Source organism: Clavibacter nebraskensis NCPPB 2581 (genome assembly GCF_000355695.1).
GTDB classification, from domain to species: domain Bacteria; phylum Actinomycetota; class Actinomycetes; order Actinomycetales; family Microbacteriaceae; genus Clavibacter; species Clavibacter nebraskensis.
On sequence record NC_020891.1, the window covers coordinates 1,981,356 to 2,038,103 of the forward strand.

At 72.9% G+C, this 56,748-nt stretch carries 51 protein-coding genes, 1 tRNA gene and 2 pseudogenes (2 of these 54 running past the window's edge); 30 read left to right on the forward strand and 24 right to left on the reverse strand.

What is annotated here, in order from left to right:
* Positions 1-70: the end of an RNA-binding S4 domain-containing protein gene (locus CMN_RS09320; RefSeq protein ID WP_015490564.1), read on the forward strand. Its footprint begins 347 nt before the window's first position; the window shows 70 of its 417 coding nt (coding positions 348-417); its start codon lies off the left edge, out of view; it ends in the stop codon at positions 68-70.
* Here the strand turns inward: CMN_RS09320 and CMN_RS09325 are convergent.
* The gene (locus tag CMN_RS09325; RefSeq protein ID WP_015490565.1) at positions 67-1,032 is read right to left on the reverse strand and encodes a hypothetical protein; all 966 of its coding nucleotides are present in this window, start codon (positions 1,030-1,032) and stop codon (positions 67-69) included. The two genes, CMN_RS09320 and CMN_RS09325, sit on opposite strands and share 4 nt — an antisense overlap.
* Positions 1,033-1,125: 93 nt before the next feature.
* On the opposite strand from CMN_RS09325, the gene CMN_RS09330 reads away from it, so the two are divergent.
* Both CMN_RS09330 and CMN_RS09335 read left to right on the forward strand, forming a co-directional pair.
* Positions 1,126-1,560, forward strand: a complete 435-nt coding sequence (locus tag CMN_RS09330; protein WP_012038592.1) for a hypothetical protein — start codon at positions 1,126-1,128, stop codon at positions 1,558-1,560.
* A gap of 70 nt (positions 1,561-1,630) precedes the next feature.
* Entirely contained in the window at positions 1,631-1,810 is a 180-nt protein-coding gene (locus tag CMN_RS09335) for a hypothetical protein (RefSeq protein ID WP_015490566.1), read from the forward strand.
* Between the two features lie 29 nt (positions 1,811-1,839).
* Here CMN_RS09335 and CMN_RS09340 read toward each other — a convergent pair whose 3' ends face one another.
* The 4 genes from CMN_RS09340 to CMN_RS09355 form a co-directional block, all read right to left on the reverse strand.
* On the reverse strand, positions 1,840-2,823 hold the full coding sequence (locus tag CMN_RS09340) for a J domain-containing protein (RefSeq protein WP_015490567.1): 984 nt from the start codon (positions 2,821-2,823) through the stop codon (positions 1,840-1,842).
* Positions 2,820-4,490: a stealth family protein gene (locus CMN_RS09345; protein WP_015490568.1), complete on the reverse strand. Its 1,671-nt coding sequence runs from the start codon at positions 4,488-4,490 to the stop codon at positions 2,820-2,822. The genes CMN_RS09340 and CMN_RS09345 overlap by 4 nt, the downstream gene beginning before the upstream one ends.
* A 117-nt stretch (positions 4,491-4,607) precedes the next feature.
* Complete coding sequence (locus tag CMN_RS09350) at positions 4,608-4,796, reverse strand: hypothetical protein (RefSeq protein WP_015490569.1); 189 nt, start codon at positions 4,794-4,796, stop codon at positions 4,608-4,610.
* Positions 4,793-5,518 (reverse strand): hypothetical protein, encoded by a 726-nt coding sequence (locus tag CMN_RS09355; RefSeq protein WP_015490570.1) that lies wholly within the window; start codon positions 5,516-5,518, stop codon positions 4,793-4,795. The genes CMN_RS09350 and CMN_RS09355 overlap by 4 nt, the downstream gene beginning before the upstream one ends.
* Positions 5,519-5,693: 175 nt before the next feature.
* Here CMN_RS09355 and CMN_RS09360 point away from each other — a divergent pair, with 175 nt between their 5' ends.
* Positions 5,694-6,605 carry an FAD binding domain-containing protein gene (locus tag CMN_RS09360; RefSeq protein ID WP_015490571.1) on the forward strand — a complete coding sequence of 304 codons (912 nt, stop codon included), beginning with the start codon at positions 5,694-5,696 and terminating at the stop codon, positions 6,603-6,605.
* A complete protein-coding gene (locus tag CMN_RS09365; protein WP_015490572.1) occupies positions 6,602-9,466 on the forward strand; it encodes a molybdopterin-dependent oxidoreductase in 2,865 nt (954 codons plus the stop codon). Before CMN_RS09360 ends, CMN_RS09365 begins: the two co-directional genes overlap by 4 nt.
* A 27-nt stretch (positions 9,467-9,493) precedes the next feature.
* Here the strand turns inward: CMN_RS09365 and CMN_RS09370 are convergent, their stop codons facing one another.
* On the reverse strand, positions 9,494-10,789 hold the full coding sequence (locus tag CMN_RS09370; RefSeq protein ID WP_015490573.1) for an APC family permease: 1,296 nt from the start codon (positions 10,787-10,789) through the stop codon (positions 9,494-9,496).
* Positions 10,786-11,892 carry an XdhC family protein gene (locus CMN_RS09375; protein WP_015490574.1) on the reverse strand — a complete coding sequence of 369 codons (1,107 nt, stop codon included), beginning with the start codon at positions 11,890-11,892 and terminating at the stop codon, positions 10,786-10,788. Before CMN_RS09375 ends, CMN_RS09370 begins: the two co-directional genes overlap by 4 nt.
* Positions 11,893-12,118: 226 nt before the next feature.
* Here CMN_RS09375 and CMN_RS09380 point away from each other — a divergent pair, with 226 nt between their 5' ends.
* From CMN_RS09380 to CMN_RS09395, 4 genes are all read left to right on the forward strand, one after another.
* Entirely contained in the window at positions 12,119-12,634 is a 516-nt protein-coding gene (locus tag CMN_RS09380; RefSeq protein WP_131666486.1) for a hypothetical protein, read from the forward strand.
* Positions 12,631-13,242: a hypothetical protein gene (locus CMN_RS09385; protein WP_015490576.1), complete on the forward strand. Its 612-nt coding sequence runs from the start codon at positions 12,631-12,633 to the stop codon at positions 13,240-13,242. The genes CMN_RS09380 and CMN_RS09385 overlap by 4 nt, the downstream gene beginning before the upstream one ends.
* Positions 13,243-13,255: 13 nt before the next feature.
* Positions 13,256-13,849, forward strand: a complete 594-nt coding sequence (locus tag CMN_RS09390) for a hypothetical protein (RefSeq protein WP_015490577.1) — start codon at positions 13,256-13,258, stop codon at positions 13,847-13,849.
* A gap of 183 nt (positions 13,850-14,032) precedes the next feature.
* The gene (locus CMN_RS09395; protein WP_015490578.1) at positions 14,033-15,487 is read left to right on the forward strand and encodes an amidohydrolase family protein; all 1,455 of its coding nucleotides are present in this window, start codon (positions 14,033-14,035) and stop codon (positions 15,485-15,487) included.
* A gap of 10 nt (positions 15,488-15,497) precedes the next feature.
* Here CMN_RS09395 and CMN_RS09400 read toward each other — a convergent pair whose 3' ends face one another.
* The gene (locus CMN_RS09400; protein ID WP_015490579.1) at positions 15,498-16,349 is read right to left on the reverse strand and encodes a phosphatase PAP2 family protein; all 852 of its coding nucleotides are present in this window, start codon (positions 16,347-16,349) and stop codon (positions 15,498-15,500) included.
* Positions 16,346-16,714, reverse strand: a complete 369-nt coding sequence (locus tag CMN_RS09405) for a hypothetical protein (RefSeq protein ID WP_015490580.1) — start codon at positions 16,712-16,714, stop codon at positions 16,346-16,348. The genes CMN_RS09400 and CMN_RS09405 overlap by 4 nt, the downstream gene beginning before the upstream one ends.
* Before the next feature lie 73 nt (positions 16,715-16,787).
* Here CMN_RS09405 and CMN_RS09410 point away from each other — a divergent pair, with 73 nt between their 5' ends.
* Positions 16,788-17,426: a nucleotidyltransferase family protein gene (locus CMN_RS09410; RefSeq protein ID WP_015490581.1), complete on the forward strand. Its 639-nt coding sequence runs from the start codon at positions 16,788-16,790 to the stop codon at positions 17,424-17,426.
* An 18-nt stretch (positions 17,427-17,444) separates the two neighbouring features.
* On the opposite strand, the gene CMN_RS09415 is transcribed toward CMN_RS09410, so the two are convergent.
* Both CMN_RS09415 and CMN_RS09420 read right to left on the reverse strand, forming a co-directional pair.
* Positions 17,445-17,978, reverse strand: coding sequence for an iron-sulfur cluster scaffold-like protein (locus tag CMN_RS09415; protein WP_015490582.1), 534 nt, complete (start codon positions 17,976-17,978; stop codon positions 17,445-17,447).
* On the reverse strand, positions 17,975-19,786 hold the full coding sequence (locus CMN_RS09420) for a gamma-glutamyltransferase family protein (protein WP_015490583.1): 1,812 nt from the start codon (positions 19,784-19,786) through the stop codon (positions 17,975-17,977). Before CMN_RS09420 ends, CMN_RS09415 begins: the two co-directional genes overlap by 4 nt.
* A gap of 103 nt (positions 19,787-19,889) precedes the next feature.
* Here CMN_RS09420 and CMN_RS09425 point away from each other — a divergent pair, with 103 nt between their 5' ends.
* The 5 genes from CMN_RS09425 to CMN_RS09445 all read left to right on the forward strand — a co-directional run bounded on the left by CMN_RS09425 (position 19,890) and on the right by CMN_RS09445 (position 24,527).
* Entirely contained in the window at positions 19,890-21,329 is a 1,440-nt protein-coding gene (locus tag CMN_RS09425) for an MDR family MFS transporter (protein WP_015490584.1), read from the forward strand.
* A gap of 97 nt (positions 21,330-21,426) precedes the next feature.
* The gene (locus tag CMN_RS09430; protein ID WP_015490585.1) at positions 21,427-22,455 is read left to right on the forward strand and encodes an LLM class flavin-dependent oxidoreductase; all 1,029 of its coding nucleotides are present in this window, start codon (positions 21,427-21,429) and stop codon (positions 22,453-22,455) included.
* Between the two features lie 115 nt (positions 22,456-22,570).
* A complete protein-coding gene (locus tag CMN_RS09435) occupies positions 22,571-23,386 on the forward strand; it encodes an SGNH/GDSL hydrolase family protein (protein WP_015490586.1) in 816 nt (271 codons plus the stop codon).
* A complete protein-coding gene (locus tag CMN_RS09440; protein WP_015490587.1) occupies positions 23,383-24,075 on the forward strand; it encodes an NAD(P)H-hydrate epimerase in 693 nt (230 codons plus the stop codon). Before CMN_RS09435 ends, CMN_RS09440 begins: the two co-directional genes overlap by 4 nt.
* A gap of 155 nt (positions 24,076-24,230) precedes the next feature.
* Positions 24,231-24,527 (forward strand): hypothetical protein, encoded by a 297-nt coding sequence (locus tag CMN_RS09445; protein ID WP_015490588.1) that lies wholly within the window; start codon positions 24,231-24,233, stop codon positions 24,525-24,527.
* A 90-nt stretch (positions 24,528-24,617) separates the two neighbouring features.
* Here CMN_RS09445 and CMN_RS09450 read toward each other — a convergent pair whose 3' ends face one another.
* From CMN_RS09450 to CMN_RS09465, 4 genes and pseudogenes are all read right to left on the reverse strand, one after another.
* The gene (locus tag CMN_RS09450; RefSeq protein ID WP_015490589.1) at positions 24,618-25,646 is read right to left on the reverse strand and encodes an NADPH:quinone reductase; all 1,029 of its coding nucleotides are present in this window, start codon (positions 25,644-25,646) and stop codon (positions 24,618-24,620) included.
* 41 nt (positions 25,647-25,687) lie between these two features.
* A pseudogene (locus tag CMN_RS09455) lies at positions 25,688-27,252 on the reverse strand (amidohydrolase).
* Positions 27,249-27,917: an FMN-binding negative transcriptional regulator gene (locus CMN_RS09460; RefSeq protein ID WP_015490590.1), complete on the reverse strand. Its 669-nt coding sequence runs from the start codon at positions 27,915-27,917 to the stop codon at positions 27,249-27,251. The pseudogene CMN_RS09455 and the gene CMN_RS09460 overlap by 4 nt, the downstream one beginning before the upstream one ends.
* 125 nt (positions 27,918-28,042) lie before the next feature.
* Positions 28,043-29,758: an AMP-binding protein gene (locus CMN_RS09465; RefSeq protein WP_015490591.1), complete on the reverse strand. Its 1,716-nt coding sequence runs from the start codon at positions 29,756-29,758 to the stop codon at positions 28,043-28,045.
* 124 nt (positions 29,759-29,882) lie between these two features.
* Here CMN_RS09465 and CMN_RS09470 point away from each other — a divergent pair, with 124 nt between their 5' ends.
* Complete coding sequence (locus CMN_RS09470) at positions 29,883-30,719, forward strand: alpha/beta fold hydrolase (RefSeq protein WP_015490592.1); 837 nt, start codon at positions 29,883-29,885, stop codon at positions 30,717-30,719.
* Between the two features lie 40 nt (positions 30,720-30,759).
* Here CMN_RS09470 and CMN_RS09475 read toward each other — a convergent pair whose 3' ends face one another.
* Positions 30,760-31,107 (reverse strand): LysR family transcriptional regulator, encoded by a 348-nt coding sequence (locus CMN_RS09475; RefSeq protein WP_015490593.1) that lies wholly within the window; start codon positions 31,105-31,107, stop codon positions 30,760-30,762.
* Positions 31,108-31,223: 116 nt separating this feature from the next.
* Here CMN_RS09475 and CMN_RS09480 point away from each other — a divergent pair, with 116 nt between their 5' ends.
* The 8 genes and pseudogenes from CMN_RS09480 (at position 31,224) to CMN_RS14975 (ending at position 38,464) form a co-directional block, all read left to right on the forward strand.
* Positions 31,224-31,844, forward strand: a complete 621-nt coding sequence (locus CMN_RS09480) for a (deoxy)nucleoside triphosphate pyrophosphohydrolase (RefSeq protein WP_015490594.1) — start codon at positions 31,224-31,226, stop codon at positions 31,842-31,844.
* A gap of 161 nt (positions 31,845-32,005) precedes the next feature.
* A pseudogene (locus tag CMN_RS15600) lies at positions 32,006-32,404 on the forward strand (poly(ethylene terephthalate) hydrolase family protein); the annotation flags it as partial.
* A 118-nt stretch (positions 32,405-32,522) separates the two neighbouring features.
* On the forward strand, positions 32,523-32,813 hold the full coding sequence (locus CMN_RS15320) for a poly(ethylene terephthalate) hydrolase family protein (RefSeq protein ID WP_227077670.1): 291 nt from the start codon (positions 32,523-32,525) through the stop codon (positions 32,811-32,813).
* 200 nt (positions 32,814-33,013) lie between these two features.
* A complete protein-coding gene (locus tag CMN_RS09490) occupies positions 33,014-33,901 on the forward strand; it encodes a dienelactone hydrolase family protein (RefSeq protein ID WP_015490595.1) in 888 nt (295 codons plus the stop codon).
* A gap of 245 nt (positions 33,902-34,146) precedes the next feature.
* Positions 34,147-35,574 (forward strand): threonine/serine exporter family protein, encoded by a 1,428-nt coding sequence (locus CMN_RS09495; protein ID WP_227077671.1) that lies wholly within the window; start codon positions 34,147-34,149, stop codon positions 35,572-35,574.
* 97 nt (positions 35,575-35,671) lie between these two features.
* Positions 35,672-36,901 (forward strand): amidohydrolase, encoded by a 1,230-nt coding sequence (locus tag CMN_RS09500; RefSeq protein ID WP_015490597.1) that lies wholly within the window; start codon positions 35,672-35,674, stop codon positions 36,899-36,901.
* Positions 36,902-36,936: 35 nt separating this feature from the next.
* Positions 36,937-37,176, forward strand: coding sequence for a PLDc N-terminal domain-containing protein (locus CMN_RS09505; protein WP_015490598.1), 240 nt, complete (start codon positions 36,937-36,939; stop codon positions 37,174-37,176).
* A gap of 178 nt (positions 37,177-37,354) precedes the next feature.
* Positions 37,355-38,464, forward strand: a complete 1,110-nt coding sequence (locus tag CMN_RS14975; protein WP_155119030.1) for a hypothetical protein — start codon at positions 37,355-37,357, stop codon at positions 38,462-38,464.
* Positions 38,465-38,535: 71 nt separating this feature from the next.
* Here the strand turns inward: CMN_RS14975 and CMN_RS09510 are convergent, their stop codons facing one another.
* Positions 38,536-39,009: a DoxX family protein gene (locus tag CMN_RS09510; RefSeq protein WP_015490600.1), complete on the reverse strand. Its 474-nt coding sequence runs from the start codon at positions 39,007-39,009 to the stop codon at positions 38,536-38,538.
* 99 nt (positions 39,010-39,108) lie between these two features.
* On the opposite strand from CMN_RS09510, the gene CMN_RS09515 reads away from it, so the two are divergent.
* Positions 39,109-39,657: a DinB family protein gene (locus CMN_RS09515; protein ID WP_015490601.1), complete on the forward strand. Its 549-nt coding sequence runs from the start codon at positions 39,109-39,111 to the stop codon at positions 39,655-39,657.
* 6 nt (positions 39,658-39,663) lie between these two features.
* On the opposite strand, the gene CMN_RS09520 is transcribed toward CMN_RS09515, so the two are convergent.
* From CMN_RS09520 to CMN_RS09535, 4 genes are all read right to left on the reverse strand, one after another.
* On the reverse strand, positions 39,664-40,803 hold the full coding sequence (locus CMN_RS09520) for a hypothetical protein (protein ID WP_015490602.1): 1,140 nt from the start codon (positions 40,801-40,803) through the stop codon (positions 39,664-39,666).
* Positions 40,800-41,963, reverse strand: coding sequence for a hypothetical protein (locus CMN_RS09525; protein ID WP_015490603.1), 1,164 nt, complete (start codon positions 41,961-41,963; stop codon positions 40,800-40,802). The genes CMN_RS09520 and CMN_RS09525 overlap by 4 nt, the downstream gene beginning before the upstream one ends.
* Before the next feature lie 133 nt (positions 41,964-42,096).
* The gene (locus CMN_RS09530; protein WP_015490604.1) at positions 42,097-43,335 is read right to left on the reverse strand and encodes an acyl-CoA dehydrogenase family protein; all 1,239 of its coding nucleotides are present in this window, start codon (positions 43,333-43,335) and stop codon (positions 42,097-42,099) included.
* Positions 43,332-44,702 (reverse strand): LLM class flavin-dependent oxidoreductase, encoded by a 1,371-nt coding sequence (locus tag CMN_RS09535; RefSeq protein WP_015490605.1) that lies wholly within the window; start codon positions 44,700-44,702, stop codon positions 43,332-43,334. Before CMN_RS09535 ends, CMN_RS09530 begins: the two co-directional genes overlap by 4 nt.
* Before the next feature lie 210 nt (positions 44,703-44,912).
* Between CMN_RS09535 and CMN_RS09540 the strand changes: the two genes are divergently transcribed.
* The 3 genes from CMN_RS09540 to CMN_RS09550 all read left to right on the forward strand — a co-directional run bounded on the left by CMN_RS09540 (position 44,913) and on the right by CMN_RS09550 (position 50,260).
* Complete coding sequence (locus CMN_RS09540; protein ID WP_015490606.1) at positions 44,913-46,352, forward strand: MFS transporter; 1,440 nt, start codon at positions 44,913-44,915, stop codon at positions 46,350-46,352.
* A 95-nt stretch (positions 46,353-46,447) separates the two neighbouring features.
* Positions 46,448-46,936, forward strand: coding sequence for a GNAT family N-acetyltransferase (locus tag CMN_RS09545; RefSeq protein ID WP_015490607.1), 489 nt, complete (start codon positions 46,448-46,450; stop codon positions 46,934-46,936).
* Between the two features lie 117 nt (positions 46,937-47,053).
* Positions 47,054-50,260: a DEAD/DEAH box helicase gene (locus tag CMN_RS09550; protein WP_015490608.1), complete on the forward strand. Its 3,207-nt coding sequence runs from the start codon at positions 47,054-47,056 to the stop codon at positions 50,258-50,260.
* 7 nt (positions 50,261-50,267) lie between these two features.
* Here the strand turns inward: CMN_RS09550 and CMN_RS09555 are convergent, their stop codons facing one another.
* On the reverse strand, positions 50,268-51,524 hold the full coding sequence (locus CMN_RS09555; protein ID WP_015490609.1) for a DUF2510 domain-containing protein: 1,257 nt from the start codon (positions 51,522-51,524) through the stop codon (positions 50,268-50,270).
* Between the two features lie 841 nt (positions 51,525-52,365).
* On the opposite strand from CMN_RS09555, the gene CMN_RS14805 reads away from it, so the two are divergent.
* Positions 52,366-55,083, forward strand: coding sequence for an RNA 2'-phosphotransferase (locus tag CMN_RS14805; protein WP_165583286.1), 2,718 nt, complete (start codon positions 52,366-52,368; stop codon positions 55,081-55,083).
* Positions 55,084-55,182: 99 nt separating this feature from the next.
* Here the strand turns inward: CMN_RS14805 and CMN_RS09560 are convergent.
* Positions 55,183-55,256: transfer RNA gene (locus CMN_RS09560), tRNA-Pro, on the reverse strand.
* An 84-nt stretch (positions 55,257-55,340) separates the two neighbouring features.
* Positions 55,341-55,880 carry a hypothetical protein gene (locus CMN_RS09565; RefSeq protein WP_015490611.1) on the reverse strand — a complete coding sequence of 180 codons (540 nt, stop codon included), beginning with the start codon at positions 55,878-55,880 and terminating at the stop codon, positions 55,341-55,343.
* A gap of 262 nt (positions 55,881-56,142) precedes the next feature.
* On the opposite strand from CMN_RS09565, the gene CMN_RS09570 reads away from it, so the two are divergent.
* Positions 56,143-56,748: the beginning of an acyl-CoA dehydrogenase family protein gene (locus CMN_RS09570; protein WP_015490612.1), read on the forward strand. Its footprint extends 738 nt past the window's final position; the window shows 606 of its 1,344 coding nt (coding positions 1-606); the start codon lies at positions 56,143-56,145; the stop codon falls past the right edge of the window.

The following is a 56,748-nucleotide window of genomic DNA, read 5'->3' on the forward strand; positions in this document are numbered from 1 at the left end:
GCGCCCGACGAAGCGCGACCGACGCGAGATCGAGCGGCTGCGCGACCCGGACGGCGTCCGCGGGCGCTAGAGCCCGGCGACGGCCGCGCGGCGGGCGTGCGCGAGCTCGGCGAGGATCCGCGCCCGCAGCGCGTTCGAGCGCTCGGCGAACGCGCGCTGCTCGGCCGCGTAGCGCGCCTTGCCCGCGGGCTCCTCGATGCGCACGGCCTCGAGGCCGAGGCCGGACACGTCGTACGGGCTCGCGCGCATGTCGAGCGAGCGGATGTCGCGGGCGAGCTCGAACGCGTCGAGCAGCGTCTCGCCGGCGACGAGCGGGCCGAGCTTGGTGGCCCACTTGTAGACGTCCATGCCCGCGTGCAGGCAGCCGGGCTGCTCGAGGTCCGGCTGCGTCTCGCGCGTGGGGGCGAGCGCGTTCCGCGGCACGGCCTCGGGCGTGAAGAAGCGGAACGCGTCGATGTGGGTGCACGCCAGCTTGTGCGTCTCGACGACCTCGTCGGTGGCGGCGGATCCGAGGCGCAGCGGCAGTCGCTCGTGCCGCTGCTCGCCGGGCCCGACCCGGTAGACCATCGCCCACTCGTGCAGGCCGAAGCAGGAGAAGCGGCCGGGGCGCGCTGCGGTGCGGGAGAGGATCCGCTCGACGAAGGACGCGGTGGATCCGCGCGCCTCGAGGTACGCGGACGCGTCAACCCGCACGCCGCCGGCGGCGGCGTCGCCCGTCGGGACGTACCAGCGCCAGCCGGCCCGCTCCTCGTCGGCCGCGCCCGCGAGCAAGACGCCCGCGCCGGGGTGCCACCGCCGGAGCAGCGACGGCTTGTGCGGGTAGTAGGTGAAGAGGAAGTCGTCGACCTCGTGCGTGCGGCCGGCGAGGCGGCGCGCGCGGAAGCCCGCGGAGAACGCGTCGGCGCGGTCGGCGTGGCGGGCGGCGCGGTCGCGCCAGGCCGCGGGATCCAGGACCGCGGGCAGGCCGCGCTCCTCCCCGCCGGTCCCCGCGGTCGACGGCGGGGAGGGCGCGAGGCGGGCGGCGGGGGGCACCCGTCGAGGCTACCCGCGCGACGGGCCGCCGATCCGCCCGGGGACGCGGGATCCGGGGCCCGCCGGACGCTCCGCCCCGGATAGCATGAGCGCATGGATGACGACTCCCTTCTCACGCCTCCCGGCGTCGCCGGCTACACGATCACCGAGATCGTGGAGAGCGAGTCGGGCGGCGAGCCCCTCTTCATCTCCGCGATCCACCTCGACGGCGAGCACGTCGCCAACTGGATCTCCACCGACCTCGACGAGGACGACGGCATCGTCGCCGACCTCGACCACGCGTTCGGCGGCCCGGCCACCGACCGCATGTTCCGCCAGGCCGCGGCGATCTTCCCGGACGCCGTGCTGTCCGAGATCCTCCCCGAGCTCGTCAGCTTCCTCTGGGTCGTGGCCGACGTCGCGGGCGTCGCCGACGACCAGGACCTCGACTTCGAGGCCGCCATCCGCGTCGTCGCCGCCGAGGGCGACCTCGACGCGCAGGACCGCGACCTCCTCGGCCGCCTCGAGAGCCTGAAGCGCATCGACTGACCCTCGAACGCCGCACGACCGGAGCCCCGCCCGCCCTGACGCGCGCGGGGCTCCGGCGTACGGTCGAGAGATGGGCGACTCCGACGCGAGCGTCGGCGGCACGGTCCCCGACGGCGAGAGCATCCAGCACGTCGACGACGACGAGGCGCCCGGCGACGGCGGCCTGTCCAGCGGCGGCGACTCGGTGGGCTCGGACGAGGACGCGGCCGACACGGGCGCGGGCGCCGCGCCCACGGACCTGCCCGCCTGATCCACCCGCACCGCACGCGCGGGTCGGCCTCAGTCCGAGGCGGGCCCGAGCAGCGTCAGACGTTCGCGGACGAGCGCGCGCACGGCGTAGGGATCCGCGACGCTGAGCCGGCCCTCCTCCGAGACGCCGTCGCGCAGCACGAGCGGCAGGACGGATCGACGGACGACGAGCGCGCCGCGGTTGCGCCCGCGCTCCACCCGTTCGACCGGCTGCGCGAGCGCGTCGTCCGGTACGACGACCACCGCGGCCGCGAAGCGCACGCCGGCCGAGGCCGCGAGGGCGCGCGCGGCGCCCACCAGCCACGTGACGGGGGCGTCGCCCGGGGCGAGGGCGCCGTCGGGATCCGGCGCGACCGGCTGCAGCTCGCCGCGCACCAGCTGGACGTCCGTGCCCCAGTCCTCGGAGCTGAGCGCGAAGAGGCCCGCCGGCGCGAGCACGACGTGGTCGACCTTGCCGGCGCCGTCGAGCGGCCGGACGTCGTGGAAGATCGTCGCGCCCATGCCGAGCGACGCGGCGGCGCGCGCGGTCGCCTCCTCGGCGAGGGCCTTGGCGAGGAGCCAGCGGACGTCGCGCGGGGCGCGGCGCACCAGCTCGGGCGACCAGGGATCCACGCCGAGGTCGGCGGCCGGCGCCGCGCCCTGCCAGGCGGCCACGCGGTCGAGGTAGTGGGCGCGGGCGAGCGCACCCGCGACGCCGTGGACGACAGCGCCGAGGCGGGTGCCGGATCCGGGCGCGGGCGCGTACCCGGCGTCGTCGGGGCCGAGCGGGTCGTCGTCGTCCGCGGCCGCCGGACGGCCCTGGCCGCGGTCGTAGGCGGCGCGGTCGGCGGGATCCCCGACGAGCTCCCACGCGCGCTGCACCGCGTGGAACAGGTGCGCCTCCCCGCCCGTGTCCGGGTGGGTGGCGCGGACGAGGCGGCGGTACGCGGCGCGCAGGGTCGCGGTGTCGGCCGTGGGATCCACGCCGAGCACCTCGTACGGCGTGCGGTCGGCGGGGCTCCCCGCGCGGCTCACTCGGCGGGAGCGGCGGGCGCCTCGGCGACGGGGGCGGCCTGGTCGGCGACCTCCGCCTCCCACGGCGCCGGGATGCCGTAGTACCGCTCGAGGAAGTCCTGCACGCGCGCCTGGCGCTCGTCGGCCGGCACCTCCGGGAAGGAGCCGTCGTTGAGGCAGAAGAAGTCCTGCGAGCGGCGCTTGAGGAGGCCGGGGAGCATGTCGAGGCCGGCGCGCGACGTGGTGTCGACGTAGGCGACCTTGGCGTTCTCCTGCTGCACCGCGCGCGCGGTCATCTGCGCGTAGTAGTGGTACAGCGAGTTCGTGACCGAGATGTCGGTGCTCGAGCGGAAGCGGCTGAGCTGCGTGCGGTGGAAGTCCTCCGCGAACTCCCGCTCGAGCTCCAGCAGGACGCTCTTGCGCAGCGGCGTAGCCGCGTGCTCGAGGTGGCGCGTGATGAGGCGGCCGAAGCGCTCCATGAGCAGGCGCCGGTTGACGCGCGCCGAGTTCTCGAAGCCGCTGCGGTCGGAGTCGTTGTCGCCGAGGCCGATGCGGGTGGCCGCCTCGATGAACTTCGTGATCCCGCCGGGCGAGAAGAACATGCCGGGCTGCACCGGGCGGCCGAAGAACATATCGTCGTTCGAGTAGAGGAAGTGCTCGCTGAGGCCCGGGATGTGCTGGAGCTGCGACTCGACGGCCTGCGAGTTGTGCGTGGGGAGCGCGGCGGGATCCGTGAAGAACTCCTCGCTGCGCACGAACGTGACGGCGGGGTGGTCGGTCAGCCACGACGGCTTCGGGGAGTCGGTGACGATGAAGATCCGGCGCACCCACGGCGCGAACAGGTACACCGAGCGGAGCGCGTACTTGAGCTCGTCGATCTGGCGGAAGCGGGCCTCGGAGTCGTCGCCCTCGCCGACCACGACGTCCTTCATGCGCTCGGCGCGGCGCTTCTGGAACTCGGGGTCGTTGCCGTCGACCCAGGAGAAGACCATGTCGATGTCGAACGTGATGTCGGACGCCTGCGCGTCGAACATCCCGCGGAGCGTCTTCCACTCGTGGCCGTACATCTCGACCGTGGCGGGGACGACCTCGGCGGCGGGCAGGATCTCGCGCGTGAGGGAGTTCTCGACCGGCCAGACGATGGTCTCGCCCTCGAAGCGGAAGAACTGCAGCTCGACCGCGGTGGAGGCGCCGTACGCCAGGAGGCCCACCGGCTCGATGCGCGGGCGGTAGAGGCGGAAGATGCCGGCGTCGGGGTTGTCGGTGAGGCGGCCGTCGGCCACGAGCAGCGGCGGGCGGCGGCGGCCGTCGACGGTCTTGGCGTAGAGCGGCTCGTCGGCGCACGCGGCGACGAGGGCGCGGACGACGGTGTCGCGGTTCTGCACGTCGATGGCGATGACCGGGCGCTCGTCGTTGCCGCGGATCAGCCAGAAGTCGATGCCGGTCGCGAGCAGCGCGTCCCGGATGAAGAGCAGGTCGGTCACGAGCGCCTGGTGCGGCGTGAGCGTGCGGTTGACGAGGGTCGCGAGGCCCTTGCGGACGACGACGTCGGGGCGGTGGTGCGTGGTGGGCCACGTGGCGGGCGCGGGGGCGACCGCGTCGTCCTGGCGGGAGTACTCCTCCTCGCTGGTGGCGGGATCGACCGTCGGCTCGAGCGCTACGTTGAACTGCCGTGCGCTGCCCGCCATGGATCATCCCCTTGGTGCTTCTCGTGTGCCTGATGCGTCCGCCGGACCCGATGGGTGGCGACTCGCCATCCTACCGAGCCGGGGCCCGCGCCCCCGGCGGGGGGGGCGGTCAGCGGATCACGGGCGATCGGCCGGGACGAGCGCCGGGCGCACGGTGCCCGCCGCGTCGCGCCCGAGCCGCGCGTGCAGGAGGACGACGAGGCCCACGGCGACGAGGCCCTCCATCAGCGCGCCCTGCACGAGCAGCAGCACGGCGGCGGCGCGGAGCTCGCGGCGCGCGCGGCGGGGTGCGGCCGTCGTCGTCATCCCTCCACCGCCGCCGCGGGGAGGGCGTCGACCTCCCAGACCACCGGGGCCTCGAGGTACGGGTGGGTCGCGGGATCCGGCACCTGGATGATCGTGCGCGGGACGTCGTGCCAGCGCAGCTCCGCGAGCTCCTGGCCGGTGGGCACCGCGTACACGACGCACTGCATCCGCTCGTCGACGTCGTGGCCCTCCTCGAGGCGGAGGTCCGGGACCTCGTAGGGGCACTCGGCGTCGTCGGAGATGCCGCCGAGCTGGCGCTGGATGATGTCCACCTCCGTGCCGTCGGCGAGGAACGGGCGGAGGACCGGGCCGTTCTGCGGGCCGGCCTGGCCCTGGAGCCACCGGGTCTGGACGAAGGCGAAGTAGGGGGTGCGGTCGGCGAACCGCGCGCCGTCCTCGTAGCCGGACCAGTACGTGGGCTGACCCTCGGCGACGCCCAGCAGGGTCGTCGCGACCACGTCGTCCGTCGCGCCGGTCTCGTCCACGCTCGGCAGGGCGACCACCTCGCCGAGGGCGACGCGCTGGCCGGGGGACGCCGGGGGCGCGGCGGCGGGGTCGATCGTCACGGCGTCGAACGGCGGGGCGGGCGGGCCGTCGGGGCCGACGGAGCAGCCCGCCAGGAGCAGGGACGCGGCGAGCGCGGATCCGGTCGCGGCGAGCGCCGCGCGGCCGCGGGATCGACGTCGGGGACGGGCGATGCGGACGGTGGTGCGGATGCTCATGGTCTCCCCGGGGCTCCCTCGGAGCCTGGCAGCAGGGCCCGGACCACGGCAACTCGGGGGCGCGCCGGCGGGGGCGCGGGCCGGTGGATGCGAGGATCGCTGTCACACGCCCCGCCCGGCCGCGCTCCCCCGACGGATCCGCGGCCGTCTACCGGGACGCCCGCAGAGGAGGCCCATGGACCAGCCGACCGTCCGCTCCGTCGTGCCCGCCCGGACGCGCGACGACCTCGCCGCGCTCGGGCCGACCGTGGCGGCGCTCGCGGGCGGATCCGGCATCTTCGCGGAGCCGCACCCGCACCTCACGGCGCTCGTCGACCTGCAGGCGCTCGGCTGGGAGTCGCTCGTGGTCACGGACGACGGGCTGGAGATCGCCGCGACGTGCACGATCGCCGAGGTCGCCGGGATCGCCCCGCGGGACGGCTGGGCGGCGCACCCCCTCTTCCTCCAGGCGTGCACGGCGCTGTTCGGGTCGACGAAGATCTGGCGGGTCGCGACGGTCGGCGGCAACATCTGCTCGGCGCTGCCCGCGGGGCCGATGACGGCGCTCGCGTCCGCGCTCGACGCGGAGGCGCTCATCTGGCGGGCGGCCGCCGACGACGCCCCCGCCTCCGACGAGCGGATGCCCGTGGCCGAGCTCGTGACCGGAGACCGGACGACCGCGCTCCGACCCGGCGACGTGCTGCGGTCGATCCACGTGCCGACGTCGTCGCTGCGCGCGCGGACGGCGTTCCGCAAGATCGCGCTGTCGCCCATCGGCCGGTCCGGGTCCGTGGTGATCGGCCGGCTCGACGAGGGCGATGCCTTCGCGCTCTCCGTGACCGGCGCGACCCTCCGGCCCGAGCGGCTGCGCTACCCCGCGCTCCCCCCGGCCGACGCGCTCGCGGACGACGTGCGGGCGATCGGATCCTGGTTCACGGACGCGCACGGGGCCGCCGACTGGCGCCGTGCCGTGAGCGCGCTGCTCGCGGAGGAGATCCGCGCGGAGCTGGCGGGCGACGCGGCGGGTGCCGGCGATGGACCGGCATCCGGCGAGCGCGGCAGCCCGCCCGGCGCCGCCACCACGACGACGGCAGGAGCACGCCCGTGAGCATGACCGTGGACGGCCGCGAGATCCCCGGAGAGCCCGCCCCCGGGCAGAGCCTCCGCACGTGGCTGCGCGCGCACGAGGTCTTCAGCGTGAAGAAGGGCTGCGACTCGGGCGACTGCGGCGCGTGCTCCGTGCTCCTCGACGGCGAGGCCGTGCACTCGTGCATCCTGCCGGCGTTCCGGGCGGCCGGGCGCGAGATCACGACGGCGGCCGGCCTCGGGACCCCGGGCGACCTGCATCCGGTGCAGGAGCGCTTCGTGGAGGCGGCCGGGTTCCAGTGCGGGTTCTGCACGCCCGGCATGGTCGTCACCGCGGCGTCGCTCGCCGACGACGACCTCGACGACCTGCCGCGCCTGATGAAGAGCAGCCTCTGCCGGTGCACGGGGTACCGGGCGATCGACGAGGCGATCCGCGGCGAGCACGGCGGCGCGGATCACGCGCACGGCGCCGGCTGCGGCGGGGCGCGACCCGAGGGGCTGGGGCCGGTGCGGGCGACGGGATCCGCGTCCGCGGACGACGGCACCCGCGCCGCGGAACGCGCCCAGACCGGCCGCGTCGGCACCTCGCTGCACGCGCCCGCGAGCGAGCGCGTCGTCAGTGGCCTCGAGCCGTACACGCTCGACGTGGCGATCCCCGGCCTCCTGCACGCGAGCCTGGTGCGCAGCCCGCACCCGCACGCGCGCATCCGCTCCATCGACACCACGGAGGCGCTCGCACTGCCGGGCGTGCACGCCGTGCTCACCCACCACGACTCCCCCGCGACGCTCTACTCGTCCGCCCGGCACGAGGACCGCTTCGACGATCCCGACGACAGCCGCGTGTTCGACGACGTGGTGCGGTTCCGCGGGCAGCGCGTGGCCGCGGTGATCGCCGACGACGTCGGGATCGCGGAGGCCGCCGTGCGCTTGGTGCGGGTCGACTACGAGGTAGTCCCCGCCGTCTTCGACCCCGAGGAGGCCCGGCGGCCGGGCGCTCCCCTGGTGCACGGCGACAAGGATCCAGCCGTCTCCCGCCTCGCCGACCCGCAGCGCAACATCGTGGCGGAGATGCACGGCGAGCACGGCGACGTGGCGGCCGGCCTCGCCCGGGCCGACGCGGTCGTCTCGGGCACGTGGTCCACGCACCGGGTCGCGCACACGCACCTCGAGACGCACGCGACCGTCGGCTGGATGGAGGAGGGGCGCCTCGTCCTCCGCACCAGCTCGCAGGTGCCGTTCCTCGTGCAGCGCGAGATCTGCCGGCTGTTCGAGCTCGAGCCGGAGGAGGTGCGCGTCTTCACGGCGCGCGTGGGCGGCGGGTTCGGGGGCAAGCAGGAGATCCTCACCGAGGACGTCGTCACGCTCGCCGTGCTCGCGACCGGCCGCCCGGTGCAGCTGGAGTTCACGCGGTCGGACGAGTTCACGCTCTCGCCCGCGCGGCACCCGATGCGCGTGGGCGTCACGGTCGGCGCGACCGCCGACGGCGTGCTCACGGCGCTCGCGGTCGACGTGCTCAGCGACACGGGCGCGTACGGCAACCACGGCCCCGGCGTCATGTTCCACGGCTGCAACGAGTCGGTCGCCCTCTACCGCTCGCCCGCCAAGCGGGTGGACGCGCAGAGCGTATACACGAACAACCTCCCGTCGGGCGCCTTCCGCGGCTACGGCCTCGGGCAGGTGATCTTCGCGATCGAGTCCGCGCTCGACGAGCTGGCGCGGGAGCTCGGCATCTCGGGCTTCGAGATCCGGCGGCGGAACGCGGTGGTGCCGGGCGACCCGCTGATCATCACGCACGCGGAGGGCCCCGACCTCGGCTTCGGCGGCAGCTACGGCCTCGACCAGTGCCTCGACCTCGCCGAGCAGGCGCTCCGCGACGGCGGCGGGGACCAGGTGCCCGCCGGCGACCGCTGGCTCGTCGGCGAGGGCATGGCCGCCGCGATGATCGCCACCATGCCGCCGCGCGGGCACTTCGCCGACGTGACCGTCGCGATGTCCGCTGACGGCGTCGTGACGGTGTCGGTCGGCACGGCCGAGTTCGGGAACGGCACCACCACGGTGCACGCGCAGCTCGCCGCGACCGCGCTCGGGACGCGGCCCGACCGGATCCGCATCCGCCAGTCCGACACGGACGTCACGCGCTACGACACGGGCGCGTTCGGATCCGCGGGGACGGTCGTCGCGGGCAAGGCCGTGCACGTCGCGGCGACGGCGCTCGCCGACCTGCTGCGGGAGGCGGCCGCCGCGCGGACGGGGGTCGCCGCGGACGCGTTCGCGCTGACTCCGGACGCGCTCACGACTCCCGACGGGATCAGCGTGCCGATCGCCGAGCTGGTCGGGCCGGACGGCCTCTCGGCGACGGCGCACGAGGACGGAGCGCTGCGCTCCCTCGCCTTCAACGTGCACGCGTTCCGGGTGGCGGTGGATCCCGCGACGGGCGAGATCCGCATCCTCCGCTCCGTGCAGGCCGTCGACGCCGGCACCGTGCTCAACCCCGCGCAGCTCCGCGGCCAGGTCGAGGGCGGCACGGGACAGGCGCTCGGCACGGCGATGTACGAGGAAGTGGTGCACGACGGGGAGGGCCGGATCCTCACGGACGTGCTGCGGAACTACCACATCCCCCAGCTCGCCGACCTGCCGGTGACCGAGGTGCTGTTCGCCGACACGCACGACGCCAACGGGCCGCTGGGCGCGAAGTCGATGAGCGAGGCGCCCTACAACCCGGTCGCGCCCGCGCTCGCGAACGCCGTGCGCGACGCCATCGGGACCCGGCCGCACGACCTGCCGATGTCGCGCGACCGCGTGTGGCGGCTCCTGCACGGCGGCGGCCCGCAGCCGCGGTTCGACAGCCCGACCACGCTCGGGGAGCGCGGGACGCGGGAGTAGCGGGCGCGGCGCGGCTGCTCGCGGCGGTCAGCGCATGGCGGCGGCGCGGCGACGACGGGCCAGCACGACCGCGCGCCCGACCACGCCGACCAGCAGCACGCCGACGCCCACCGCGATGGACGCTCCGGGCAGCGTCGCCACGAGCACCAGGCAGCCGACGACGCCGAGGACCTGCAGCCACCGCGGGTACCGCCGGTCCGCGCGCTCCTGCGTGAAGGCCGCGGCGTTGGCGACCACGTAGTACAGCAGCACGCCGAAGGACGAGAAGCCGACGACGCCGCGGATGTCCACCGTGAGCACGAGCGCCACGACGACCGCGGCCACCGCGATCTCGGCCCGCTGCGGCACCCGGTACCGCGGGTGCACCACGGCGAGCGCCCGCGGCAGGTCGCCCGCGCGCGCCATCGCGAGCGACGTGCGCCCGATCCCCGCGAGGAGCGCGAGCAGCGCGCCGAGGCACGCGGCGGCCGCGCCGATCCCGACCACGGGCACCGCCCAGGCCCAGCCCGCGGCGCGCACGAGGTGGGCCAGCGGCGCGGTGGATCCCCCGAGCCGCGTCTCCCCGAGCACCCCGAGGAGCGTCACGGCGACGAGCGCGTAGACGACGAGCGCGCCGCCGAGCGCGAGGAGGATCGCGCGCGGGATGGTGCGCGCGGGATCCCGTACCTCCTCCCCCATGGTCGCGATGCGCGCGTACCCCGCGAAGGCGAAGAACAGGAGGCCGGCGGACTGGAGGACGCCGTAGGGGGTGGTGTCGACGACATCCCCGACCGGACCCGCGGCGGCGCCCGGCCCGCCCGCGACGAGGCCGGCGACCAGCACGAGCGCGATGACCGCGAGGACGACCATGACGATCACGCGGGCGAGCCGGGCCGTCCGGGTCACGCCGAGGCAGCCGACGACCGCCAGCGCGACGACGGCGAGCGCCGCGACCGGCCGCTGCCACGCGACGGGCACGGCGTACGCGGCGAAGGTCATGGCCATGGCGGCGCAGCTCGCGGTCTTGCCGATGACGAACGACCAGCCGGCGAGGAAGCCCGGCCACTCCCCCAGCCGCTCCCGGCCGTAGAGGTACGAGCCGCCGGACGACGGGTAGCGGGCGGCGAGCTGCGCCGACGCCGTGGCGTTGCAGAAGGCGACGACCGCCGCGATCGCGAGGCCCACGAGGAGGCCGGAGCCTGCCGCGCGGGCCGCGGCGGGCATGACCGCGAAGATCCCGGCGCCGATCATCGCGCCGAGGCCGAGCACGGTCGCGTCGAGGAGGCCGAGGCGCCGGGCGAGGCCGGGCTGCGCGGCGGGCGCGGGGACGGGGACGGCGGTCATGCGGTCTCCCGGTGGATGGGGCCGGTGGTCGTGGTCAGCGGAGCGCCCGCGGATCCCGCGCGCGCGGCGAGCACCTCCGCGAGGATCGAGACGGCCGTCTCCTGGGGCGTCGACGCGCCGATGTCGAGGCCGATGGGCGATCGCAGGCGCGCGAGCTCCGCCTCCGTCACGCCCTCCTCCACGAGCAGCGCCCGGCGGCGCACGTCGGTGGCGCGGGATCCCATCGCCCCGACGAACGCGACGGGCAGCCGGAGCGCGGCGACGAGCAGCGGCACGTCGAACCGGTCGTCGTGGGTGAGCACGCAGATCACGGTGCGGGCGTCCACCGCGGTGCGGGCGAGGTACTCGTCCGGCCACTCGGCGACCACCTCGTGCGCGGATGGGAAGCGCGCGCGGGTCGCGAAGGCGGGCCGGGCGTCGCAGACCGTCACCCGGTAGCCGAGCAGCGCGGCCGCGTCGGCGAGCGCGGCGGAGAAGTCGACCGCGCCGAAGACGATCAGCCGGGGCGGCGGGGCGGCGACGAGATGGAGGACGCGCAGGGGCCCGTCGGCGCAGTCGACCTCCGTGGTGCCCGAGCGGCCGGCGGCGAGGGGGGCGGCGAGCTCGGCGCGGATCCGCCGGGCGGGGTCGGGACCCACGGCGGCGTCCACCGCGGGATCTGGTGCGTTCGTGATCCACGTGCCGACGGCCGGTCCCTCCAGCACGAGCGCGAGCGATGCGGCGCGTCCTTCGCGGGCGTCCTCGAGGGCGGCGCGCACGGCGTCCGGGATCGGCGACCGGGCGTCGCCCGCGGGGGCGACCTCGACCACCACCACGCCGATCCGCCCGCCGCACGTGAGCCCGACCTCGAACGCGTCGTCGTCGCTGACGCCGAAGGACGTGAGCGCGGTCACCCCGTCCTCGAGCACGCCCGTGGCGACCTCGACGACCGCGCCCTCGACGCAGCCGCCGGAGATGGAGCCGATGACGCGGCCCGCGTCGTCGACCGCGATGGCCGTGCCCGCGGTGCGGGGCGCGCTGCCGAGCACGTCCGTCACGCACGCGATGGCGAGGCGCCGGCCGTCGGCGAGGGCGTCGAGCACCTCGGCGGCGATCTCGAGCACGGCACCTCCGGATGGGGCGCGCCGGCGAGCGGGCGCGGGACAGGCGGGCAGACCGGGCGGCGACCGCACCGATGTGGATCGCACCGCCCGCGTCAAGCCTCGCACGGCCCCTGCGTAGGGTGGGACGCGGATGCCGGGGGATCCTCCCGCGTCGACGCGCGCGCATCCGCCGCGCCCGAGGAGGCTCCTCCTCCGCGGCGGCATCGCGCTCGCGTTCGGCGCGTTGATGATCGCGTCACGCCGCATCCGGAGCCGCCGGTGGGCGGGCGCGCCCCGCTGGGTCGAGGTGTCCGAGGCTGCCGAGGACGGGGAGCTCCCCCGGGGTGCGGATCCCGCCGCATGGCTCGCGGCGCTGGAGCGGCGGCGAGCGGAGATCCGACAGGAGGCGTGGGGTGTGCCGATCGCGCTGGTCGCCGTCGTGCTCCTGGCCTTCCTCGATGTCGCGAGCGCGGACCGCGCCCTGGCCGGGATCGTGTTCCTCGCGGTCCTCGTCTCCTGGGCCGCCGTGCTCATCGCTCCCGCGGCCGCCGGCGCGACGCCGTGGACGCGCTGCTCATCCCCCTGCAGGATCGCACCCGCGCCGATGGGCAGCGCCGGGCCGCCTGGGCACCGCCCGCCCCCGACGACCGGATTCCCCCGGCTGCTGGATAATGTGCACCGCGCGCGACGACCGGGCGCCCGACCCATCCGAGGAGCGAGCATGACCCCGACGACCCGCCGCGCGTACGGCCCCACCGCATGAAGGCCCTGTCCGACCGGTTCCAGCGCGCTCCCCTCGGGATCGTCTTCGTCGTCCTCTTCGTCCTCGTCGTCGTCATCCGCCTCCTGCTCGAGGCCGTGATGCTGGAGGACGGCCTGTCGGTCGGCCGCGCGATCGCGACCGTCGTCGGGTCGCTGCTGTTCAGCGGCGTGATGACGCTCATCGTCGCCCGCCAGCGCCGTCGCAGCGGCGGCGCCGACACGATGGCCGAGGTGACCACGTCCCTGAAGACCCGGCGGCTTCCGCTCGACGCCGACCCGGCCACGTGGATCCCCGCCCTCGAATGGCGGCGCCGGCAGTTCCGCCGGTCGCTGTGGCTCATGCCCGTGCTCGTCGTGGTGCTGATGGCGATGGGCGTCGCGACCATCGTCTTCGCTCCCGAGTCGCCGGCTGGCTGGATCGTCCTGGGCGTCTTCCTCGTCCTCGGCGTCGTCAGCGTGCTGCAGGCGCGCCGCACGATCCCCCGCATCGACGACCTGCTCGGCCAGCTGCGGGCACGCGACGGCGCCGGTGCGCCCGCAGCCGCGGACGGGGCGTCGACCCTCGACGCGACCCGAGAGGCTCCGACAAGCCCGGCGGCGGACGCCTGATCCGCCGCCGACCGTGACCGGCCCCACGCCCTCGCCGCGCGGCCGCGTGTGGCGCGCCCGCCGATTCGCCGACCGGCACCCCGTCGTGCCCGCGCTGGGCGTCGCCGTCGCCTCCGCGGGGATCATGACCTACTCGCGCGCCGCGTTCGGGCACGAGGTGAGCGTCGACCGGGTCCTCGCCACGCTCACCGTGGGCGCGCTCGGGGGCATCGTCCTGACGGTCGTCCTCCGGCGACGGCGGCGCGGGGGCCCTCCTCTGCTGCGGTGGATCGACGTGTCCGAGGCCGTCGACGACGGCCGCCTGCCCGCGGACGCGGCGGACGACGCGGACGCCTGGCGGTTCCTCCTGCTCCGCCGCCGGGAGGTGCACGACCAGCTCGGCGGACCGTGGGCGGTGCTCGTCGCGGCCGTGCTCCTCGTCGGCACCGTCGCGCTCGGCATGGCCGGCGGCCCGCCCCTCGCGTGGACGCTCCCGGCCGTGATCGCCGCCCTGGTCGCGGGCATGGCCGTGGTCCGCCGCCGCCGGCTCGAACGGATCGACGCCCTCCTCCAGCCGCTGCTCGACGCGGACGAGGACGCGGAGCCCGGACGACGCCCGCCGACCTGACCGCCCCGAGAAGGGTCACCGCTTCCTGAGCGCCGCCGACCGCTGCGGCGTGTCGGAGCGCGCGACCCGCCCCACGGCCGAACATCGACCGGGCGCCCGATCCCGCCCGACGCGCCTGCCCCATGCCCCCGCGGGATCCCGCCCTCCAGCACCGCCGCGCACCAGCCGAGCGAACGGATCCGCATGAGCGACCACCGGACCACCAGCACCCCCGCGCCTCCCGCACCCCTCGGCCGCCGCGCCGTCCACCGCGGCCACGTCCTCCACATCACGGGATCGCCGCGCGTCGAGGACGCCCGACGCCACCTCGTCTCCGTCCCCGACGGCGCGCTCGCGGTCGACGACGCCGGCCGCATCGCCTGGGTCGGCCCCTTCCGCGACCTCCCCGCGTCCTTCGCCGACGCCCCCGTGCACGGCGACGCGTCCGACTTCCTGATCCCCGGCTTCGTCGACGCGCACGTGCACTTCCCGCAGACGTACACGACGAGCGCGCACGGCGGCGGCCAGCTCCTCGAGTGGCTCGACACCTGCGTGTTCCCGTCCGAGGCACGGCTCGAGGACGAGGGCTTCGCGCGCATGATCGCGGCCGACTTCACGCGCCGCCGGATCATGGCGGGCACGACGAGCGCGCTCGTGTTCGGATCCGCGTTCCCGCACGCCCAGGACGCCCTGTTCGAGGCCTCCCGCGACGCGGGCCTGCGGCTGGTGAGCGGCCGCGGGATCCAGACGGTCGGCTCCGGCCCCGCGGCACCGCTGCTCACCTCGGAGGAGGACGCGATCGCGCTGTCGTGCGCGGAGATCGACCGCTGGCACGCCGTCGACACCGGCGACGCGACGACGGCCACGCTCCAGGTCGCGATCGTGCCGCGCTTCAGCCTCTCGGTGACGCCGACGACGCTCCGCGGCCTCGGCGAGCTGTACGACGTGGCGCGCGGCGAGGGCGTCCACTTCCACTCGCACCTCAACGAGAACGACCGGCCGGGAACGGGCGAGATCGCCGCCGTGCGGCAGGTCTTCGGCACCGACACCTACCTCGACACGTACGACGGGCTCTTCCTGCCGGGGTCGGAGCGGGGAGGATCCAGCCTCCTCGGCCGCCGCAGCGTGTTCGCGCACGCGGTGCACTGCCAGGACTCCGAGCTCACCCGCCTCGCCGAGACCGGCAGCAGCATCGCGCACTGCCCGACGTCGCAGCAGTTCCTCGGGTCGGGCACCATGCCATGGCGGCGCACGGTGGCGTCGGGCGTGAACGTGGCGATCGGATCCGACGTGGGCGCCGGCGACGAGTGGCTCGTCTCCCGCGTGCTCAACGACGCGTTCAAGGTGCACCTGTCGGAGCCGGGCTACGCGGGCGTGGAGATCGACGCCGCCGAGCTGCTGTTCACGGGCACGCTCGCCGGCGCCCGCGCGCTCGACATGGAGGACCGCTACGGCAACCTCGACGTCGGCAAGGACGCCGACTTCCTGACGATCAGGCCGGACCTCTGGGAGCCGCTCGCCTTGACGCTCGAGCACGGGATCCGCGCGGACGACGAGGCGCGCGCCACCGACCAGATCCTGTTCACCCTGCTGATGGGGCTGCGCGAGCCGGCCATCGCGGCCGTGCACGTGCAGGGGCGGCGGGTGTCGGCGGGCTGAGGCCGCCCGGTCACGTGCCGTCCGCGTCCCGCTCGCGCGCCTCCAGCAGCCGCAGCCGCACGCGGTGCGCCACCACGACGAGGGCGAGCCACGCGAGGGCGAGCAGCCATCCGGCGATCACGTCGGTCAGCCAGTGATGGCCGAGGTAGACGCGGCTGAGGCTCACGGACGCGGCGAACGCGATTGCGATCACGTAGGTGAGCACGCGCGTGGCCCGCCGCATCTGCCGGAGCACGAGCAGGTAGGCGACGATCCCGGCGACCACGCTCGCGTTCAGCGTGTGGCCGGACGGGAACGACGGCGACGTCTCGTAGGGCGGCACGGCGTCGGCGCGCGGCGGGCGGTCGCGGCCGACGAGCTCCTTGCCGACCTCGGTCATGAGCAGGGATCCGGCGCCCGCGGTGAGCCCGAGCACGACCGGCACCCACTGGCGCCGACGGATCGCGAGGACGACGATCACCGCGACGCCCACGATCGGCACGGCGTAGACGCCCGCCGCCTCGGTGAAGACGGTGACGGCGGTCTCGAGCCACGGCGAGCGGACACCCATCGCGAGGTGCAGCGCGGGCTCGTCGAGGAGCTCGACGCTGTCGTCGTCGATCACGGCGACGTAGAGGCCCGCGAACAGGCTCGACGCGGCGGTGATGACGAGGAGGCCGAGGACCAGGAACGCGGCGAAGGCACCCGAGGGACCGACGCGGGTCGCGACGCCGGTCGCCGCGCGGGCGACGCGACCCGGCGGGCGGGTGCGCGGGCGGCGCGGCGGTAGGCGGTCGCCGGTGGAGGCGACGCCGGCGCCGGCGGGCGCGGCGGATGCGGGACCCGCGTCACGCCGCGCGGATCCGGAGACGGGCCGGGTCACCCGTGGACGAGGGCGGACGACGGGACGCGGTCGCGCTGGCGCACGGCGGCCGTGATGAGGCCGACGACGCCCGCGACGAGGCCCACGACGAAGGTGGCGACGCCGCCGAGGATGCCCATCAGGACGATCCCGAACGTGCTGACGCCCTCGTCGAGGGAGCCGGGTCCCGTCTGCGCCGACCAGGTGGCGAGGATCGCGAGGCCCAGCGCGAGCACGAGGGCGACGACCGTGCAGCCGACGACGTACCAGCCCCACCCGGCGCCGCGGGCCTTGGCGACGGCGAGGACGACGGCGACGAGGATCGCGAGCACGGGCACGCCGAGCGACAGGGTGAGGGCGAGCGCGGAGGCGGTGTCGGGATCCATGGATCGAGCGTAGGCCGCGCGGCCGAGCGGAGCGAGGGCGAGGGCGCGGCGGGCGCGCTCCTAGCATGGGCGGATGGCGGGATCACGGGACGCGGACGACGACAGGCGGTCCGCCCGGCGGATCGCGGGCGTCGTCCTCGCCGCCGGCGCCGGCACCCGCTTCGGCGGCCCCAAGGCGCTCGCGACGCATCCCGAGGGCACGCCCTGGCTCGCGACCGCGATCCGCGCGCTCGCCGACGGCGGCTGCTCCCCCGTGCTCGTCGTGCTCGGCGCGTCCGCCGACGAGGCGGCGGCGCTGCTCGGGACGCTTCCCGAGGCCGACGGCGCGCTCGTCGTGCGCGCCGACGACTGGGCCGATGGCATGTCCACCTCCCTGCGCGCGGCGCTCCGCGCGGCCGCGGCGCTGGACCCGCCGCCCGTCGCCCTCGCCGTCGTGCCGGTGGACGTGCCCGACCTCGACGCCGCCACGGTGCGCCGCACGCTCGACGCGGCACCGGTGGATTCGTCGACCCTCCGGCAGGCCGTCTTCCGGCGCCGCCCCGGCCACCCCGCCCTGCTCGGCCGCGACCACTGGCAGCCGCTCGCCGCCGAGGTGCGCGGGGACGCGGGCGCCCGCGCCTACCTGGCCGCGCACGGGGCGCTCCTCGTCGAGACCGCCGACCTGAGCACGGGCGAGGACGTCGACCGGCGACCTCGACGCGGCGACGCCTGATCCGCCGCCGGACGAGCCTCAGCGCCCCAGCGCCTCCTCCAGCGCGTGCCAGGCGAGCAGCGCGCACGTGCCGCGGAGCGGGTAGCGGCCGGAGTCGGCGAGGGCGAACGCGTCGCCGAGCCGGTCCTCCGCGCCGGGCCGCAGCTCGTGGGAGCGAATCAGGGCGCGCAGCTCGACGACGAGCGCCGACGCCTCCGCGGCCGTCCGCCCCTCGACGAGCTCGGCGAGCATCGACGCGGACGCCTGCGAGACCGTGCAGCCGCGGCCGTGCCAGCGGACGGCGATGCGATCGGCGGGATCCACCGCCGCGCCCGGGTCGACGGGCGGGCGCGCCGGATCCACCGCGAGCATCCGGAGGTCGACCACGTCGCCGCACGTCGCGTTGCGCTGCTCGGAGGCACCGAGCACGACGCCGGCCGACGGCGTCGCGGCGCCCGGCTCCGCCACGAACCGCCCGGGCGCCGACGCCGCCCGCACCGCCGCGTCGCTGCCGACGCGCCGCCGGGCGTGGTCCGCGATCAGCGCCGATGCGATCTGCCGGTCGAGCGTCATCGCCCGACCGCGTACCCCTGCGCCCCGCGCGGGTTGGCCGCGGCGCCGAGCAGGCCCGTGGCGGGATCCCGCGTCACGGCCGAGAGCCGCCCCAGCGTCCAGTCGCCGACCACCTCCACCTCGTGGCCGCGGGCACGGAGATCCGCGATGACGTCGTCGCCCACGCGGCCCTCGACCACGAGCCCGCCGGGCGTCCAGGTGCGCGGCCAGAACGATCCGGGGACGCTCGTCGTGTGGAACGTCGGCGCGTCGACCGCCTGCTGCGGGCTGAAGCCGCCGACGATCGTGCGCAGCAGGTAGGGCAGCTGCCACTGGTCCTGCTGGTCGCCGCCGGGCGAGCCAAGCGCCTCGACAGGCTCGCCGTCGCGCGTGATCAGCGTGGGCGTCAGCGTCGTCCGCGGGCGACGGCCGGGCACGAGCGACGACGGGCCGCCGGGCTCGAGCCACGTCATCTGCAGGCGCGTGCCGAGGCAGAAACCGAGCGACGGGATGAACGGCGACGACTGGAGCCAGCCGCCGGAGGGCGTGGCGGAGATCATGTTGCCGAAGCGGTCGACGATGTCGAGGTGGCAGGTGTCGCCGCGGGTCTCGCCGCTGCGGGAGACGGTGGGCTCGCCCGTGCCGCCGGCGGACGCGGGCGCGTCGCCCTCGACCACGAGAGGGGGCAGGAAGGGCTCGACGCCGTCGACGTGCCCGGGCCGCAGCTCGTGCGACGCCTCGTCGGCGATGAGCGCGCACCGCTCGGCCGCGTACCCGGGAGACAGCAGCACGTCGAGGGGCGCGCCGCCCGGCACCGCGTCGCCGTAGTACGCCTCGCGGTCGGCCAGCGCGAGCTTCTGCGCCTCGATGATGCGATGGATCCCGGCAGCGGTCGCCGGGTCGATCTCCTCGTCCGTGAACCCGTCGAGGATCGCGAGCGCCTGCAGCAGCGCCGGGCCCTGGCCCCAGGCGTCGGTCTTCCAGATCCGGAGGCCGCGGAACTCGATCGACACCGCGTCCTCCCAGGACGCGCGGGAGGCGGCGAGGTCCTCGGCGGTGAGGAGCCCCGCGTGGTCGGCGCCGGTCGAGTGCCGGTGCGGGTCCTGCACGCTCGCGACCATCTCCTCCGCGACGAAGCCCTCCGCCCAGACGGTGCGGGCGGCCTCGATCCGCTGCTCCCGCGTCGCGTCCGGGCCGGCGGCGGTCCACGCCTCGGCGAGGATCCGCTCCATCGCCGCCCCCCACGCCGGGTTGCGCACGAGCGACCCCGCGACGGGCGCCTCGCCGTCCGGCATCCAGAACGCCGCCGACGCGGACCAGTGCTCGCGGAAGAGGTCGCCGACGCCCGCGATGGTGCGACGCACGCTCTCGAGCACGGGGTGCCCGTCGCGCGCGTACCCGATCGCGAACGCCCACACGTCGGCGAGCTCCCATGTGCCGTGGTCCTTCAGCAGGAGCAGCCACGCGTCGACGGCGGCGGGCACGGCCGCGGCGAGCGCGCCGGCGCCGGGCACGCGGTCGAGGCCCTCGGCGCGGAAGCGCTCGGGCGTCGCGGCGGCGGGCGCGGATCCCTGCCCCATGAGCAGCTTCGGCGCGTCCTCGCCCGCGACGTGCACGACGGCCGTCATGTCGCCGCCGGGGCCGTTGAGGTGCGGCTCGACGACGTGCAGCACGAACGCGCTGGCGACCGCGGCGTCGAACGCGTTGCCGCCGCGCTCGAGCACGGCCTGGCCGGTGCCGGACGCGAGCCAGTGCGTGGAGGCGCTCATGCCGAACGTGCCGCGGAGCGTGGGTCGGGTGGTGAATGCGTCGGGCGCGCGGAACGTCACGAGGGGTCCTTCCGGTGGGATGCCCCAGTCGACCACACCCGTTCCGCTCGGTGCGGGAATGCCGCCGGCCCTGCGCCCGTTCACCGTTCGACCCGGGAGGCCCATGACTGACACCACTGGCGTCGGATTCCGATCCGAGCGCGGACCCATCCTCATCGCCCTGATGCTGACGACGGGCCTCGTGGCCATCGACTCGACCATCCTCGCCACCGCGGTGCCGTCCATCGTGGACGACCTCGGCGGCTTCGCCTCGTTCCCGTGGCTGTTCTCCATCTACCTGCTGGCGCAGGCGGTGTCGGTGCCGCTGTACGCGAAGCTCAGCGACACCGTGGGGCGGAAGCCGATCATCCTCATCGGCATCGGCCTGTTCCTCGTCGGATCGGTGCTGTGCGGGTTCGCCTGGAGCATGCCGGCGCTCATCGCTGCCCGCGCGATCCAGGGCCTCGGCGCCGGGGCCGTGCAGCCCATGGCGATCACGATCGCGGGCGACATCTACACGGTCGCCGAACGCGCGAAGACCCAGGGCTACCTCGCGAGCGTGTGGGCGGTGTCCAGCGTGGTCGGCCCGACCCTCGGCGGCGTCTTCTCCGAGTTCGCGTCGTGGCGGTGGATCTTCTTCGTCAACGTGCCGCTGTGCCTCCTCGCCGGCTGGATGATCGTCCGCCGCTTCCACGAGTCCATCGAGCGCACGAAGCACCGCGTCGACTACGCGGGCGCCGCGCTCCTCACGGTGGGCCTCAGCCTCCTCATCCTCGCGGTGCTCGAGGGCGGGCAGGCCTGGGCGTGGGACTCCGTGCCGAGCATCGGCGCGTTCGCGGTCGGCGCCGTGCTGATCGTCGCGTTCCTGCTGGTCGAGCGCCGAGCCGCCGAGCCCGTGCTCCCGCTCTGGGTGTTCTCCCGCCGCCTCCTGCTCACGACCACGCTCGTGTCGCTCGGCGTCGGCGCGATCCTCATCGGCCTCACCTCGTACGTGCCCACCTACCTCGAGGGGTCGCTGCGCGTCACGCCGCTCGTCTCCGGCCTGGCGCTCGCGGCGCTCACGATCGGCTGGCCCATCTCGGCGTCGCTCTCGGGTCGCCTCTACCTCCGCATCGGGTTCCGCCGCACCGTGCTCATCGGCATGGCGCTCACGATCGTCGGCACCGGATCCATCGCGCTGCTCGCCGGCGCCCCCACGCTCGCCGGGATCGCCGCCGGATGCTTCGTCGTGGGCCTGGGGCTCGGGCTCGTCGCGACCCCCAGCCTCATCGGCGCGCAGTCGAGCGTCGGCTGGGGCGAGCGCGGCGTGGTCACGGGCGCGAACCTCTTCGCCCGGTCGATCGGCAGCGCCGTGGGCGTCGCGGTCTTCGGGGCGATCGCCAACGCGATCTTCGCCGCGTCCGCGGGCGGCCAGAAGGATCCGGACGCCGTGATCGCCGCATCCGGCGCCGTGTTCCTCGCGGTCGGCGTGTGCGCGCTCGCGACGGTGGTCGCGGGTCTGCTGATGCCGGAGTCGCGCGTCGAGGACACCGAGATCGCGCGCGCCGAGCCCGCGGCCGGCTGACCCGCGGCGCCGCCCGCCCGATTCGCGGGAATGCCGACCCCGCCCCTACAGTTGACCCAGATGCATACGTTCGCATGAATCAAGGAAGCAGGGCAGCATGGCGCAGGAGATCGAGCTCGGACTGGACACGTTCGGCGACGTCACGGTCGGACCGGACGGCCGCGAGCTGCCCTACGCCGACGTGATCCGCAACGTCGTCGCCGAGGGCGTGCTGGCCGACCAGGTCGGCATCGACTTCATCGGCCTCGGCGAGCACCACCGCGACGACTACGCGATCTCCTCCCCCGAGGTCGCGCTCGCCGCCATCGCCGCGAAGACGTCGCGCATCCGCCTCGGATCCGCCGTCACGGTCCTCAGCTCCGACGACCCGGTGCGCGTCTTCCAGCGCTTCGCCACGCTCGACGCCGTCTCGGACGGCCGCGCCGAGGTCATCCTCGGCCGCGGCTCGTTCACCGAGTCGTTCCCCCTCTTCGGCTACGAGCTGAGCGACTACGAGCGCCTCTTCGAGGAGAAGCTCGGCCTCTTCGCCGAGCTCGTGAAGGAGACGCCCGTCACCTGGAGCGGCTCCACGCGCGCTGGCCTCACCGAGCACGACGTCTTCCCGAAGACGGCCGCGGGGATCACGACCTGGGTCGGCGTCGGCGGCAGCCCCGAGTCGGTCGTGCGCGCCGCGCGCCACGGCTTCCCCCTCATGCTCGCCATCATCGGCGGCGAGCCCCACCGCTTCGCGCCGTACGCCGACCTGTTCGCGCGCGCCCTCGACCAGCTCGAGCAGCCGCGCCTGCCCGTCGGGATCCACTCGCCCGGCTACGTCGGCGAGACCGACGCCGAGGCGCGCGAGGCGTTCTTCCCCGACTACCAGGTGATGCACGCCCGCATCGGCAAGGACCGCGGATGGCCGCCGCTCGCCCGCGCCTCCTACGAGCAGGAGATCGAGCACGGCTCGCTGTACGTCGGATCCCCGGAGACCGTCGCCCGCAAGATCGCCGCGACGCTCGAGGCCGTGGGCGCCACGCGCTTCGACCTCAAGTACAGCGCCGGCCCGTTCTCGCACGAGCGCATGATGGGCGGGATCGAGCGCTACGGCACGATCGTCGCGCCCATGGTGCGCGACATCCTGGCCTGATCCGCCCGGCCCCTCGCCGACGGCATCCCCTCCGCGGTGGAGGGAGTGCCCGCGGGCGGGATATCCTGCGATCGTCCCCATCCCGGGGGCGTCGCGACGGATGGGACGTGCTGCGATGACCGGCGCAACGAACCCCGACGCCGAACCGGGTCGCGACGAGGCCGTGGACCCGCTCCACGAGCCGTCGCCCGACCCCGTGCGGGGCTCCCGGGCGCTGTCCGCCGGGCCGCTCGCCTCCCTGCGCTCGGCCACCATCGGCCTGCTCCAGTACCGCGTGCTCTACCGCAAGATGCGCCGCGCCACGTTCCCGCGCGACTCCCCTACGGGCTCGCTGCCGGGCCCGGATCCCTATGGCCTGGCCGTCGTGGGCGAGGGCACCGCGGTCGGCTACCAGACCGTGTCGCACGACCTCGGCGTCGCCGGGCAGGTCGCGCACAAGCTCGCCGTGCGCACCGGCCGCGGCGTCTTCTGGTCGGTGCAGTCCTTCCCCGACTTCACCGTGCGCTCCTGGCGCGCGGGGCTCGACGCGTTCCCGGCCTGGGCGAGCACCGACGTGGCCGTGCTCGCGCTCGGCATCGGCGACGCCATCCGGTACACCCCGACGCCGCTGTGGGAGTCGCTGCTCGACGCGTGCATCACGGGCGTGCAGGAGCGCATGCCCGAGGGCGCGCTCGTGCTCGTCACCGAGGTTCCGCCGCTGGAGATCTCGCCCGTCACGCCGTCGCTCATCGCGGGGGCCGTGGGGCGCCACGCCGACGCTCTGAACCGCAGCACGCGCCGGGTCGTCGCGCGGCACGAGCGCGTCGAGAGCGTGCCGTTCCCGGCCTGGCGGATCCCCGAGTTCACGGCGCCGAACCTCGAGGACACCCTTTACGGCCGCGTCTACCGGGCGTGGGCGGAGCTGCTGGTGGAGCGGATCGCGCCGTCGTGAGCGACATCGCCTCGATCGCGGACGGCTACGCGGCCGCGGACATCCGCGCCGCCGAGGCCCCGCTGCTCGCGGCCGGGGCGCAGCTCATGCGCGTCGCGGCCGCGGGCCTCGCGCGCGTCTGCCGTGCCGAGGCGCCCGACGGGGCCGTGCTCGTGCTGGTCGGCGCGGGGAACAACGGCGGCGACGCCCTGCTCGCGGCGGCCGAGCTCGCGCGGGACGGCCGCGAGGTGCGGGTGATCCGCACGGCGTCGCGCATCCACGAGGTCGGCGCCGCGCGGGTGGCCGCTGCCGGCGTGCCGATCACGCCATCCGAGGAGCTCGACGACGCGGGCGTGGCGGCGCTGGGCCGGGCGTCCGCGCTCGTCGTCGACGGGATCCTCGGCATCGGCACCACCGCGAGCCCCGCCCTCCGCGGCGAGGCGCGCCGCGTGGTGGCCGCGCTCCTCGGCATCGTCCGCGACGCGGGCGGCCCGGTCGTCGTCGCGTGCGACATCCCGAGCGGAGTGGGCTGCGACGACGGCCAGGTGCCGGATCCGACCGTGCTGCCTGCGGACGTCACCGTCACGTTCGGCGCGGGCAAGCCCGGCCTCATGCGGGGACCCGGCCGCGCGCTCGCGGGCCGCGTGGAGCTGGTCGACGTGGGGCTCGACCTCTCCGGGACGATGCCGCGGGCGCGCGCCGCGCCCTGACGACGCGCCCGGGCGGGCCGTTGTCCCCGATATCGCCGACTTCACCCGACGCTCCCGCTGCGGGAGAGTCGAGGCAGGCCATCCGGCCCGTCGAAGGGGGACGACACCATGCACGATCACGCCAGGGAGCGCCGCATCACGGGCGGAGGGCCGGCATGACCGGCCCGCTCGCCCTCGCCATCGCCAACGCCGCCGTCATGGCGGTCGTCGCACTCGCGGGGGCGCGCACCCCGCGGTGGCTCCGCGGATCGTCGTGGCTGCTGCTCGTCGTCTCGCTCGGGGTGCTCGCGCTGCACCTCCTCGGCGACGCGTGGGACGTCCCGACCAACGCGCTCGCGATCACGTTCCTGATCTCCACGTGCCTCAACGCGAGTGCCCTCGCGCCGCTCGTGATGCAGCGGCTGCTGACCCGGGCGTCGCGCTCGCGGCGCCGGGTGGCGGGCACCGAGTAGCCCGCGACCACCGCAGCCGACCTGCCGCGAGAAGACGGATGGCCGCATCGCCCGAGGGCGGTGCGGCCATCCGTCGTCCGGGGCCGGGGCCTAGGCCGGTGTCACGTCGATGAGCACCTTGCCGGTCATGCCGTCCTCGACCGCCTGGTGGGCGTCGGCCGTGCGCTCCAGCGGGAAGCGCGTGACGGGCAGGCCCGCCTCCTCGCCGACGGGCAGCGCGCCGTCGATGAGCGCGAGGTGGATGTCCGCGCGGGCCGCGTCGAGCGCCTCCTGGCCCACCGTGTACAGCAGCAGGAACTGGTAGCGCAGGTTCTTCACGAAGCTGTCGACCACGGGCAGGGTCACGGTGTCGCCGCCGTTGTTCGCGTAAACGGCGACCGAGGCGCGGTTCTTCGCGACCGCCTGGTTGAGCTCCGCGTTCTGCGCGGGGGCGACCTCGACGATCAGGTCGACGCCGTCCGGCGCGAGCCCCGAGATCTCCGCGGCGGCGTCGCCGGCCTTGTAGTCGACGACGTGCTGCGCGCCGGCGGCGGTCGCGAGGGCGGCCTTCTCGGGCGAGCTGACCGTGGTGATCACGGTCGCGCCGGCCCATCGCGCGAGCTGGATGGCCGCGTGGCCGACCGCGCCAGCCCCGCCCGCGACGAGCACGTGCTTCCCGGCGAGGGCGCCGGGCGCGAGCCGCGACGGGCCGTCCTCGGAGACGGTGAGCGCGCGGTGCGCGGTGACGGCGGGCACGCCGAGGCTCGCGCCGAGGTCGAAGGAGAGGCCGTCGGGCAGGGGCGCGACGCGGTCGACGGGGAGGACGGTCTTCTCCTGCGCGGTGCCGGTGGGGCGGCCGTGGGCGGCCAGCATGATCCAGACCCGGTCGCCGACGGCGAGGTCGATGACGTCCGGGCCGACGGCGTCGACGACGCCCGCGCCGTCCTGGTTCGGGACGACCTCGGGGAACGGCAGCTCCTGGCCGGGCGATCCGCCGTCGCGGGACTTCCAGTCGGTGGGGTTCACGCCCGAGACGACGACGCGGACGCGCACCTCGCCGGGGCCGGGGGCGGCTTCGTCGCGGTCGACGGGCTGCAGGACGTCGGGGGCACCCGTGCGGGTGTAGGTGATCGCTCTCATGCAGGGCCCAACGCCCGGCGGCCGCGCGGTGTTCCTGCGGGTCAGCCGCCGAGCGTGTCGTGCGTGAGGCGACCGCCGAGGAGGGTCGCGGCGACCCGCATCGCGCGGAGGTCGTCGGCGGAGGTGGAGCCCGCGAGCGGATCCCGGTCCACGACCGCGAGGTCGGCCCGCTCCCCCGGCGCCACGCGCGTGCGGACGGAGGCGTCGAGCGCGGCGGCCCGGTCGATGGCCTGCTCGGGGTGCCAGGGCTCCCGGCCGTCGCGCGCGCGGCCGACGGCGGCGCTCATGGTGGCCCACGGATCCAGGGGCGCGACGGGCGCGTCGGGCCGAGCGCGAGGCGCGTCCCCGCGGCGCGGAGGTCGGCGAGCGCGAAGGCGCGGGCCGTGCGCCCGGCCCAGTAGACGTCGGCGATGTCGCGGTCGTCCATGGCGTGCTCGGGCTGGACGCTCGCGACCACGCCGAGGGCGGCGAACCGGGCCACGTCCTCGTGCGTCAGCAGCTGGGCATGCTCGATGGATCCCGCGGTCCCGTCCGCGTCGCGATGCGCGCCGCCGAGCACGCGGTCGAGGTGCGCGAACGCATCGAGCGCGAGCCGGTTCGCGTGGTCGCCGATCGCGTGGATCGCGGGCCGCAGCCCCTGCCGCGCGGCGCGCTCCATGAGCTCCCGCAGCTCCTCCGGCGGGACGGAGAGCTGGCCGCACGCGCCGCCGTGCACGTCGCCGCCCTGGCCGTCGAGGTCGGGGTACGGGTCGAAGCAGTAGGCGGTGCGGGTGTTGAGGGATCCATCGGTGACGACCTTCGCGGGCCCCACGCGCACGAGCCCGCCCGTGCCGGCGAGCACGTCGCCCGAGCGCAGGCCCGCGTCGCGCGCCCGGTCGAGGTCCTGCGGCCAGATGCCGGCCTCCACGCGGAGCGCGTCGTGCCCGAGGGCGGCGAGGCGGCGCCAACGGCCGGCGTTCCAATCGATCTCGAGGTCGACGACGCCGACCACGCCGCGGCGGGCGGCCTCGCGGGCGACCTGCACGGCCTGCGCATCGAGCGACGACGCATCGCCCTCCTCCACGCGGTACATGAAGTCGAAGCAGTCGTCCTCGCGCAGGAGCCCGGTCGGGTGGTCCCCGTAGCCGTGGGGCGCGAGCGCGGCCGAGCTCGCCCAGCAGCAGTGCAGGTCGCCGCTGACGAGGAGCACGGGCGTGTCGCCCGCGACGGCGTCGAGGAGGTCCTTCGTCGGGAGGTCGGGCCACAGCCCGTCGCGGAAGCCGTAGCCGACCAGCGCCTCCGGGGTGCCGGCGCGCGTGACAGGGCCGGATCCGGCGGAGGCCGCGCGGGCCGCGAGCGCGTCTCGCACGAGCGCGACGGCCTCCGCCGCGGACGACACCCGGGACAGGTCGAGGCGGCGGGACACCTTGGTCCACTGCGTGAAGTGCACGTGGTTGTCCCATAGGCCGGGGATGACGAACCGGCCGTCGAGCGCGCGCGTCTCGACGCCCGCGGCGTCCGCGGATCCGGCCGGTCCGACGGACGCGACGACGCCGTCGCGCACGAGCACGTCCACGGGCGCGTCGGATCCGGGCAGGCGTCCGCCCGCGAGGAGAAGCGCGCTCACGCGTCGGCCCCGACGGAGCCGCCCCCAGCCCGCGCCTGCGCCCGCCGCATCTCCGCGGCGAGCGCCGGGTTCGGGTACTCCGCCCCATGCTCGAGCTCGTGGAGCACGCGCTCGACGACGTGCGGCGGCTTGTTCTGGCTGAGCTTGGCCTTCGCGACGAACCGCGTGGCGACGAGCCGGAGGCCGACGGTGCCGGCGCTGATGCGGGCGGCGTACGCCGCGTCCTCGAGCGTCCCCTCCATGCGGCGGGGCTCCGGCATGCGGTCCTCGAAGCGGTCCACCAGCTGCCCGAGCACCCGCAGGTTCTCCTCGGGCGAGAGGATCTCGACGCGGCAGGTCAGGTGCGCGCTGACGTGGTTCCAGGTGGGCACGGCGGGGTCGGCGTCGTACCAGCCGGGCGACACGTAGCCGTGCGGGCCCTGGACGATGACGAGCACCTCGCCGTCGGCGCCGTCGCGCTGGCCGAGCTCGTGGATCCGCTCGTCGGGGCGGCCCACGTGGGTGAGGAGCGTGAGGTCGTCGCGGTCGGGATCCAGCAGCACCGGGTAGTGCGAGGCGACGAGCCCGGCCTCCGTGTCGCTGACGATCGTGGCCCACGGGTTCCCGTCCACGAGGCGGCGGATCTCGGCGACGTCCTCGAGCGCGAACGACGGGTTCTCCCTCACCGGGCGGCCCGCCGCGGCTCGAGGGCGGGCGGGGAGGCGAGGCGCATGACGGGATGCTACCGGCCGCCGGGCGCCGCTCCCGTCACCGCACGTCGGCCCGCCGGAGCCGCGCCGCCGACGCGCGGTCAGCGCGCCCGCAGCCCCGGGAACTGGTCGTCGCGCCACTCGCCCTCGAGCCGCTCTCCGGCGTCGGATGCGGCCACCTCGCGCTGGCGCAGCTCGACCCGGCGGATCTTCCCCGACGCGGTCTTCGGCAGCTCGCCGAACTCCACGCGGCGCACGCGCATGAACGCGGGGCACCGCTCGCGCGCGTGCTTCAGCACGGCGAGCGCGGTCGCCTCGTCGGGCTCCCACCCGGCGGCGAGGTGCACGTACGCCTTCGCGACGTTGAGCCGCACGTCGTCCGGCGCGCCCACGACGGCGGCCTCCGCGACCGCCGGGTGCTCGATGAGCACGCTCTCGACCTCGAACGGCGAGATCTTGTAGTCGGAGGACTTGAAGATGTCGTCGGTGCGGCCGATGAAGGTGATGGTCCCGTCGGCGTCGCGCCGCGCGACGTCGCCCGTGTGGAAGAAGCCGTCCCGCAGCGACTCGGCCGTGCGGGCGTCGTCGCCGAGGTAGCCGGCCATGAGGTTCACGGGCCGCGTCGTCAGGTCGAGGCAGATCTCGCCCTCGTCGGCGGGCTCTCCGGTCACGGGATCCACGAGCACGAGGTCGACGCCCGGCAGCGCCCGCCCCATCGAGCCCGGCACGACGGGATCGCCGGGCGCGTTGGCGACGATGGCGGTGGTCTCGGTCTGGCCGTAGCCGTCGCGGATGGTGAGGCCCCACCACTCCTCGATGCGCGCGATGACCTCGGGGTTGAGCGGCTCGCCGGCGGACATGATCTCGCGCAGCCTCCCCGGCCGCTCGCGGATCCCCGCCTGGATGAGCATGCGCCACACGGTCGGCGGCGCGCAGAACGTCGTCACCTCGGCCCGGTCCAGCTGCTCCACGAGCGCGTGCGCGTCGAAGCGCGCGTAGTCGTGCACGAAGACGGTGGCCTCCGCGATCCACGGCGCGAAGAAGCAGCTCCACGCGTGCTTGCCCCATCCGGGCGAACTGATGGCGAGGTGCACGTCGCCCGGCTGCAGCCCGAGCCAGTACGCGGTGGTGAGGTGGCCGACCGGATACGAGACGTGCATGTGCACGACCATCTTCGGCTTGCTCGTGGTGCCGGACGTGAAGTAGACGAGCGCGGGATCCGTGGAGGCGACCGCGATGCCCACCCGGTCGGCGGGCGCGTCGTCGGCGTCGCGGTAGTCGCCCCAGCCGTCGGGCACGGGCGCGTCACCCGCGACTCCGATCGCGATGCGCGCGTACTCCCCCGGCACGTCGTCGAAGACGGCCGTGTGCGCGAGGTCGGCGATGACGTGGCGCACGCCCGCGCGCACGACGCGGTCCGTGAGGTCGGCCGACCCGAGCACGGTCGAGGTCGGCAGGATCACGGCACCCGCCTTCATGATCGCGAGCATCGTCTCCCACAGCTCCACCCGGTTGCCGAGCATGAGCATCACGTGGTCGCCCTTCCGGACGCCGCGGGCGACGAGCCACGTCGCGACGCGGTCGGAGCGCGTCGCCATCTCGTCGAAGGTGAGGCGGCGCTCGGATCCGTCGCCCGCCACGACCCGCAGCGCGATGCCGTCGTTGCCCCGGGCCATGTCGTCGAACCAGTCGACCGCCCAGTTGAAGGAGTCGCCGACGTCGGGCCACTCGAAGCGCGCGACCGCGGATGTCCGGTCGGTGCGCATCTCCTGAAGGAGGTCACGGGCGGCGCGGTAGGAGGAGTTGGCTCGGGTCATGGGTCCATCCTGCCGCCCGCGCCCGCGTGCAAGCGGCCGGTGATCCCCGGACCGCACCGCATCGCGCACGGCTCCGAAGCAAATATGTAGTGCACGAACTCATCACTGAGGGAAGGACGACCGCATGACCGAGATCACCGCCCACCACGGGCTCCTGAAGGACACGAACCTGCACGTCGACGACACCGGGGGCACGGGACGCCCCGTGGTCCTCATCCACGGCTGGCCGCTGTCCGGCGAGTCCTGGAGCAAGCAGGTGCCCGCGTTCGAGGCCGCCGGCTACCGCGTCATCACCTACGACCGCCGCGGCTTCGGACGCAGCGACAAGCCGCTCACCGGCTACGACTACGACACCTTCGCGTCCGACCTCGACGCGGTGCTCACCGCGCTCGACCTCGTCGACGTCACGCTCGTCGGCTTCTCGATGGGCGGCGGCGAGATCGCCCGCTACATCGGCACCCGCGGCGAGGCGCGCCTGCACAGCGTCGTCTTCGCCTCCGCGGTGCCGCCGTACCTGGAGAAGACCGACGACAACCCGGACGGCCCACTCACGAAGGACGCGGCCGCCGAGATGACGGCCGGCCTCACGAAGGACGAGGACTCCTTCTACGACGAGTTCACGACCGGCTTCTACTCCGCGAACGGCGTGCTCAAGGTCACCGAGACCGAGCGCCAGGAGGCCATCGCGCTCGCGCACCAGTCGAAGAAGCACGCGGCGCTCGCGTCGATGGCCGCGTTCGCGACCACGGACTTCCGCGACGACCTCACCAAGGTCACCGTGCCGACGCTCGTCATCCACGGCGACAGCGACGCGACCGTGCCGTTCGAGGGATCCGGCGCGCGCACGCACGAGGCCATCGCCGGTTCCGAGCTGCACGTCGTGGAGGACGCCCCGCACGGCGTCACGGTCAGCCACCCCGAGGAGTGGAACCAGGCCGTGCTGGAGTTCCTCAAGAAGTAGGACGCACCACCCGTCGCCGGGGCGCTGGTCCGATCTTCGGTCAGCGCCCCTGCGTGCGCTTGTACGGCTTCGGCTGGCCCTTGACCACGGGCGCGCGGCCCTGGCCCTTGGAGGCCTTGGCCTTCCCGCCGGCCGGCGGCTTCGGCGCCTCGGGCGGGGTGGACGGCTTCGCCAGCTCCTCGAGGGCCTCCTCGTACGCGAGGCGGCCGGTCTTCGTCAGGCGCGTCTCGGTGCTCTGCGGGTCGAACACGGCACGGCCGTAGTGCTCCTCGATCGCGCGGATGGAGGAGGCGAGCTTCGCGCGCGAGATGCCGAGCTGACCCGCCGCCTTCGGCAGGTGCAGCACCTCGGCCGCGACCACGAAGTGGCGCTGGTGGCTGATCTTCACGGGTGGTGCCTCTCGTCGCGGCGGATGCCGGATGTCCCACGGTACAGGCCGGGTCGGGCGCGCCCGGGCGCACCGGTAGCGTCGAGGCGGCGGACGGCGTCGACGGGAGGCACGGCATGGCGGGACTCGAGGTCGTGGCGGCGGTGCTGATCCGCGACGGGCGCGCGCTCGCGTGCCGACGCACGGCGCACACGCCGGGCGCGGGCACGTGGGAGTTCCCGGGCGGCAAAGTCGAGCGGGGCGAGACCCCGCAGGCGGCGCTCGCGCGGGAGATCCGCGAGGAGCTCGGAGTCGACGTGACCGTCGGCGCGCTCGTCGACCGCTCCGAGGTGCCCGTGGGCGATCGCGTCATCGACCTCGCGTGCTACCTCGTGGATCCGACGGGGCCGCCGCCGACCGCCAGCACCGACCACGACGAGCTGCGCTGGGTGCCCATCGCCGACCTCGGCGACCTCGACTGGTCGGCGCCGGACCTGCCCGCGGTGCGGCGCCTGGTGCGCGGGGCCCGGCACCCGGACGCGGACTGGGTCGTCGACGTGGGCGCGCGGCCGCGCGTCACCGGTCCCGAGCACTACCGGCACGCGGCGCTGCTCGCGGAGGCGTCGGAGGGCCTGGCCGCGTCCGTCGCCGCCCTCGGGGACGCGGTGCGCGCCGCCCACGCGGCAGGACTCGACGAGCCCCGCATCGCGGTCGCCGCCCGTCTGTCGCTCGCGCACGTGCGGGACCTCCTCCGCTGACCCCGCGGGCGCGTGACCTCACCGGCGCGGGGACTGCTCCGCGCCGGCCGGGATCGGGCGCGCCCCCGCGCGGGGGCTGGGGCGGCGGGGTCCGAGGGAGCGGCGACCTCCGTAGCGTCCACTCCCGTCCGACGGCCGTCGCCGCGGACGTCCCCGACCCGATCCGAGAGACGCCTCATGCCCGCAACACCCCCGCGTTCCGCCGCCGCTCCGCGGCCGTCGCCGCCCTCGCCCTCGTCGCCGCCCTCGCCGTCCCCACGGCCGCCCAGGCGGCGGCGCGCGTCCACCACCCGGCGCGTCCTGCCGCTCCCGCGCACCACGCGCCGTTCACCGTCACCCCGACCGTCGTCCCCGTGCAGGCCGACCCGGGCTTCGGCGGCGGCACGATCTTCGCTCCGCGCGACACCGGGCGGAAGGTCCTCGGATCGGTCGTCGTCACCCCCGGGTTCCACGGCAGGAGGTCGGACATGGCCGCCTACGGCACCGAGCTCGCCGCGCACGGCTTCGTCGTCCTTACCATCGACACGCTCGACCGCGCCGACCGCCCCGACCGGCGCGCCACGGAGATGCTCGCCGCCGCGGACTACCTCACCGCGAGGAGCCCCGTCAAGAACGAGGTCTCCCCGCCCGCCCGCGGGCGACCCGAAGGCGGTCCACCCCGCGTACCCGGAGCTGACGGTGCCGACGCTCATCATCACCGGGCAGGAGGACACGACCGCGATCCCGGCGAAGTTCGGCGAGCCCGCCTACGACTCGATCCCGGCCGGTACCCCGAAGCAGTACCTCGAGCTCAGGGGGCTCGGCCACGCGGCGGGGATGGGGAAGCCGGTCGCCACCATCCGCACCGCGCTCACCGCGTTCCTGAAGCGCTACCTCGACGGCGATAGCGCCTCCACGAAGGACATCTGCCCGGCCCCCAGGGTCGGCGGCCCCATCAGCGCGTCGACCAGCTCCTGCCCCACGGGCTGATCCCGCCAGCCCGTCCCCGACGCGATCCGGACGCCGCAGGTACGGCTGCGCATCCGACGGTCTCGGCGGGCGGATCATCCCCAGGCAGAGCGCCTGGGGATGACCGGAGGGCGGACAGGGTCGCGTGCCCCTAACGTCCTGCCGCACCCAGTCCGCGGCGATCGCCGCGGGCTCCCGCTCATTCGAACAGGAAGACGCCCATGCCCTTCATGCCCTCCTCGCTCCGCCGCCCCGCCGCGGTCGCCGCGCTCGCACTCGTCGCGACCCTCGCGGCCCCCGCCGCGGCCCAGGCCCACGCCCCCGCCCACCAGCCGGTCGTCGCGCACCACCACGCGCCCTTCGCGGTGCGCACCACGGTCGTCCCGAAGACGGCCGTGAAGGCCTTCGGCGGCGGCGTCATCTACACGCCGCAGGACACCGGCAAGCCCGTCCTCGGCGCCGTCGTCATCACGCCCGGCTTCACGAACACCAACGCCGACGAGAAGGAGCTCGGTGAGCTCGTCGCCTCGCAGGGCTTCGTCGCGTTCGTCATCGACACCCTCGACCCGGCCGACCTGCCCGACCAGCGCGCCACCGAGATCCTCGCCGCGGCGGACTACCTCACCGGCCAGAGTGCGGTGAGGTCCGAGGTCTCCGCGAAGGACGTCGGCCTCATCGGCTACTCGTTCGGCGGCGGCGGCACGATGCAGGCGGCGCAGTCGCGCCCGTCCATCAAGGCGGCCATCGGGCTCATGCCGTTCGACTTCCCGCCCGCGAGCGACCCGAACGCGCAGTACCCCGCGTACCCCGCCATGAAGACCCCCACGCTGGTCATCACGGGACAGAAGGACGACGTCGCCGAGCCGGCGTACTTCGGCAAGCCCGCGTACGACTCCATCCCGGCGGGCACGCCGAAGCAGTACCTGGAGCTGAAGGGCCTCGACCACTACGCGGGCGAGCACGCGCCGGTCGCCGCGATCCGCAACGCGGTCACGGCGTTCCTCAAGCGCTACCTCGACGGCAACAGCGCCTACGCGAAGTTCATCTGCCCGGCCCCGAAGGTCGGCGGACCCATCAGCGTGTCGCTGAGCTCCTGCCCGAAGGGCTGATCCCGTCCGCACCGCCTGCGCGGCGTCCGACCCGGGTCGGGCGCCGCGCGCGCGTGTCGCCCGGCACGCCGCCTAGGGTGGGGACGAACCACCATCCGCCCCCGCTCGACGCGGGCCGGCCACCGAACGGAGCGCTGATCGCGCTGAGCACCACCCCGCCGCCCGGCGACCCGCGGCGCCCCCGCCGGGATCCCGGAGCCGCGCGTCCGCCGCGCCAGCGCCGCCGCCGCGTCAACCCGCAGGAGATGCGCGACGTCCGCGCCCGCCTCCGCGGCACCATCTACGAGGGCACCGAGCCCGCGCACGGTCGCCTCGGCGACCTCTACTCCCCGCGCCAGATCGTCGACTTCTGCCTCGACCTCGGCGAGGTGATGCTCGCCTCCGGCGCCGACGTGCGCGCGGTCGAGATAGCCATCGTCGCCGTCAGCACGAAGTGGAACCTCGCGCCGCTGGAGCTCGACATCACGGGCACGGCCATCACCATCCAGTACGCGCCACTCGAGGGCCCGCCGCTCGTGAAGCTGCGCGTCGTCACCGCGGAGGGCAGCGACCTCCACCGGCTGTCGCTCGTCTACCAGATCGTCGACGAGCTCCTCCACGACGACCGCGACATGACGAGTGCCGTCGAGGGCCTCGTCGAGGTGCTGAAGTCGCCGCCGCGCTGGCCGTCGTGGATCACCGACGCGGCCATGGGCCTGTTCGGCGTCTCCGTCTCGCTGCAGGCGGGCGGCTCCCTGCCGGGGGCCGTCGGGGCGTTCCTGCTGATGATCGGCGCCATGGTGCTCGGCCGGCAGCTCTCCCGCCGCGGCATCCCCCCGTTCTTCGTGGTCGCCGTGCAGTCCGCGATCGTGGCGGCCGTGGGCACGCTCGCGATCTGGTCCGGTGTCATGCCCGCGGGGAGCGCCGCGGCGATGGTCGCGGCCGTGGTGGTGCTGATCCTCCCCCACGTCACCATCGTCACCTGGGCCCAGGACGCGATCTCCGGCTTCCGGGCCATGGCACTGTCGCGGGCCATGATCATCGTGCTCATCGTCGCGGGTATCGCCGTCGGCATCCCGGGCGGCCTCGCGCTCACCGCCGGCGTCGACATCGAGGTGGACCCCACCGACATCACGCTGCGGGCGCTCCCCCTCTGGATGCTGCTCATCACCACGTTCTTCGCGGCCGGCGCCACCGGGATCACGCAGGGCGCCAACGCGCGCGTGATGCCCGTCGCGATCGGCATGGCGATCGTGGGCACGGTCTCGCTCTGGATCCTCAAGGCGGCCGGCGTCCCGCTGCTCGCGGCGACGTTCCTGGTGGCGACGCTGCTCGGCGCGCTGGGCACGGTGGTCGCGGCGCGCGTCCGGGTCTCGGCCACGGCGATCGCGGTGCCGGCCTTCTGCGGATCCCTCCTGCCCTCGCTCGCGGTCGCCTCGGCGCTCCTCAACTCGATGGCCGGCACGTCCGGCGCGACGGGCGCGTTCGTGGGGGCGATGGCGACGACCCTGGCGATCGGCGCGGGCCTCGTGCTCGGCAGCCTGCTCGCGACGCCGCAGGCCCGTCGCCACCTCCGGCGTCGGGCGAAGCGCGTGGTCGTGCAGTCGGTGCGGCTCGACACGACGCCGATCGGGATCATCCGCGACCCCGCAATGCTCGAGCCGCCGGTCGGCGGCAGCCCGGACCGCGCCTGACCGCACCCGTGACGGGGTGGCCGAGGGGCGGGAATAGCCCGGATCCACCTGTCCCCCCGAGGGACGCCACCCACCCGCGAGGAGGATCCCCAGGGACGTGCACCCCGGAGCCAGCCTGCTGGACGACGACGTGCGGGACGCGCACGAGCTGTTCCGCTCGCTGCACGCGCACCCGGAGCTCTCGATGCAGGAGCACGCGACCGCGGCCGCGATCGAGGCGTACCTGGAGGCGATCGGCGCGGAGACGTTCCGATCGGGCGGCACCGGCGTCGTCGGGATCGTCCGCAACGGCGACGGCCCCGTGGTCGCGTTCCGCGCCGACACCGACGGCCTCCCCATCCTCGAGGAGACGGGCCTCGCGCACGCCAGCCGCGACACGGGCATCGACCGGTCGGGCAAGGAGGTGCCCACGATGCACGGCTGCGGCCACGACTTCCACGTCGCCGCCGCGCTCACCACCGCTCAGGCGCTCGCCGCGAACCGCGACGCGTGGGCCGTCACGGTCGTCTTCGTGTTCCAGCCCGGCGAGGAGACGGGCGAGGGCGCCCGCGCCATGCTCGCCGACGGCCTCTGGGACCGCGCGCCGCGCCCCGAGGTGATCCTCGGCCAGCACGTCTTCCCGCTCCCCGTCGGCGTGGTCGCCACGCGCGAGGGCGCGTTCATGAGCATGAGCGACGCGTGGAAGGTCACCGTGAAGGGCCGCGGCGCGCACGGCTCGCAGCCGCAGAACTCCATCGACCCGATCGTCGCCGCCAGCGCCATCGTGCTGCGCCTGCAGACGGTGGTCGCGCGCGAGCTGGATCCGCAGGCCGCCGCGGTCGTCACCGTCGGCACGTTCCAGGCGGGCACGAAGGAGAACATCATCCCCGAGCACGCGGTGCTGGGCCTCAGCATCCGCACGTTCGACCCGGCCGTGCGCGAGCGCGTGCTGGCGTCCGTGCGGCGGATCATCCTGGCCGAGGCCGCCGCGAGCGGGGCGCCGGAGCCCGAGATCGAGGAGATCGTCTCGTTCCCGCTGAACCGCAACGACCCCGAGGCGACGCGCGGCGTGGTGGCGGCGCTCACCGCGCAGCTCGGGTCGGACAAGGTCGTCGAGTCGCCGCCCATCATGGGCAGCGAGGACTTCGGGATCCTGGGCGAGGCCATCGGCGTGCCCACCGTCTACTGGGCGTTCGGCGGCGTGGAGCCCGAGGCGTTCGGCGGCGAGACCCCGCCTCCCGGGAACCACACGCCTCAGTTCGCGCCCACCATGGAGGGCACCATCGAGACGGGCGTGAAGGCCGCGACGGCCGCCCTGCTCTCGCGCGTCGGTGTGGCGCGGGCGTAGGTTCGAGCGACGCGCACTCGACAGGAGGCACCACCATGTCCGATGCACTCATCGCCGGGGCCGTCGCCGCCCCGATCGCCATCGTGTATGTCACGCTCGTCGTGGCGGCGGTGCTGCAGATCGTCCGCGACCGCGCGCTCGGCGGTCTCGCGCGCGACCTCTGGGTCGTGGCCGTCGTGGTCTTCCCCGTCCTCGGCGCCCTCGCCTGGTTCGGCGCCGGGCACCGCACGACCGCCGCCCAGCGCGCCGTCGACCGCGTCCGGCTAAGCCTGTAGGCACTACCTCTTGGTGTCCGCCCGAGAAAGTAAGCGACGTTGCCGCGAAATTGGCCGCCGCGCGCACCTCCCATTGACCTGACGAGCCCCTAGGATTTGCAGGGGAGGCACAATGTTGTCACAGGACCGATTCACAGCTAGCGCCGCATGGAAGCATGCGTCAGAAGCCCGACGACTCATGAACGAGTCAAAGATGCCTCCGGAGAAAGAGAACCGAGATGCCTTGGCTCATGTCGGAGGCGTGCTAGAGCTTCTAGAATCACGTCGCGGACAAAGCGACCCCAGAGAAATTTCTCCTAACATGTTGGCCGCCCTAACGAGCGCCGCTTCCATATTGCCGCATCACATTGAACTTGCAAACAACGGGTCCATCGGATGGGTTGACGTAGTAAGCACAGCGGATCAGATCATTGATGCGCTTGCTTCTTGGCTGCCACTCAAGATTGCTCATTATTTATCTGGTATGAGCAGCGCGACTCAGTCGTTGCTCGACAAGACAACCGACGCCATGAGGAGCGTCGATGAAACCGCCGACAAAATTCGCGATAATATGCTCACTTTGGAGCAGCGTCAAGAGGAGCTCGATTCAGCGGTTAGAGCAGAGAGGCAGCGGATAAGTGAGGCTGTAGCGACATTCACTAATCAGGCAGGCGAGACCTTATCCGCAATCAAGACCGACCAGGAAGAACAGTTCAGCTCACAGCTAAGCAGCTTGAAGTCACATCAGGACTCAGCCACTGAGGCCGCTCAAGATTCAGTCGCTGCTATCAATCGGCTTGAAGCAGAGGCCAGGAACGTTGTACATGCAACGACCTCACATATAGTGGCCACCGACTATGGAAGGTACGCCCGCAACAAAACCTGGGCTGCCTGGATTTGCGACATAGGAGCCGCACTAGTCGGAGCCACAGGGCTCGGCGTGTTGGTTTTCCATCTTTTAAGTTTGCGACCTGAAGCAGATGCAAATTTAGGACTGAGCCTGACACGAGTCGCAGTATCGCTCGGCACCCTGGGAGTAGCTACCCTTCTCGGCCGCCGTGGTCAGCAGCACCACTTAGAGGCAAGAGCAGCGAAGCGAACAGATTTGGCATTAAGACAAGTGCTGCCGTTCACTGCTAACCTTGATGAGGCCGAACGCCGCGAAATCATACGCGAGTTCACAAATCGGGTATTTATCAAGGGTGATATAGATCTTCCGAAAACACCCGGTGGCGCGAGCCCCATTCGCCAGTCCATTATCACCAGACGTGCAGCAAAAGAGGAAGTCGCGGGTTCAGGCGCCGACTAGTGCATGTGCGCGGCGCGCAAATCTGACTACGCAGTTTCGATGCCTAACCTACGGAATCCGCTCGACCCCGATCAGCGGCGGGCGCGCCTGTTCCGCCAGGCCGACCACGCGCCCGTCGCCCACAGCGCCCAGAGCACGAGGAGCGGCTGGAAGACGAGGCGGATCGCCCGCGCGGCGTCGGTCTCGAGGCCGAACGCGGGCGTGCGGGTGACGAGCTGCGAGATGTTGCCGGGGAAGATCGCGACGAAGAACGCCGCGACCACGAGGCCGACCCACACGCGCCAGCGGCCGAGGAGCACGAGCGACAGGCCGAGCACGATCTCCACGACGCCCGACGCCAGCACCACGAAGTCGGGATCCATCGGCAGCCACGTGGGCACCTGCGCCTGGAACGACTCCCGCGCGACCGTGAGGTGCAGGGTGCCGGCCATGATCAGCACGAGGCCGAGGAGGATCCGCCCGATCGTCCGCGGGATCGAGCGGCGTCCGCCGTCCGGGGCGATGCGGCGGTCGGCGGTCGGGCGGGTCGCGGGGCTCGAGGTCATGCGTCCAGTCTGACGCGGGCCGGATGCGCGGCCTCTCCACGCGGATCCCCGTGGTACCGCCTCTTCCCCGGGTGCCGGAACCGGTCCTAGGCTCCCGCCATGACCGACCTCCCCGACATCGCGACCGGCCCGGACACCGACGTCCTCGGCCCCGACGACCGCCCCCGCCCTCCCCGCGCCGACGAGCGCGCCTGCCTCACCGGCTTCCTGGCGCTCAACCGCGCCACCGTGATCCGCAAGGCGCGCGGCCTCTCCGACGCCGACGCCGCGCGTCGCGTCCTCCCCAGCCTCACCTCCGTCGCGGGCGCGCTCCGGCACCTCGCCGACGTCGAGCGCTCCTGGACCGTCGAGCTGATGGAGGCCGGCGACTACGACCGGCGCTTCGGCGGCGAGGACGACCCGGACGGCGAGTGGCGCGTCCATCCCACCGACTCCCTCGCCGAGATCGTCGCCGACTACGAGCACGCCTGCGCGGAGAGCGACGCCGTGATCGCCCGGCACGATCTCGACGACATCGCCGCCGCCGGACCGCCCGACGAGATGCCGTCGCTGCGCTGGATCCTCGTGCACCTCATCGAGGAGACCGCGCGGCACGCGGGCCACGTCGACGTGGTGCGGGAGCTGGTCGACGGCGTCACGGGCGAGTGATGCCCATCACGGGGACACGAGCACGGCGATCCACCCCACGACGAGCAGCAGCAGCGGCAGGCCGACCGCGATCACGCCGCCGAGCGTGGGCGTCATGCGGAGTCGGCGCACGGGCCGCTGGCGGGACGCGCGGCCCGCATCCGGCAGGCCCATCGCCGCGAGCGCCGCGTCGAGGGCCGACGGATCTGCGGGCCGCTCGATCGGGTCCGCCCGCCAGCGCTCCCACCGGTCGACCTTCGCGACGAGCGCCGTCGTGGCCTCGATCACGTCGCGCCAGCGCTCGGGGTCGCGCGTCACGACGTCGTCGTACGACGTGAGCAGCAGCCGGTCGCCGACGACCTCGACGTCGAGGCCCCGGACGCGGTCGATGAGCACCGCGAGGACGTCGGGCGTGAAGAGGTAGAGGGCGTCACGCTCGCTGCCGGCCGGGCAGTAGAGCGCGAAGTGCCGGTCGAAGTCGCCCTCGAGCGAGAGCCGCTGCTCCCGCTCCGGGCGCGACATCATCGTCAGGGCGCGCCGGACGAGGCCGCGCCGCGCGACCACGCGGATGTGCGGCATCTCCTGCGCGAGCCGGACCATCGCGTACCCGCCGAAGCGCGGCGCGCCCTCGCGCCGACGGGCGGTGACGATCTCGTGGTTGCCGAACTCGACGCCGGACGCCGCGGCGGGCCGCATCACGCGCGTGAGGTCGAAGTAGCGGCGCGCGGATCCGAAGTGCCCGTCCGACATCGGACCCGGCAGGTAGGTCATGCCGTTCGCCTCCGCGAAGCGCAGCAGCCGGTAGTGGGCGCGGTAGCCGCCGCGGCGCTCGCGCGAGCGGATCACCCAGCTGCCGAAGACGACCAGCATGATGACGGGCACCGCGGCGATCAGGGCCTGCCACGACGCCTCGCCGGCGGCGTCGGCGTCGGGCGCGCCCTCCTGCAGCGTCTCCGCCATGATCGACGCCAGCAGGACGACCATCAGGGCGCTCACCCCGGCGAGGGTCGTCATGAGGAGGGTGCGCGCCTTCACGCCGCTCCCCTCCGCCTCCGGGTGCGCGCGCCGGAACCGGCGGCGGAACGCGCGGAGGTCGCGACGGCGGATCCGGTCGGTGAGCGGATCCGTGTCGAGCCGCGCCCGGGTGAGCGCCGTGGCGCGGCTCACGGCAGGGTCGTGATCAGGAAGCCCAGCCCGAGGAACACCGCGCCCACCAGGAGGAGCAGGAGCAGGCCGAGAGTCGGCCGCATGCGGAGCCGGCGTCCGGCCGTCGCGACGCCGCGCCGCCGGCGACCCCGGCGCCGGGCCTTCCCGGGCTCCGGCACGGCCAGCGCCTCGTCGGACGCCGTGAGCACGGAACGCTCCTCGCCCTCGAGCGACCGCAGCCGGTCGTCGCGCCAGCGCTCCCAGCGGTCGACCTTCGCCATGAGGGCGGCGGTCGCGTCGATCACGTCGCGCCAGCGATCGGGATCCAGCGTCACCATGTCCGCGGGCGAGCGCACGAGCAGGCGGTCGCCGCGGATCTCCACGTCGAAGCCACGCACGCGGTCGACGAGCACCGCCATCACGTCCGGGGTGAAGAGGTAGAGGGCGTCGCGCTCGTACCCTTGCGGGCAGTAGAGCGCCGCGTGCCGGTCGAAGTCGCCCTCGAGCTCGAGCCGCTGGGAGCGCGCGACGTCGATGGTCGGCGTCAGCTCGCGGCGGAGGCGCGTGCGGTTCGAGATCACCTGGATGTGCGGCAGCTCGCGGCGGAGGCCGATCATCGCGTAGCCGCCGTACTGGGTGATGCCCTGGAAGCTCGAGCCCCGGTTCAGCTCGTGGTTGCCGAACTCGACGGGGCGCGCGGTGCGCGGCCGCATGATCCGCGTGAGATACATGCCGCGCGCCGCCACCTCGCCCATGTGCCCGTCGGAGAGCGGGCCGGGCGTGTAGCTCATCCCGTTCACGCGGGCGAACCGGGCCAGGCGGTAGTGGTTGCGGAGGGTGCTGCGACGGCGGCGCGTGCGGATCAGGTACCAGACGAAGAAGACGCCCGCGCCCAACATGGGCATCGCGAACACGGCCATGCCGAGGGAGTCGCCGCGCGTCTCCGCGTCGTCGGTGATGAGGGCGGAGACGCCGCCGCCCAGGAGCAGCAGGCCGCCGATCGGGAGGGCGAACGCGGCCGCGATGCCCATGCCGATCCGGCCGAGGAGGAACAGCGGCGAAAGGAGCACCGGGAACCGCGCGCTGAACTCGCGGCGGAACCGGCGGAGGTCGTCGCGGTCGATGCGGCCCCGGAGGGGCGTCGTGTCCAGCCGGGGTCGGCTGGGCGCGTGCGTCGTCATGGATCCCCTCGTCCCGCGGCGTCGTGGCCGCCCCTCCACCGTACCGAGGGCCGGGGCGGCTGCCGGGCGGCTGGGCGCCCCCAGCTCGGGCGGCATGGCGTCCCGGCGGCAGGGCGTCGCGGGTCGGGGCGGATCAGCGCGGGAACGGCGTCGCGCCCACCTTCTCGTAGGCGGCCCACGCCTCGACCGGGCCGCGGCCCGCGACGGCGAACTCGCCGATCGCCCGGGCCTTGTAGATGGCTGGGTTGTGGCTCGCGACGACGCGGGCGTTCCGCCAATGCCGGTCGAGCGCGCGCTCGCGGAAGGTGGCGGACGCTCCCCCGACCTCGAAGAGCAGCGTCGCGGCGGCGGGCACCTGCTCGACCGCGTGCACCTGCGCCTGGTAGACCGCGTTCTCGGCGGCGTCGAGCGTCGGGCGGTCGAGGGCCTCACCTGCCGAGGCGGTCGCCACGGCGTCGTCGAGGCGTGCCGCGGCCGCGAGGGTCGTGGCGCGCACGGCGAAGGCGGCCGTGGAGATCCGACCGACGACGTCGAGCACCTGCGGGTCGTCCTGAGGCAGGGCGGCGTTCGCGTGGATGTAGGTGCGCGTGCGGGTCCGGACGTAGCCGACCGCGTCGCGCTCGACCTCGGCGGCGATCCCCGCCAGCACCGCCACGAGGTAGAGCTGGTAGAAGGCCTGGATGTGGCTCAGCGGCGCCTCTCGGTAGGCGGTGACGGTCGCCGGATCCACCTCCACGGCATCGAAGGTCGTGGTGCCGCTCGCGGTGAGGGTCTGGCCGAACGCGTCCCAGTCGTCGACCGCGGTGACGCCCGGCGCGTCGGTGGGGACCGCGAGGGTCACGCGCTCGACGCCGTCGGCGGCCTCGCGACCCGCGGCGAGGTAGATCCAGTCGGAGTAGAGCGTGCCGGTGGAGTAGTACTTGGTGCCGTCGAGGATCCAGCGGCCGTCGCGCTCGGTGAGCGTCGTCGAGATGTCAGCGAGGGTGTTGCCGGTCTGCTCGCTAGTGGCGTTGCCGACGATCGCGCCGGACGCGATGCGGCGGATCCACTCCTCGCGCGCGGGCCCGGGCGGCCGGCGGAGCACCAGCTCCACGTAGCCGAAGTGGCCGCGCAGCAGGTGCCCGACGTTGGCGTCGGCGGCCGACAGCTCGACCACGAACTCGACGAGCTGGGCCAGCGATGCGCCGCGCCCGCCGTCGGCGACGGGCAGGCGGATCGCCCCGAACCGCGCCTCGCGGAGGAGCGCGACGGCGTCGAAGGCCAGCTCCCGGTCGCGCTCGCGGGCGACGGCGCCGTCGCGGATCCGGTCGAACAGCGGCAGGAACTCGGCTCGAAGGTCGGCGGTCGACGTGCCCGTCGTGGCCCCCGTCACGAGAACGCACCCCGGTACGCCGCCGCCGGATGCGACTCCGGCAGCCGGTCGCGGCCGGTCAGCTTGTGCCGCAGCGTCCCCGGCTCGTACTCCCTCTGCTGCAGGCCGCGCTCCTGGAGAACGGGCGTGACGTGGCCGACGAAGTCCTCGTAGCTGCCGGGCAGGGTCCAGTTGATGACGTTGATCCCGTCGACGCCCGCGTCCTGCCAGCCCGCGAGCACGTCGGCGATCTGCTCGGGCGTGCCGACGACGCGGCCGCGGAGCTTCGCGGAGAGGCGGGCGAGGTCGGCGATGGTCGGCTCGCGGTCGGGCGACGCCTCGCGCAGCCAGTTGAGGTGGCTCTGCCCGGCCTGCGTCTCGACCTGGCTGAGCGGGGTGGCCGGATCCAGCTGCTCGCCCGTCTTCGGGTCGAAGCCGAGGTTGGAGTGCAGGAGGAAGCCGTCGGCGCTCAGGTACTCGTCGATCTCGGCCTCGTTGCGCTTCGCCTCCTCCTCCGTGCTGCCCGTGATGAAGGAGAGCCCGAGCCAGAAGGAGAGGTCGTCCGCCCGGCGGCCGGCGTCCACGGCGAGCGCCCGGGTGTCCTCGATGAGGGCGCGGGTCTTCTCCGGCGTGGACGACAGGATGAACTGCGCCTCCGCGTTCAGGGCGGCGAAGCGGCGGCCGACGGGCGAGGATCCGGCCTGGAAGAGCACGGGCGTGCGCTGCGGCGACGGCGACGACAGATGCGGCCCGGCCACCTTGTAGCGCGGACCCTCGTGGTCGATGCGGTGGATCCGCGACGCGTCCGAGAACACCCCGCGCTCCTTGTCGCGCTGCAGCGCGTCGTCGTCCCACGAGCCCTCCCACAGCTTGTAGACGACGTCGAGGTACTCGTCGGCCCAGGCGTAGCGGACGTCGTGGTCCTCGAGGCCGTCGTGCCCGAAGTTGCGGGCGGCGCCGTCGAGCGCGCTCGTGACGACGTTCCAGGCGATGCGCCCCTTGGTGACGTGGTCGAGCGTCGACACCTTGCGGGCGAAGTCGAAGGGGTGCGCCTGCAGCACGGAGCTCGTGAACGCGAAGCCGAGGTGCTCGGTGCTCACGGCGAGCGCGGAGATCAGCACGGACGGGTCGTTGCTCGGGAACTGCAGGCCCTCGCGCGCGTTGACGTCGTAGGCGCCGTCGCCCGGACCGTAGAGGCCGACGACGTCGGCGAAGAACATGGCGTCGAAGCGGCCGCGCTCGAGCGTCTTCGCGAGGTCCACCCACAGCTGGACGTCGTCGAACTCGTGCTGCCGCGCGGACGGGTGCCGCCACAGGCCGTGCTGGATGTGGCTGGCGGTGTTCATCACGAAGGCGGCGAAGCGGAGCGGGGGCCGGGCGTCGGGCATGGGGATCCTCTCGTCGGACCTCCACCCTCCCACTCGCTCCCCCACGCGCCGGAATCCGGGGCGGCCCGTGTGACGCGGGCTTACCGGCCCGCGTTACGCGGCGTGACCGCGGCCCTTCCTCGCGAGGGGATCACGGGGCACGGTGGGCGGCACCCGGGCGGATCCCCGCTCGGCCTTCCCCTGCACCGCAGCCGCACCGCTGGAGACTCCATGACCACCGCACGGCCCGCCGTATCCACCGCGCCACCCGCATCGCCCGCCGCGCCGGAGGCCCCCGCCGGCGTCTCCCGCCGTCGCCGCCGCGTGCTCACGGCGTCGTTCATCGGCACCACCGTCGAGTACTACGACTTCTACCTCTACGCCACGGCGTCGGCGCTCGTGTTCGGCAGCCAGTTCTTCCCGAACCAGACGCCCGGGGTCGGCCTGCTCTCGTCGTTCGCGGCGTACGGGGTGGGCTTCCTCGCGCGGCCCATCGGCGGGATCGTCGCCGGGCACCTGGGCGACCGGATCGGCCGCAAGCGCATGCTCGTCTACTCGCTCGTGCTCATGGGCATCGCGTCGACGCTCATCGGCGTCCTGCCGACCTACGCGACCATCGGCCTCGCGAGCGTCGTCGGCCTCGTGCTGCTGCGGCTCGTGCAGGGGATCGCGGCGGGCGCCGAGTGGGGCGGATCCGCGCTGCTCTCCGTCGAGCACGCCCCCGCCCACCGGCGCGGCCTCTTCGGCGCCTTCACGCAGATGGGCTCCGCGGGCGGCATGCTCCTCGCCACCGGCGTCTTCGCGGCGACGCGCTTCGGGCTCGGCGAGGAGGTGTTCCTCGCATGGGGCTGGCGCCTCCCGTTCCTGCTCAGCGCGGTGCTCGTGGCGGTCGGCCTCGTGATCCGCCTCCGCGTGGAGGACGCCGCCGAATTCCGCGACATCAAGGAGGCCGGGAAGGTCGAGCGCTTCCCGCTCGGCGTCGTGCTGCGGAAGCACCCGCGCGCCGTGCTCATCACCGCGGGCCTCCGCCTCGTGCAGCCCGCGCTCTACTCGATCCTCACCGTCTTCACGCTCTCCTACCTCGCCCAGAAGCGCGGCGACTCGGGCAGCGCCCTCACGGCGGTGCTCATCGTCTCCGCGCTGAGCGTGCTCACGACTCCGCTCTGGGGCTGGATCTCCGACCGCGTCGGCCGCCGCCGCCTCACCATCGCGAGCGCCGCCGGCATCGGGATCCTCATCTGGCCGTTCTTCGCGTTCCTCGACTCCGGCCCGCTGCTGCTCCTGCCGCTGGTCTTCGCGCTCGGCATGAACGTCTTCCACGACTCGATCTACGGACCGCAGGCCGCGTGGTTCGCCGAGCAGTTCCCGACGGGCGTCCGCTACAGCGGCGTCAGCCTCGGCTACCAGGTCGGCAGCATCTTCTCCGTCGGCCTCACGCCGCTGCTCGCGGTGCTGTTCCTGCAGTGGGGCGGCGGATCCCCGTGGATCCTCTGCGCCTACATCGGCCTGTACGCGGTGCTCACGATCGCGGCGGCGCTCGCCGCGAAGGACCCGGCGCGGGACGCGGTCGTGGAGCGGCGGGCGGCCTCGTCCGCTGCCCCGACGGATGACGATGCGCTCGGATCCGTCGCGGTCGGATTCCGCGAGCGGGAGCGCGCCACGGCACCGTAGGCGCGAGGATCCGAGGAGGCGGGGCGTCCCGCTCTGTTCCCTCCTCGTCGGTCCGGCGCTCGCCCGTCGATCTCCGTCGCCCCTATCGTGTGGAGATGAACCCGCCGACCGTCCGCCCCGCCGTGCCCGACGACGCAGACGGGATCGCCGAGGTCCACATCCGCACCTGGCAGGAGACGTACGCGCACCTGCTGCCGGCGTCGTACCTCGACGGGCTGGACGTCGCGGCGAGGGCCGAGCAGTGGCGCGGCTCGCTGGGCGACCCCTTCGGGGTTCCGGTCTTCGTCGCCCTCGACGGCGACCGCATCGTCGGCTTCGCGCTCGCGGGACCCGCGCGCGACGAGGATCCGCTCCGCCCCTTCCAGCTCTACGCGATCAACGTGGTCGCCTCCGCCCACGGCTCGGGCGCGGGCCAGGCCCTGTTCGACGCGGCCGTCGGCGACTCCCCTGCCTACCTCTGGGCGGCCGACGACAACCCGCGCGCAGCGGCGTTCTACCGCCGGAACGGGTTCGCGCGCGACGGTGGGGTGGAGCGGCGGATGTACCTGGGGGCGGAGATGGTCACGGTGCGGATGGTGCGGTGAGGGGGCGGGCGGCGCATCAGCACGCAGTCCGGCACGACCGCTTCATCTCTGCTACCACATACCGAGCCCTCGGGGTACAGCGCCCCTGAGCCCACAGCCATCCATGATCATGTCCGGATGGACGAACGACGCACGCAGGACCATCAGCTCCGGACCCTGCGCTTCTGGCTGCTCTTGGAACTCCTGAACCCGCAGGCGGTCCCCGCGGTCACCTCTCGGACCGACCCATCCGAGGCGCGTGTCGCGGCATGGCGTTCCGGTGATCCTCTGCCGTGGGAGGTGATGCCCCCGCCCCGTCCGCGTCACGGCGCGAAGCGCGTGTGGCGGCACACCGTGTACCTCGGTGCGTATCCCCTCGAGGCGACGTTCGCACGGCTGCACGCCCTGTTCCCCGAGGATCGCGACGCGTACCAGGAACGCCCGGGAGGTACTACGGCAGTGGCCGGCCTGCTCGTCGACGACGGCGGGAAGTACGTCCCCGAGTCCGCGATCCTGTCGTCGGCCTCGTGGGCGGTCGGACACCTCTCGAGGTCGGCGACGACGAGTCGGGAGTGGATCGACGGGTTCGGCAGCGCGGCGGAGGCCTGGGCTGACGCGGTCGACGAGCACGAGGGTGTGCGTGCGGACACGGGGGACGAGGGCCTCAAGCCGATCGACGCTGATGCCCTCTCCGGGCTCCTCCGGCTGGCTCACGCCTCGGCAGGACTGGTCGGCGACACCGACCTCGCGACCGACGCCATCCGCATCCAGAGTGTCCCCGTGTCCATCCGCACCGCCGAAGGCGCCCTCGAGATCGACTTCCTCAACAGCTTCCACCTCGAGGACCTCACTTCCGTGTCCGAGCAGGTCGCCAGGGGCGACGTGGGAGCCGCCCTGTCGACCTACCTGACCGGAGATGGCGACCTGGCTCAAGACCGGCGCATCGACGTGGTCGCGGACATCGGCGCCATGGAGTTCGGTGCCGGCATCGAGCGCCTCCCGAAGGGCAGATGGCCCACGAACCCGTCGCAGCCGCTCGCGACCAGCCAGCAGTTCGCCGTCGACCACGCGCTGCGCGACCTGATGCCGGCAGCGGGTCTCATGGGGGTGAACGGCCCACCCGGGACGGGTAAGACGACGATGCTGCGCGACATCCTCGCGGGCAACGTCACCGAGCGCGCCCGCCGTCTGTCCGCGCTAGCCAGGCCCGAGGACGCGTTCACCTCCGTCGTCCACCAGTGGAACGGAGCGCAGGGCCACAGGATGTCCGTGCCGCAGCTCCGACCAGAGCTGACGGGCTTCGAGATGGTCGTCGCCTCGTCCAACAACTCCGCGGTGGAGAACATCTCCTCGCAGATCCCCGGACGCGATGCGATCGACGAGAGGTGGCGGGGGTCGGCGGACTACTTCGGCGAGCTCGCGTCCCTGGTCATGAGGAAGAGCGGCACGCGTACGCCATCCTCGGACAGCGACGGCGCGGAGGCGTGGGGCCTCGTCGCGGCGAGGCTCGGGAAGAAGGAGAACCGAGGCGCCTTCTACTCCTCCTTCTGGTTCGGAGAGCAGAGCGACGAGCTCGCGGCGGATGGCCGTGCGCCCGTACGGGGCATGCAGGAGCTACTCACCCGATGGAGGGACGGATCCGAGCCGTTCCGCCCATGGGATGACGCTCGTCGTGCGTTCCAGGACGCCGAGCGGAGGGTCGACGAGCAGATCCGCGAACGGAGCGAGGCGGATGCCAGACGCCGCCTGCTCCCGCACCTGCGGGAGCAGGAACACGAGACCGCGGGCGCGGTGGTGCGCCTGGAGACCTGGGCGGCCCAAGTTGAGACCGAGTCCGCGGCTCACGCCATCGCCCGAGCGGACGCCGCTGCCGCGCTCGAGCGCGCGGTGGGCAGGATCCAGGACCATGTCCTCGTCAAACCGGGTATCTGGGAGACGTTGTTCTCCCTCGGCCGCGCGGTCCGCGAGTGGCGTCTGGCGCTTGGGCCGTTGGAGATCGCCCGGGACCAGGCCGCGGCCCGCGACGACGCGGAGCGACGCCGCTCCGAAGCCGACCGCCTAGCTCAGGCACGTGCCGCGCAGGAGGTGAGCGCCGCCCGCCAGGAGCTCTCCGCGGTCCGCCGTCGTATCGCGGCCACCGTGAAGGAGTGCGAGCAGGACGACGCCCGCATCGGGGGACCGCGTCCTGGAGCGGGCCGTACGGATCAGGAGAGGGAGATGATCGCACCCTGGCTCGACGCGACGCTCGACGCGGCGCGGTCCGATCTCTTCCTCGCCGCCCTGGAGCTGCACCGCGACTTCCTCGCCAGCGCGGCGTCGACGATGGTCCGTGGCCTGCGCGCCGCATGCCAGGTCGTCGCCGGCAGTTCCCCGGCCGACCTCGAGGGCGAGAAGCTGAAGGCGGCGTGGCAGCTCTTCTTCCTCGTGGTCCCCGCGATCTCCACCACGTTCGCGTCATCAGGCCGCATGTTCGGGTCGCTCGGACGCGAGGCGCTCGGTTGGCTGCTCATCGACGAAGCCGGTCAGGCGGCACCGCAGCACGCCGCCGCCTCGATCTGGCGGGCCCGACGGGTCGTGGCGGTCGGTGATCCCCTCCAGCTCCCGCCGATCATCTCCGTACCCCAGAAGACCGTCGGGGCGCTCGCGCTGGCGCACGAGGTGACTCCCACCTGGATCCCACCGCGCGCGTCGGTGCAGACCCTCGTGGACCGGGTGGCCCGTTTCGGCACATCCTTGCCGCAGGGCGACGAGATGATGTGGGTGAGCGCACCGCTGCGCGTCCACCGCAGGTGCGACGACCCGATGTTCACGATCTGCAACCGCATGGCGTACGCCGGGCTGATGTTCCACGCGACGGTCCAGGCGGACCGATTCGACGGGCCTGACGGGCCGCGCGTATCCCCCAGCCACTGGGTCGATGAGCCAGCGACGACTCCGGGCAGCCATCTCCAACCCGGTCAGCTGGCGCGCACCCGGAACGCCATCGAGTACCTCCTCGGGCTCGGAATCAGTGCCGAGGAGATCATCGCCATCTCGCCCTTCCGGTCCGTTGCGGATCGCCTGGACGCTCTCAAGCATGACTACCCGGGGCTGACCGCGGGGACCATCCACACCGCCCAGGGACGCGAGGCGGAGGTCGTGCTGCTCGTGCTCGGTGGCGATCCCGACAAGCCCGGCGCACGAGCCTGGGCGGCCGAGAGCGTCAATCTGCTCAACGTCGCGGTGAGCCGCGCTCGCCGGAGGTTGTATGTGGTCGGCGACCTGGCCGCGTGGCGCCGACACCCCTACTTCAGCCAGGTGGCCGCCGCGCTCCCAGCTCAGCGGCGCGGAGGCAGCGCCGACTGAGATCGCATCACATCGTGTTCCAGTGGTACCGGCCGCTGGCGTCGGGGCCCTTGCCGCCGCACTTGTAGCTGCGTCCGTTGTCCGCCTGCGCCACGGCGCCCACCGAAGAGCAGAAGCCGCCCGGGTTGATGCCGCCAGTCTGCTGCGCCGGCGAGGGAGCCGGGGCGGCCGGAGCCGGCGCGGGAGCAGGCGCAACGGGCGCCGGAGCGACCGTAGGCGCGACGGTGGGCTCGGGCGTCGGAGTGGGGGCGGGCGCCAGCAGCACGAGCGTCACGGTGGATCCGGCGTCGGCACGCGACCCCGCGACCGGGCTCTGCGACTTCACCGTCATGCCGGCGGTGAGGCTCGTCGCCTCGCCCGACTCGAGCACGTACTGCACGGCATAGCCGGCCTCGCGGAGGAGCGTCCGGGCGTCGGAGGCGCTCTTCGCGTTGACGTCCTCGACGACGTGGACCGCGGGGGTCGGCGACGCGGTGGGCGTCGGGCTCGCGCTGGCGGAGATCGCCTCCGCCTGGCGCGGAGCGGGAGCGGACGCCGCGACCGGGACCGTGGCCCCGATGACGATGAGCACGGCCGCGCCCGCGGCGGCGACGCCGTTGCGCGAACGGGTCGTCAGGACGGGGATCCAGCTGCGCCGGCCCGTAGCGTAGGGGTAGAGGGCCGTGGCGATCCCGACGAGGCCGAGCGCGACGAACATGCCGCCGAAGCCGCCCAGGGCCGTGATGATCAGCACGGCCAGCGCGACGACTGACGTGATGACCCACGTGGTCGCCGGGTGACGGCTCGGCCGGGTGTCGGTGATCACGGAGGCAGGAGCCGCCGGGGCGACCGGCGCCGCGACGGCAGCCTGTCGCGGGGGTACCGGCATCGCGACGGTCGCCGCCGCCGCGCGGGCGCTCTTCTCCCGAGCCGCCGCCTCGCGCTCCGCCGCCTTCGCTTGCATGGCCGCCTCGCGCTGCGCGAGCTTCGTGGCACGCTGCTGCTCCGCCTCCGCGGCGCGCACGGCCTTCGCCTGCGCGGCCTCGGCGGCGCGCATCGCCTTGTGGTGCGCGGCCTCGGCGGCCTGCGCGTGCCGAACAGCGTCGGCCTGCTGCGACGCCGCGACGGCCGCCGTCGCGGCCGCGCTCGGAGCGGGCGTCGGCGCTGCGGCGGGCTGCACCATCGGCGCGACGTGCTGCGTCCACGCGGATCCATCCCAGTAGCGGAGCTGCCCGGATCCGTCGGGGAACCAGCCGGAAGGAGCGGCGGAGGGGACGTCGGGCATGGAACTCCTCGGGTGCGTGCCGCGACGAAGGGGTAGGCGGCAGGTGGTGCCGTCGAATGACGACGCCTGAGGCTATGAGCGCGCTCCCGCGGGCGTAAGCCCTCGTGTGGGGGTGAAAGCGGGCCAGGCTACTGAGACTGCTCGTCCGAGTAGCGTCCTCGCACGGCACGCAAACGGTAGGCACCGCTTTAGAACACGCCCCTCGACGCACTGGATTTGTGGTTGGCGAAGCAGCCCACTCAACAGCATCCCCACTACATGCGCATCTCCCTGCGCAGGCAGGGCAGCAGCAGCTCATGCGTCAACGCGACACCCCGCCCGCCGCGCCGTTTCTGCTGATAAATAGATGCACTATACGGCACCCATTCGTTTTGGCAACTCCCAGTTCGGGGGCCAACATTCGGCGTAGTTCTTTGAGGCGCCTGAACTTAAGTTAGACCAGGTGTATTAAGTCCCCGCACTCGTCTGTAGGGTCACTCGCATGGCCAGACCCACTCCCACTTCAATCGCCCATTTGTACGCAAGTAGCACGCAAGACCAATTGCCCGACACGCGCGTCGACACCCTTAGCGAATCTTTTCCATCAATTGTCATCCTCGCAGAGCAGTACGGCATAGACGTTGCAGATGCCCTCGACCGCTGGGTGTCTACTGTCGGAGCCGCGGGGGTCTCTGCGCTTATAGCGAAAAGCACCTCATCCTTTGAGGTCGCTAGATACATTAGAGAAGCCGTTTCTCGGGATGGGCAGCCGCTCCCCCTACTCGCGTACTTAATAGCCGAGGAACGTCTTCGGCACGACGCTGCCGGCATTTCGGGCTATCTAAAGTCCGCTGGCACTTCTATGCCGGACACCTATTTGCAACTGATTGAGCGCCTAGGCGAGTCGTTTCTTAATACGGCATTTGAAGCAACATGGAAGCGCAGAGCGGTTTTTAGCCGCGCACTGAATGCGTCAAGAGCGTACTTAGGCTACGTCAAGCAAGAGGCTGACCTGAGCAACACGCGATTACGCCGAGGAACCCTTACCCGCCTAGGCATGTCGACAGTGCTTCTGGCTCGCTTTGGTCCAGTCCAGGAGGAAGCCTTGCGCGAGGCTCGCACAATATTGCTCACCACTCATGAACAGGGATCTGAACAGGCCCTTACGTACTTCATTGAAGCCTCTACCTGGCTTTACGACCTTTTCGGAGACAAAGAAGCGGTGCGTGAGGCGGCGCGTCTATTCTTGAGCGACCCAAGACGCGATGGAGCGCGTTGTATCGCAGGAGCGCATACCTGGCTTAGGTTGGCGGGAAACGCAACGTCATCGGAGGGCCGAGCCGGTTTCATCCACCGAGGGCGTGAAAGTCTCCAAGCTTCATCGCTTGAGGACAACTTCAGCCGCAAGGAAGAAATTGCGGCCAGAACGCTCTTATTAGCCATGTTTGATGCCCTCGAAACTCAGGCGGCACAGGGATACTCAGATCTTGACACTAGATGCGTTCTTTTTCCCTTCGGCCTCCGGCGCCCCGACACCACAATGCCTAAAAGCTATTACAGAGCTCTCCCCGAACTCATTGATTCTCTTCGGAACTCCGAGCACTACGGCGACTACCTGTTCCGTGACTTGCGAGCGGACTTGCATTCGTTTTTCGCTCGGGCACCTGAAACCACATCTTCAGATGCAGAAGCGTCATTACGCACTGCTATCGAGCTACGCCTCGGACGCAGCCACAGGGAACGCCCTTTAGGCCGCGCAGGCGTCGAAGCGAGTATTGCAGAGGATTACTTTCTTCTGGCCACCATGAACCGAAGTACAGAAGATCGTCGCGCGGGATTTCGGTCACTCTTACGTGCACCGGGCAGCGCCTCCTCTAGTCCACGTCACTTGACCTTGATGGCTAAGGAACTGGATGCACACGGGCCTCTCCGAGGATTTGCCCTCGAAGGTCCAGACGAGTACACCTTTGCCATTCAGTCCGGGGACACCAACGCGATGTTTTCCGCGGCAGCTCGCGTAGCTTATCAAAGTGCAGACTTAGCTCACGTTCAATTGGGCGGCCGAAGCGGCGTTGTCAGCCTCCGCGACGTCGATGGCAGTACAGGGCAGACGTTTGTCTTCAAGACCATGTCTAGGGAGGGGCGGGATCGCGACGCTGCGTTCACTTCTCGGGTAATGGATAGCCTGAATCAGTACGGCTTTTCGAGCCGTTTCGGAATAATAGAACATCTCACTGAAATCAAACCTTTAACGCAATCCACGCCGGGAGTCTCGGAAATTATATCGGTTAGGCGGTACTCAAATGGCTTTATACTGGGCCAACATCTACCCTTACAGTCGGACACGTTGCGATTGGCTACACTGAGTAGCACAGCCGAATATCTAGCATTGATTCATCACTCAGGAGTTGATGGACGAGTAATGACGGGTGCCCGGCGAGAACTGCGAAGCAAGGAACTGGGACGATGGCTTAGAGCCCTCACGGGGGACGACGTTTTGCGCGACAGATTATTTAACAGATGGTGGGACGAGATTGCCAATGCACCGCTGCTGCCTCGGCGAGACGCACATCCCATGAATTGGTTAGTCGATGCGGACAACCGCATTCTCGCCGTCGATCTTGAATCAACAGGCGTCCGCCCTTACGGCTACGAAATTGCACAATTACTAGAAGACGGGCAGCTTCTTGATCCCGATGATTGGGAGAGCCGTCGAGCAGTCGTGAAGGCCTACACAGATTCTTGGCAATTCGTCTCCGGTCAAGTGCTTACTGAAGCGGAAGCCTTTCATCTTTACCAATTAGGCGCTATCGCTCGAGCAGTGCGTGCCATTAGCCTCCCATCAGCCTCCTCGCAGACTCGAGCTTTCGGCGGCAAAATACTTGAAGTACTGAGCTCCAAGGGTGAGCAGGATGCAGTTCGCTCTCTCGCATTAGACCTTAGCCAACTTTGGGCCAGGCAAACAGGGCGCGTCGGGGACGACGAGTATCAGATTCTTTCTAATGCGGATAGACGGCGGATCAGCCGCGCTATGGCCTATCGCCTACGACACGATCCTTCAACTCCTGCCACAAAGGATGGTTGGGTGCACGTGGACGAGTTGACAGACCTTCTACGTTCTTCCGGGCATAAAGTTACCAGCGCTCAGCTAATTCTTATTGCCGGAGCTTTGGGTGAGCAGCGATTCGAACTGGAGGGGTATGACATCAGAGCAGTTTATGGCCATTCGACTCGAACCAGTATCGCCTATTCATCAAAGAATCCACCCCGTGTTTTGTATCATGCAACGCCGCTAAGAAACCTGAAGTCCATACTTGAGGCCAGAGCCGGGTTAGTACCCGGACGGCGGAATTGGGTCCATTTAACTGACTCTTGCTCCGTCGCCCTTAACGCCGCGAGGAGACAGCAGGCATCGGTTGCAGTACTGGAAATAGACGCCGCGTCGCTCGACGGTCTTGTATACGCGACGGGTTCGACATGGTTGGCTAAAGAGGTGCCCGCTAGCCAATTAAGGCTACTTCCTCTTCGTGAAATGCACGAGCTTGTGGACGCTGACACTTCGGTTCAGGACGAGTACTAGCAAGGAAGCTTTCTCGCGGGCCGGCCATATTGAATATATTTCGACGCGAAATTGACGAATGCCTCGGAAGGACCAGTAGATCCTTCCGAGGCATGTCCGTCGGGCTGACAGGATTTGAACCTGCGACCCCTTGACCCCCAGTCAAGTGCGCTACCAAGCTGCGCCACAGCCCGCTGTCCCATCGCTGGGCAACTCGTAGAGCCTACCGCATCGGCGGCACTGCTCCGGCACGCGCCGAACGACCGAGCGGCGCCGGATCAGGCCGCCGCACCACCCGACGGCCGCGCCGACGACGAGCCCGCCGCGGAGCCGCCCGCCACCCGCCCCGGCTTCGGGAACGCGTCGCGCATGTGGTCGCTCCGCAGGATGTCCGCCACCCCGATGAGCAGCAGCGAGAAGACGATCTGCTCGATGACCATCCAGAGCGGGTAGAGGCCCGGGATCGCGGCGATCACCAGCGTCACGATGGGGAAGATCTGGCTGAACAGGCGCAGGCGCGAGTACGCCCACCAGTAGCCGGCCGAGGCGCGCCAGGCGAAGTAGTAGAGCGTGAGGGTCATCGCGAGCACCACGAGGGAGCGGAACCAGACGGCGGGGGCGACAGGGATGCCGTCCGAGGCGAGGGTCAGGGCGATGGCCACGGCGGTCGCGCCGACGGCGGTCTCGGCGATGAGGATCCACCGGATCCAGCGGAACGCCCGCGTCGTCCACGGGTGGTCGCGCATGTCCTCGGCGATGACGTGGCCCGCCTGGCGCCCGGCGGCGATCCGATCGAGACGGCTGAGCAGCTGGTCCACCGGTGCGATCCTCCGTGTCTCGTGAGCGGGCGTCGGATGCGCCCGGATCAGGGTACGACGTGACGCCTGGAGCCGCCCGCGAACCCGCGACGCGACGCCAGACGGACAGGCACCGCTCCCCCGCGTGACACCCCGTGACGCCCCGCGTCGTCACACCCCGCAACCCCGCGTCACACCCCTCGCGACCGCCGCTGGCCCGCCCCTACCGTTGCCCCACCGCGAGGCGCGGCACCGGTCGCGCCCCTTCACGAGAGGACAGGACATGACCCTGATCGACCGCGAGCCCCGACCCGCATCCGGCTCCCCCGCGCCCGCCCCCGGCACCGCGAACGCGAACGCGAACGCGAACGCGACCGCCGACCGCCCGCGCCCCGCTCCCCTCGGCGACGCGCCCGTCGACCGCTGGAAGGGCGCACCCCGTCCCACGACACCGGCCGCGTGGATCGCCCGCGCCCGCGAGGTCGCCGACATCCTCGCCGTCGACCAGGTCGAGCGCGATCGCGCCGGCGCGAGCCCGCACCAGGAGGTCGCGCTCCTCAAGCACGCCGGCCTCGTCACGCTGCTCGGGCCCGCGGAGCACGGCGGCGGCGGGCAGACGTGGGACACCGCGTACAAGGTGATCCGCGCGGTCGCCCGCGGGGACGGATCCATCGGCCAGCTCCTCGGCTACCACTACCTCTGGGCGTGGGCGGCGCGGCTCGTCGGCACGGACGCGCAGATCGCGGCCGTGGAGGAGCTCGCCACGACCGGGAACCTCCTCTTCGGCGGCGCCGTGAACCCGCGCGACTCCGACCTCGTCATCCGCGAGGACGGCGACGACCTGATCTTCTCCGGACGGAAGTCCTTCAGCACGGGCGGAGTCGTCTCC

Bases quoted from the DNA above. Each gene is read 5' to 3' on its own strand.
- CMN_RS09370 (WP_015490573.1), bottom strand. From the start codon at position 10,789: ATGACCGCCGTCCCCGTCCCCGCGCCCGCCGCGCAGCCCGGCCTCGCC.
- CMN_RS09470 (WP_015490592.1), top strand. From the start codon at position 29,883: ATGACCGAGATCACCGCCCACCACGGGCTCCTGAAGGACACGAACCTG.
- CMN_RS09410 (WP_015490581.1), top strand. From the start codon at position 16,788: ATGGCGGGATCACGGGACGCGGACGACGACAGGCGGTCCGCCCGGCGG.
- CMN_RS09450 (WP_015490589.1), bottom strand. From the start codon at position 25,646: ATGAGAGCGATCACCTACACCCGCACGGGTGCCCCCGACGTCCTGCAG.
- CMN_RS09355 (WP_015490570.1), bottom strand. From the start codon at position 5,518: ATGAGCATCCGCACCACCGTCCGCATCGCCCGTCCCCGACGTCGATCC.
- CMN_RS09510 (WP_015490600.1), bottom strand. From the start codon at position 39,009: ATGACCTCGAGCCCCGCGACCCGCCCGACCGCCGACCGCCGCATCGCC.
- CMN_RS09360 (WP_015490571.1), top strand. From the start codon at position 5,694: ATGGACCAGCCGACCGTCCGCTCCGTCGTGCCCGCCCGGACGCGCGAC.
- CMN_RS09395 (WP_015490578.1), top strand. From the start codon at position 14,033: ATGAGCGACCACCGGACCACCAGCACCCCCGCGCCTCCCGCACCCCTC.
- CMN_RS09385 (WP_015490576.1), top strand. From the start codon at position 12,631: ATGAAGGCCCTGTCCGACCGGTTCCAGCGCGCTCCCCTCGGGATCGTC.
- CMN_RS09505 (WP_015490598.1), top strand. From the start codon at position 36,937: ATGTCCGATGCACTCATCGCCGGGGCCGTCGCCGCCCCGATCGCCATC.
- CMN_RS09525 (WP_015490603.1), bottom strand. From the start codon at position 41,963: ATGACGACGCACGCGCCCAGCCGACCCCGGCTGGACACGACGCCCCTC.
- CMN_RS09405 (WP_015490580.1), bottom strand. From the start codon at position 16,714: ATGGATCCCGACACCGCCTCCGCGCTCGCCCTCACCCTGTCGCTCGGC.
- CMN_RS09490 (WP_015490595.1), top strand. From the start codon at position 33,014: ATGCCCTTCATGCCCTCCTCGCTCCGCCGCCCCGCCGCGGTCGCCGCG.
- CMN_RS09550 (WP_015490608.1), top strand. From the start codon at position 47,054: ATGGACGAACGACGCACGCAGGACCATCAGCTCCGGACCCTGCGCTTC.
- CMN_RS09540 (WP_015490606.1), top strand. From the start codon at position 44,913: ATGACCACCGCACGGCCCGCCGTATCCACCGCGCCACCCGCATCGCCC.
- CMN_RS14975 (WP_155119030.1), top strand. From the start codon at position 37,355: ATGAACGAGTCAAAGATGCCTCCGGAGAAAGAGAACCGAGATGCCTTG.
- CMN_RS09445 (WP_015490588.1), top strand. From the start codon at position 24,231: ATGACCGGCCCGCTCGCCCTCGCCATCGCCAACGCCGCCGTCATGGCG.
- CMN_RS09515 (WP_015490601.1), top strand. From the start codon at position 39,109: ATGACCGACCTCCCCGACATCGCGACCGGCCCGGACACCGACGTCCTC.
- CMN_RS09380 (WP_131666486.1), top strand. From the start codon at position 12,119: ATGATCGCGTCACGCCGCATCCGGAGCCGCCGGTGGGCGGGCGCGCCC.
- CMN_RS09350 (WP_015490569.1), bottom strand. From the start codon at position 4,796: ATGACGACGACGGCCGCACCCCGCCGCGCGCGCCGCGAGCTCCGCGCC.
- CMN_RS09465 (WP_015490591.1), bottom strand. From the start codon at position 29,758: ATGACCCGAGCCAACTCCTCCTACCGCGCCGCCCGTGACCTCCTTCAG.
- CMN_RS09545 (WP_015490607.1), top strand. From the start codon at position 46,448: ATGAACCCGCCGACCGTCCGCCCCGCCGTGCCCGACGACGCAGACGGG.
- CMN_RS09535 (WP_015490605.1), bottom strand. From the start codon at position 44,702: ATGCCCGACGCCCGGCCCCCGCTCCGCTTCGCCGCCTTCGTGATGAAC.
- CMN_RS09345 (WP_015490568.1), bottom strand. From the start codon at position 4,490: ATGGCGGGCAGCGCACGGCAGTTCAACGTAGCGCTCGAGCCGACGGTC.
- CMN_RS09430 (WP_015490585.1), top strand. From the start codon at position 21,427: ATGGCGCAGGAGATCGAGCTCGGACTGGACACGTTCGGCGACGTCACG.
- CMN_RS09335 (WP_015490566.1), top strand. From the start codon at position 1,631: ATGGGCGACTCCGACGCGAGCGTCGGCGGCACGGTCCCCGACGGCGAG.
- CMN_RS14805 (WP_165583286.1), top strand. From the start codon at position 52,366: ATGCCGGACACCTATTTGCAACTGATTGAGCGCCTAGGCGAGTCGTTT.
- CMN_RS09435 (WP_015490586.1), top strand. From the start codon at position 22,571: ATGACCGGCGCAACGAACCCCGACGCCGAACCGGGTCGCGACGAGGCC.
- CMN_RS09330 (WP_012038592.1), top strand. From the start codon at position 1,126: ATGGATGACGACTCCCTTCTCACGCCTCCCGGCGTCGCCGGCTACACG.
- CMN_RS09480 (WP_015490594.1), top strand. From the start codon at position 31,224: ATGGCGGGACTCGAGGTCGTGGCGGCGGTGCTGATCCGCGACGGGCGC.
- CMN_RS09425 (WP_015490584.1), top strand. From the start codon at position 19,890: ATGACTGACACCACTGGCGTCGGATTCCGATCCGAGCGCGGACCCATC.
- CMN_RS09555 (WP_015490609.1), bottom strand. From the start codon at position 51,524: ATGCCCGACGTCCCCTCCGCCGCTCCTTCCGGCTGGTTCCCCGACGGA.
- CMN_RS09415 (WP_015490582.1), bottom strand. From the start codon at position 17,978: ATGACGCTCGACCGGCAGATCGCATCGGCGCTGATCGCGGACCACGCC.
- CMN_RS09495 (WP_227077671.1), top strand. From the start codon at position 34,147: ATGCGCGACGTCCGCGCCCGCCTCCGCGGCACCATCTACGAGGGCACC.